Annotated in this window: 58 protein-coding genes (2 of these 58 only partly in view); 24 read left to right on the top strand and 34 right to left on the bottom strand. The window is 64.9% G+C overall.

Translation table 11 applies throughout. The annotated features are described in order from the left end of the window. A protein-coding gene (locus GOQ09_RS12520) for a response regulator (protein ID WP_157613699.1) crosses the window boundary here: on the bottom strand, positions 1–599 show its 5' portion. It extends 61 nt beyond the left edge of the window; the window shows 599 of its 660 coding nt (coding positions 1–599); the start codon lies at positions 597–599; its stop codon lies beyond the left edge, outside the window. A gap of 53 nt (positions 600–652) precedes the next feature. After that, positions 653–1,423, bottom strand: a complete 771-nt coding sequence (locus GOQ09_RS12515; protein ID WP_157613698.1) for an IclR family transcriptional regulator domain-containing protein — start codon at positions 1,421–1,423, stop codon at positions 653–655. 130 nt (positions 1,424–1,553) lie between these two features. Here GOQ09_RS12515 and pobA point away from each other — a divergent pair, with 130 nt between their 5' ends. After that, positions 1,554–2,735, top strand: a complete 1,182-nt coding sequence (gene pobA / locus GOQ09_RS12510; protein ID WP_157613697.1) for a 4-hydroxybenzoate 3-monooxygenase — start codon at positions 1,554–1,556, stop codon at positions 2,733–2,735. A gap of 14 nt (positions 2,736–2,749) precedes the next feature. On the opposite strand, the gene GOQ09_RS12505 is transcribed toward pobA, so the two are convergent. Both GOQ09_RS12505 and GOQ09_RS12500 read right to left on the bottom strand, forming a co-directional pair. Next, the gene (locus GOQ09_RS12505) at positions 2,750–3,145 is read right to left on the bottom strand and encodes an SRPBCC family protein (RefSeq protein ID WP_157613696.1); all 396 of its coding nucleotides are present in this window, start codon (positions 3,143–3,145) and stop codon (positions 2,750–2,752) included. 6 nt (positions 3,146–3,151) lie between these two features. Beyond that, complete coding sequence (locus GOQ09_RS12500; RefSeq protein ID WP_157613695.1) at positions 3,152–5,482, bottom strand: xanthine dehydrogenase family protein molybdopterin-binding subunit; 2,331 nt, start codon at positions 5,480–5,482, stop codon at positions 3,152–3,154. 244 nt (positions 5,483–5,726) lie between these two features. Between GOQ09_RS12500 and aat the strand changes: the two genes are divergently transcribed. From aat to GOQ09_RS12485, 3 genes are read left to right on the top strand one after another with little or no spacing between them, the layout of a single operon-like run. Continuing rightward, the gene (gene aat / locus GOQ09_RS12495; RefSeq protein ID WP_157613694.1) at positions 5,727–6,482 is read left to right on the top strand and encodes a leucyl/phenylalanyl-tRNA--protein transferase; all 756 of its coding nucleotides are present in this window, start codon (positions 5,727–5,729) and stop codon (positions 6,480–6,482) included. Continuing rightward, positions 6,479–7,228 (top strand): arginyltransferase, encoded by a 750-nt coding sequence (locus GOQ09_RS12490; RefSeq protein WP_157613693.1) that lies wholly within the window; start codon positions 6,479–6,481, stop codon positions 7,226–7,228. Before aat ends, GOQ09_RS12490 begins: the two co-directional genes overlap by 4 nt. 30 nt (positions 7,229–7,258) lie before the next feature. Beyond that, positions 7,259–8,095: an IclR family transcriptional regulator gene (locus tag GOQ09_RS12485; protein WP_157613692.1), complete on the top strand. Its 837-nt coding sequence runs from the start codon at positions 7,259–7,261 to the stop codon at positions 8,093–8,095. Between the two features lie 5 nt (positions 8,096–8,100). On the opposite strand, the gene GOQ09_RS12480 is transcribed toward GOQ09_RS12485, so the two are convergent. After that, positions 8,101–9,126 (bottom strand): serine hydrolase, encoded by a 1,026-nt coding sequence (locus GOQ09_RS12480; protein WP_242631097.1) that lies wholly within the window; start codon positions 9,124–9,126, stop codon positions 8,101–8,103. Positions 9,127–9,148: 22 nt separating this feature from the next. Here GOQ09_RS12480 and GOQ09_RS26350 point away from each other — a divergent pair, with 22 nt between their 5' ends. After that, on the top strand, positions 9,149–9,328 hold the full coding sequence (locus GOQ09_RS26350; RefSeq protein WP_242631096.1) for a hypothetical protein: 180 nt from the start codon (positions 9,149–9,151) through the stop codon (positions 9,326–9,328). 89 nt (positions 9,329–9,417) lie between these two features. Here the strand turns inward: GOQ09_RS26350 and GOQ09_RS12475 are convergent, their stop codons facing one another. The 7 genes from GOQ09_RS12475 to GOQ09_RS12445 form a co-directional block, all read right to left on the bottom strand. Beyond that, a complete protein-coding gene (locus GOQ09_RS12475) occupies positions 9,418–10,956 on the bottom strand; it encodes a 2-isopropylmalate synthase (RefSeq protein ID WP_157613690.1) in 1,539 nt (512 codons plus the stop codon). A 60-nt stretch (positions 10,957–11,016) separates the two neighbouring features. Continuing rightward, positions 11,017–12,720 (bottom strand): 2-isopropylmalate synthase, encoded by a 1,704-nt coding sequence (gene leuA, locus GOQ09_RS12470; RefSeq protein ID WP_157613689.1) that lies wholly within the window; start codon positions 12,718–12,720, stop codon positions 11,017–11,019. Positions 12,721–12,904: 184 nt separating this feature from the next. Then, a complete protein-coding gene (gene pssA, locus GOQ09_RS12465) occupies positions 12,905–13,729 on the bottom strand; it encodes a CDP-diacylglycerol--serine O-phosphatidyltransferase (protein WP_055800083.1) in 825 nt (274 codons plus the stop codon). Between the two features lie 183 nt (positions 13,730–13,912). Further along, complete coding sequence (gene ilvC / locus GOQ09_RS12460; RefSeq protein WP_007834233.1) at positions 13,913–14,929, bottom strand: ketol-acid reductoisomerase; 1,017 nt, start codon at positions 14,927–14,929, stop codon at positions 13,913–13,915. A gap of 53 nt (positions 14,930–14,982) precedes the next feature. Continuing rightward, complete coding sequence (locus tag GOQ09_RS12455; RefSeq protein ID WP_157613688.1) at positions 14,983–15,246, bottom strand: DUF4282 domain-containing protein; 264 nt, start codon at positions 15,244–15,246, stop codon at positions 14,983–14,985. A gap of 55 nt (positions 15,247–15,301) precedes the next feature. Beyond that, on the bottom strand, positions 15,302–15,793 hold the full coding sequence (ilvN, locus tag GOQ09_RS12450; RefSeq protein ID WP_012747479.1) for an acetolactate synthase small subunit: 492 nt from the start codon (positions 15,791–15,793) through the stop codon (positions 15,302–15,304). Positions 15,794–15,900: 107 nt separating this feature from the next. Further along, complete coding sequence (locus GOQ09_RS12445; RefSeq protein ID WP_157613687.1) at positions 15,901–17,685, bottom strand: acetolactate synthase 3 catalytic subunit; 1,785 nt, start codon at positions 17,683–17,685, stop codon at positions 15,901–15,903. A 282-nt stretch (positions 17,686–17,967) separates the two neighbouring features. Between GOQ09_RS12445 and GOQ09_RS12440 the strand changes: the two genes are divergently transcribed. The 6 genes from GOQ09_RS12440 (at position 17,968) to GOQ09_RS12415 (ending at position 21,478) form a co-directional block, all read left to right on the top strand. Beyond that, positions 17,968–18,534, top strand: a complete 567-nt coding sequence (locus GOQ09_RS12440; RefSeq protein WP_093019119.1) for an RNA polymerase sigma factor — start codon at positions 17,968–17,970, stop codon at positions 18,532–18,534. Beyond that, on the top strand, positions 18,531–18,953 hold the full coding sequence (locus GOQ09_RS12435; protein WP_157613686.1) for a DUF3619 family protein: 423 nt from the start codon (positions 18,531–18,533) through the stop codon (positions 18,951–18,953). The genes GOQ09_RS12440 and GOQ09_RS12435 overlap by 4 nt, the downstream gene beginning before the upstream one ends. A gap of 60 nt (positions 18,954–19,013) precedes the next feature. Then, positions 19,014–19,871, top strand: a complete 858-nt coding sequence (locus tag GOQ09_RS12430) for a DUF3106 domain-containing protein (RefSeq protein ID WP_242631095.1) — start codon at positions 19,014–19,016, stop codon at positions 19,869–19,871. 116 nt (positions 19,872–19,987) lie between these two features. Next, positions 19,988–20,452, top strand: a complete 465-nt coding sequence (locus tag GOQ09_RS12425; protein ID WP_242631094.1) for an RDD family protein — start codon at positions 19,988–19,990, stop codon at positions 20,450–20,452. Continuing rightward, positions 20,449–20,856, top strand: a complete 408-nt coding sequence (locus tag GOQ09_RS12420; protein WP_157613683.1) for a diacylglycerol kinase — start codon at positions 20,449–20,451, stop codon at positions 20,854–20,856. Before GOQ09_RS12425 ends, GOQ09_RS12420 begins: the two co-directional genes overlap by 4 nt. Positions 20,857–20,887: 31 nt before the next feature. Beyond that, positions 20,888–21,478, top strand: coding sequence for a TIGR00730 family Rossman fold protein (locus tag GOQ09_RS12415; protein ID WP_157613682.1), 591 nt, complete (start codon positions 20,888–20,890; stop codon positions 21,476–21,478). Between the two features lie 27 nt (positions 21,479–21,505). On the opposite strand, the gene GOQ09_RS12410 is transcribed toward GOQ09_RS12415, so the two are convergent. Together GOQ09_RS12410 and GOQ09_RS12405 are read right to left on the bottom strand one after the other, a co-directional pair. After that, positions 21,506–21,844: a P-II family nitrogen regulator gene (locus GOQ09_RS12410; protein ID WP_126746480.1), complete on the bottom strand. Its 339-nt coding sequence runs from the start codon at positions 21,842–21,844 to the stop codon at positions 21,506–21,508. After that, complete coding sequence (locus GOQ09_RS12405) at positions 21,841–23,544, bottom strand: NAD+ synthase (protein WP_157613681.1); 1,704 nt, start codon at positions 23,542–23,544, stop codon at positions 21,841–21,843. The genes GOQ09_RS12410 and GOQ09_RS12405 overlap by 4 nt, the downstream gene beginning before the upstream one ends. Before the next feature lie 19 nt (positions 23,545–23,563). Between GOQ09_RS12405 and GOQ09_RS12400 the strand changes: the two genes are divergently transcribed. After that, the gene (locus tag GOQ09_RS12400; RefSeq protein ID WP_157613680.1) at positions 23,564–24,745 is read left to right on the top strand and encodes a GNAT family N-acetyltransferase; all 1,182 of its coding nucleotides are present in this window, start codon (positions 23,564–23,566) and stop codon (positions 24,743–24,745) included. A 76-nt stretch (positions 24,746–24,821) separates the two neighbouring features. Next, entirely contained in the window at positions 24,822–25,574 is a 753-nt protein-coding gene (locus tag GOQ09_RS12395) for a hypothetical protein (RefSeq protein ID WP_157613679.1), read from the top strand. Positions 25,575–25,631: 57 nt separating this feature from the next. On the opposite strand, the gene ppa is transcribed toward GOQ09_RS12395, so the two are convergent. Next, on the bottom strand, positions 25,632–26,159 hold the full coding sequence (gene ppa, locus GOQ09_RS12390) for an inorganic diphosphatase (protein WP_021007095.1): 528 nt from the start codon (positions 26,157–26,159) through the stop codon (positions 25,632–25,634). 254 nt (positions 26,160–26,413) lie between these two features. On the opposite strand from ppa, the gene GOQ09_RS12385 reads away from it, so the two are divergent. Further along, a complete protein-coding gene (locus GOQ09_RS12385; RefSeq protein WP_157613678.1) occupies positions 26,414–28,597 on the top strand; it encodes a sodium-translocating pyrophosphatase in 2,184 nt (727 codons plus the stop codon). Between the two features lie 13 nt (positions 28,598–28,610). Then, a complete protein-coding gene (locus GOQ09_RS12380; protein WP_157613677.1) occupies positions 28,611–28,979 on the top strand; it encodes a nuclear transport factor 2 family protein in 369 nt (122 codons plus the stop codon). Positions 28,980–29,009: 30 nt separating this feature from the next. Here GOQ09_RS12380 and GOQ09_RS12375 read toward each other — a convergent pair whose 3' ends face one another. Continuing rightward, positions 29,010–29,645: a TetR/AcrR family transcriptional regulator gene (locus tag GOQ09_RS12375; protein ID WP_157613676.1), complete on the bottom strand. Its 636-nt coding sequence runs from the start codon at positions 29,643–29,645 to the stop codon at positions 29,010–29,012. A gap of 111 nt (positions 29,646–29,756) precedes the next feature. On the opposite strand from GOQ09_RS12375, the gene GOQ09_RS12370 reads away from it, so the two are divergent. Then, positions 29,757–30,605 carry a metal-dependent hydrolase gene (locus GOQ09_RS12370; RefSeq protein ID WP_157613675.1) on the top strand — a complete coding sequence of 283 codons (849 nt, stop codon included), beginning with the start codon at positions 29,757–29,759 and terminating at the stop codon, positions 30,603–30,605. On the opposite strand, the gene GOQ09_RS12365 is transcribed toward GOQ09_RS12370, so the two are convergent. The 8 genes from GOQ09_RS12365 to GOQ09_RS12330 all read right to left on the bottom strand — a co-directional run bounded on the left by GOQ09_RS12365 (position 30,599) and on the right by GOQ09_RS12330 (position 38,167). Continuing rightward, positions 30,599–31,180: a hypothetical protein gene (locus tag GOQ09_RS12365; protein WP_157613674.1), complete on the bottom strand. Its 582-nt coding sequence runs from the start codon at positions 31,178–31,180 to the stop codon at positions 30,599–30,601. The two genes, GOQ09_RS12370 and GOQ09_RS12365, sit on opposite strands and share 7 nt — an antisense overlap. Before the next feature lie 213 nt (positions 31,181–31,393). Continuing rightward, positions 31,394–31,624, bottom strand: coding sequence for a hypothetical protein (locus GOQ09_RS12360; protein WP_012747462.1), 231 nt, complete (start codon positions 31,622–31,624; stop codon positions 31,394–31,396). Further along, positions 31,611–31,979, bottom strand: a complete 369-nt coding sequence (locus GOQ09_RS12355) for a hypothetical protein (protein WP_157613673.1) — start codon at positions 31,977–31,979, stop codon at positions 31,611–31,613. Before GOQ09_RS12355 ends, GOQ09_RS12360 begins: the two co-directional genes overlap by 14 nt. Before the next feature lie 18 nt (positions 31,980–31,997). Next, a complete protein-coding gene (locus GOQ09_RS12350) occupies positions 31,998–32,909 on the bottom strand; it encodes a DUF6999 family protein (RefSeq protein WP_157613672.1) in 912 nt (303 codons plus the stop codon). Beyond that, the gene (locus GOQ09_RS12345) at positions 32,893–34,848 is read right to left on the bottom strand and encodes a beta-ketoacyl-ACP synthase III (RefSeq protein WP_157613671.1); all 1,956 of its coding nucleotides are present in this window, start codon (positions 34,846–34,848) and stop codon (positions 32,893–32,895) included. The genes GOQ09_RS12350 and GOQ09_RS12345 overlap by 17 nt, the downstream gene beginning before the upstream one ends. 3 nt (positions 34,849–34,851) lie before the next feature. Next, positions 34,852–35,811, bottom strand: a complete 960-nt coding sequence (locus GOQ09_RS12340) for a fatty acid desaturase (RefSeq protein WP_157613670.1) — start codon at positions 35,809–35,811, stop codon at positions 34,852–34,854. Further along, positions 35,795–36,583 (bottom strand): sterol desaturase family protein, encoded by a 789-nt coding sequence (locus GOQ09_RS12335; protein WP_157613669.1) that lies wholly within the window; start codon positions 36,581–36,583, stop codon positions 35,795–35,797. The genes GOQ09_RS12340 and GOQ09_RS12335 overlap by 17 nt, the downstream gene beginning before the upstream one ends. A 9-nt stretch (positions 36,584–36,592) precedes the next feature. Further along, a complete protein-coding gene (locus GOQ09_RS12330) occupies positions 36,593–38,167 on the bottom strand; it encodes a phospholipase D family protein (RefSeq protein WP_157613668.1) in 1,575 nt (524 codons plus the stop codon). Positions 38,168–38,306: 139 nt separating this feature from the next. Between GOQ09_RS12330 and GOQ09_RS12325 the strand changes: the two genes are divergently transcribed. Together GOQ09_RS12325 and GOQ09_RS12320 are read left to right on the top strand one after the other, a co-directional pair. After that, a complete protein-coding gene (locus GOQ09_RS12325) occupies positions 38,307–38,861 on the top strand; it encodes a peroxiredoxin (protein WP_157613667.1) in 555 nt (184 codons plus the stop codon). A gap of 47 nt (positions 38,862–38,908) precedes the next feature. Further along, entirely contained in the window at positions 38,909–40,342 is a 1,434-nt protein-coding gene (locus tag GOQ09_RS12320) for an aldehyde dehydrogenase family protein (protein ID WP_157613666.1), read from the top strand. A 22-nt stretch (positions 40,343–40,364) separates the two neighbouring features. Here the strand turns inward: GOQ09_RS12320 and GOQ09_RS12315 are convergent, their stop codons facing one another. Beyond that, positions 40,365–41,249 (bottom strand): ZIP family metal transporter, encoded by an 885-nt coding sequence (locus GOQ09_RS12315; protein ID WP_157616684.1) that lies wholly within the window; start codon positions 41,247–41,249, stop codon positions 40,365–40,367. 204 nt (positions 41,250–41,453) lie between these two features. On the opposite strand from GOQ09_RS12315, the gene GOQ09_RS12310 reads away from it, so the two are divergent. The 4 genes from GOQ09_RS12310 (at position 41,454) to moeA (ending at position 45,391) form a co-directional block, all read left to right on the top strand. Then, complete coding sequence (locus GOQ09_RS12310; protein WP_157613665.1) at positions 41,454–42,215, top strand: SDR family oxidoreductase; 762 nt, start codon at positions 41,454–41,456, stop codon at positions 42,213–42,215. 64 nt (positions 42,216–42,279) lie between these two features. Then, positions 42,280–43,431, top strand: a complete 1,152-nt coding sequence (gene moaA / locus GOQ09_RS12305) for a GTP 3',8-cyclase MoaA (RefSeq protein WP_157613664.1) — start codon at positions 42,280–42,282, stop codon at positions 43,429–43,431. Continuing rightward, positions 43,428–44,078, top strand: a complete 651-nt coding sequence (mobA, locus tag GOQ09_RS12300) for a molybdenum cofactor guanylyltransferase MobA (RefSeq protein ID WP_157613663.1) — start codon at positions 43,428–43,430, stop codon at positions 44,076–44,078. Before moaA ends, mobA begins: the two co-directional genes overlap by 4 nt. Next, positions 44,075–45,391, top strand: coding sequence for a molybdopterin molybdotransferase MoeA (gene moeA, locus GOQ09_RS12295; RefSeq protein ID WP_157613662.1), 1,317 nt, complete (start codon positions 44,075–44,077; stop codon positions 45,389–45,391). Before mobA ends, moeA begins: the two co-directional genes overlap by 4 nt. Positions 45,392–45,401: 10 nt before the next feature. Here the strand turns inward: moeA and rnhA are convergent, their stop codons facing one another. Together rnhA and GOQ09_RS12285 are read right to left on the bottom strand one after the other, a co-directional pair. Next, the gene (gene rnhA, locus GOQ09_RS12290; RefSeq protein ID WP_126746501.1) at positions 45,402–45,851 is read right to left on the bottom strand and encodes a ribonuclease HI; all 450 of its coding nucleotides are present in this window, start codon (positions 45,849–45,851) and stop codon (positions 45,402–45,404) included. 41 nt (positions 45,852–45,892) lie between these two features. Further along, positions 45,893–46,663, bottom strand: a complete 771-nt coding sequence (locus GOQ09_RS12285) for a class I SAM-dependent methyltransferase (RefSeq protein WP_242631093.1) — start codon at positions 46,661–46,663, stop codon at positions 45,893–45,895. Here GOQ09_RS12285 and gloB point away from each other — a divergent pair. Next, positions 46,662–47,441 (top strand): hydroxyacylglutathione hydrolase, encoded by a 780-nt coding sequence (gloB, locus tag GOQ09_RS12280; protein WP_157613661.1) that lies wholly within the window; start codon positions 46,662–46,664, stop codon positions 47,439–47,441. The genes GOQ09_RS12285 and gloB overlap by 2 nt on opposite strands. Beyond that, a complete protein-coding gene (locus GOQ09_RS12275) occupies positions 47,438–49,039 on the top strand; it encodes a transglycosylase SLT domain-containing protein (RefSeq protein ID WP_157613660.1) in 1,602 nt (533 codons plus the stop codon). Before gloB ends, GOQ09_RS12275 begins: the two co-directional genes overlap by 4 nt. A gap of 6 nt (positions 49,040–49,045) precedes the next feature. On the opposite strand, the gene GOQ09_RS12270 is transcribed toward GOQ09_RS12275, so the two are convergent. The 7 genes from GOQ09_RS12270 to dnaX all read right to left on the bottom strand — a co-directional run. Then, positions 49,046–49,879 (bottom strand): ABC transporter permease, encoded by an 834-nt coding sequence (locus GOQ09_RS12270; RefSeq protein WP_126746504.1) that lies wholly within the window; start codon positions 49,877–49,879, stop codon positions 49,046–49,048. Then, entirely contained in the window at positions 49,876–50,691 is an 816-nt protein-coding gene (locus GOQ09_RS12265) for an ABC transporter ATP-binding protein (protein WP_157613659.1), read from the bottom strand. The genes GOQ09_RS12270 and GOQ09_RS12265 overlap by 4 nt, the downstream gene beginning before the upstream one ends. A gap of 54 nt (positions 50,692–50,745) precedes the next feature. Continuing rightward, positions 50,746–51,780: an ABC transporter substrate-binding protein gene (locus GOQ09_RS12260; RefSeq protein WP_157613658.1), complete on the bottom strand. Its 1,035-nt coding sequence runs from the start codon at positions 51,778–51,780 to the stop codon at positions 50,746–50,748. 145 nt (positions 51,781–51,925) lie between these two features. Then, the gene (locus tag GOQ09_RS12255; RefSeq protein WP_157613657.1) at positions 51,926–52,318 is read right to left on the bottom strand and encodes an MAPEG family protein; all 393 of its coding nucleotides are present in this window, start codon (positions 52,316–52,318) and stop codon (positions 51,926–51,928) included. A gap of 15 nt (positions 52,319–52,333) precedes the next feature. After that, complete coding sequence (recR, locus tag GOQ09_RS12250; RefSeq protein WP_126746508.1) at positions 52,334–52,924, bottom strand: recombination mediator RecR; 591 nt, start codon at positions 52,922–52,924, stop codon at positions 52,334–52,336. 7 nt (positions 52,925–52,931) lie between these two features. After that, positions 52,932–53,264: a YbaB/EbfC family nucleoid-associated protein gene (locus GOQ09_RS12245; protein WP_012747441.1), complete on the bottom strand. Its 333-nt coding sequence runs from the start codon at positions 53,262–53,264 to the stop codon at positions 52,932–52,934. Between the two features lie 52 nt (positions 53,265–53,316). Further along, positions 53,317–54,815, bottom strand: partial view of a DNA polymerase III subunit gamma/tau gene (gene dnaX, locus GOQ09_RS12240; protein WP_157613656.1) — the 3' portion only. The gene runs 367 nt beyond the window's last position; 1,499 of the gene's 1,866 nt are visible here — the last part of the coding sequence; its start codon lies beyond the right edge, outside the window — the gene reads right to left on this strand; it ends in the stop codon at positions 53,317–53,319.

Raw genomic sequence — 54,815 nt, 5'->3', positions numbered from 1 at the left:
TTCTTGCGCAGGCCGTGCACGTACACCTCTACGGCGTTGCTGCTGATTTCGTCTTTCCAGCTGTAGAGTTTTTCTTCGAGTTGCGCGCGCGACAGCACCATGCCGGGCCTTGCGATCAGCGGTTCGAGCACCGCCCATTCGCGGGCCGAAAGTATCACCGGCTGCCCTGCCACCGAAACCTCGCGCGTGGCGGAATTGATGCTCACGCCCATGTGCTCGTACACCGGCTCGGCACGCCCTGCCGCGCGGCGCAGCAGTGCCCGGATGCGGGCAAGCAACTCGTCGAGGTCGTAGGGCTTGAGCACGTAGTCGTCGGCGCCCGCGTCGAGCCCTTCGATGCGTTGCTGCACAGAGTCGCGCGCGGTGGCAATCAGCACGGGCATGCGCTGCTTGCGGGCGCGCAGGCTGCGCAGCACCTCGAGCCCGTCGCGGCGGGGCACGCCCAGGTCGAGCAGCACCAGGTCGTATTGCTGGGTGCGCAATGCGGATTCGGCCGCATCGCCGTCTTTCACCCAGTCCACGGCGTATTGCTCGGCCCGAAGCAAGTCGAGCACGGCTTCGCCGATCATCACATCGTCTTCCAGGAGCAGCAGTCGCATGGTCGTTGTGTTCCGTTTCGGGTTCGAGGCAGCGGCGGCGCGGAAAGTTCAGGCTACAGCAACGACCTGACCTCGCGCGCGGCCTCGAAGAGCAGAGGCAGCATCTCGCGCTGGAGGGTCTCTTCCTGATAGCGCGTGCCGGAGAGCACCACATTGAGTGCGGCCACGGTGCGGCCCTGCATGTCGCGCAGCGGCACGGCGAGCGCCTGCACGCCGAGCTCGTGCTCTTCGCTGGCAAAGCAGTAGTCGTCCTTGCGCACGCGGGAGATCAGCTGGCGCAAGCCGCGTGCCTGGGTGGTGGTGTGCGGCGTGAGCCGCGCAAGGTGGCGCCCCTTGAGCCATTGCGTGAACTGCACCGGCGCCATGGCCGCGAGCAGTACCCGTCCGGTCGATGTTGCATGAGCGGGAAGCCGGGCGCCAAGATGCAGGCCATAGGCGAGCACTCGGGTCGGCGTGCCGTAGGCGCCGCTGCGCGCGATGATGACCGCCTCTTCGCCGTCGAGCACCACGGCCGAGAACGACTCCCCCGTTTGTGCCGCAAGGCGGTTCAGGGTGGGCTGCAGCGCGCGCGGCAGCCGCGACGAAGCAAGATAGCTGCCCGAGAAGCGCAGCACCTTGGGCGCCATCCAGAAATAGCTGCCATCCGTCTCCAGATAGCCCAGGTGAGCCAGCGTCAGCAGGTGGCGGCGGGCGGCGGCACGCGTGAGGCCCGCACGCTCGGCAGCCAGGGTGGCGTTGAGGCGCTGGCGCTCGGTATCGAAGCTTTCGAGCACGGCCATTCCCTTGGCGATGCCCTCGATGAAGTCGGCTTTGGCAATGGTCATCTGGTCGGTGTGAGAAGTGTTGCGCGATGATCGCGCAGCCGCTCGCATGATCGCACAGAGCCTCGCAAAACGCTGCGCCAGCATGCCGTGCACGCCCTACGCTCCGGAAAACCCCATCGGAGACACGAACATGCGCACACAGGTCGCCATCATCGGCGCGGGCCCAGCCGGCCTGCTGCTCGGCCAACTGCTTTTCAAGGCCGGCATCGACAACATCATCGTCGAGCGCCAGAGCGGCGATTACGTGCTCGGGCGCATCCGCGCGGGCGTGCTCGAGCAGGTCACCATGGATCTCCTGGCGCGCGCCGGTGTCGACGCACGCGCCAAGGCCGAGGGGTTGCCGCACGAAGGCATCGAGCTGCTGTTCAAGGGGGCGCGGCACCGTATCGACATGCACGGCCTCACGGGCGGAAAGCAGGTTACGGTGTACGGCCAGACGGAGGTGACGCGCGACCTGATGGAAGCACGCTCGGCCGAAGGCCTGGCCACCATCTACAGCGCGGCCAACGTGAGCCTTCATGACTTCGATTCGCAGCGTCCCCGTGTGCGCTACGAGCAAGACGGTCAAACGCACGAGATCGAATGCGACTTCATCGCCGGTTGCGACGGTTATCACGGCGTGAGCCGGGCCAGCGCGCCCGCGGACGCAATTCAGACCTACGAAAAGATCTATCCCTTCGGCTGGCTCGGCGTGCTGGCCGATGTGCCGCCGGTGTCGCATGAACTCATCTACGCCAACACCGAGCGCGGCTTTGCCTTGTGCAGCATGCGCAGCGCCACGCGCAGCCGCTACTACGTGCAGGTGCCGACCGAAGAGCGCGTTGAAAACTGGAGCGACGAGGCCTTCTGGAACGAGCTGCGCGCACGGCTCGACCCTGAGGCGCGCGAGCGGCTGGTGACCGGGCCTTCGCTGGAAAAGAGCATTGCGCCACTGCGCAGCTTCGTGGCCGAACCGATGCGCTTCGGCTCGCTGTTTCTGGCCGGCGATGCCGCGCACATCGTGCCGCCCACCGGAGCCAAGGGTCTCAACCTTGCGACGGCCGACGTGGGGTATCTCTCGCGTGCGCTCGAGATCTTTTACGGCGAGAAAACGCCCTCCGCGCTCGACCGCTATTCAGACCTTTGCCTGCGCCGTGTGTGGAAGGCGGAGCGTTTCTCGTGGTGGTTCACCTCGCTGATGCACCGTTTTCCGGAAACCGGCGCCTTCGGCCAGAAGATCCAGGAGGCCGAGCTCGATTACCTGGTGCACTCGCACGCCGCCTCCACCTCGCTGGCCGAGAACTACGTGGGCCTGCCGCTCGAAGACTTCTAAGCGGACGGCAGGCTTTACTTTTCGAGCGTCTTCTTCATCGCAGCGCCGCCCTGGTCCATCATCGGCGCAATGTAGGCGGCAAATTCGTCGGGCAGCACATCGGTGATCCACACGAAGCGCGAGCGCCCTTCGCCATGCGCGAACACCTGTGCCGATGCATAGTGGTGGCTCGCCTTGCCGCCGGTGATGGTGTAGGCCAGGCGGCGGTTCGGCTCGTCGATGCCCACGAGCAGCTCGCGTGCCACCAGGCCGTTGGCAAAGCTCACGATGCGGGCCCCCTGCCCGTCGAGCTTGGCGTCGGTCAGAAAGCCGGGCGCGAGGCGCGTGTGCACGGCGCCGAAGTCGCGCAGTGCATCCCAGACCTGCGCCGCATCGGCCTCGACGATGAATTCTTTGTAGATCGTTGCCATGGTTCTTCAATCCACCGTGTGCATGGCCTGCCACACGCGCGCCGGACTCAGCGGCATGTGCAGGCGCGGTGCGCTGGCCGCAAAGCCGTTGCGCGCAAAGGCGTCGGCCACGGCGTTGACGATGGCCGGCGTGGCACCGATGGTGCCGAGTTCGCCCACGCCTTTCACGCCCAGCGGATTGTTGATGCAGGGCGTCGACTCGTCCATTTCCATGTGGAACATGGTCTGCACGATATCGGCGCGCGGCGCGGCGTAGTCCATGAGGCTGCCGGTCACGGGCTGGCCTGTATCGTGGTCGTACACCACCTGCTCGTAGAGCGCCTGGCCAATGCCCTGCACCGCGCCGCCTTCAAGCTGGCCGCGCACGATCATCGGGTTGATCACACGGCCTACGTCGTTGACTGAACTGTAGGCCACCACGCTGATCTCGCCCGTCGGCGGATCGATTTCGATCTCGCAGATATGGCAGCCGTTGGGCCAGGTCGGGCCGGCCACTGTGCTGGTTGAGTCGACGAAGATTTCACCCTCGGGCTGCTTGCCCGCCAGGGCGAACAGGTCGAGCTCGAGATCGGTGCCGGCCACATTGAACACACCGCGGCTGTAGACGATGTCGTCGACGGAGGCTTCGAACTCCTGCGCCGCGAGCTCGCGCGCCTTGTCGATGGTGCGCTCGGCGCCAATGCGAACGGCCGAGCCGCCGGTGAACAGCGAGCGCGAGCCGGCGCTGCCGAAACCGTCGCCGCGGTCGGTGTCGCCAAGCACGACGCGCACCTTCTCGATCGGCACGCCGAAGGCATCGACCGCCAGCTGCGCCAGCGACGTGGCAATGCCCTGCCCCATCGCGTTGACGGCCGAGAACACTTCGATTACGCCATCGGCCTGCACCGAAACCGTGACGCGCTCCTCGAACACGTTGCCCCCCGTCCATTCGAGAAAGGTGGCAATGCCCAGGCCGCGGTGCTTGCCTTGCCGGGCCGACTCGGCCGCGCGGGTCTCGAAGCCTTGCCAGTCGGCCAGCGCCAGGGCCTGGTCCATCACCGACTCGAACTTGCCGGTGTCGTAGGTCTGCGCCATCGGGTTCTTGTAGGGCATCTGCTCAGGGCGGATGAAGTTGCGGCGGCGCAGCTCGACGCGGTCGATTCCGGTCTGGCGCGCGGCCTCGTCCATCAGGCGCTCGATGGTGAAGATGGCTTCTGGGCGGCCCGCGCCGCGGTAGGCGCCGGTGGGCGCGGTGTTGGTGAGCACCGCCTTGAAGTGAAAGTCGATGGTCTGGATGTCGTAGACGCTGGTTTGCACCCAGGGGCCGATCAGCAGCTGGATGGCAACGCCGGTGCCGGTGGCATAGGCGCCCACGTTGGCCAGCGTCTTGATGCGCAGCGCGAGGATCTTCCCGTCGGCATCGAGCGCGAGTTCGGCCCGGGCCTCGATGTCGCGGCCGTGCGCACTGGAAAGAAATTCTTCGCTGCGCTCGGCCACCCACTTCAAGGGGCGCTTGACCTGCAGCGCGGCAAAAGCAACGGCAATGTCTTCAGGGTAGGCGCCGGTCTTCATGCCGAAACCGCCGCCGACATCGCCCACCACCACGCGCACCTTCTCTTTCGCGAGCCCGATGGCGCCGCACACGGAGTCGCGCACACCCGAGGGCATTTGCGTGCTCATGCGGATGGTGAGTCGGTCGGATTCGCCGTCGTAGGCCGCAAGCACCGAGCGCGGCTCGATAGTCAGGGCGACGACGCGCTGGTTGACCACGTCCAGCGCAACCACATGGCTGGCCTTGGCAAAGGCCGCTGTCGCGGCTTCGCTGCTGCCGTGCTTCATTTCGGCGGCGATGTTGCCTGTGGCTTCGGCGCACAACTGCGGCGCGCCGTCGGCGGTGGCGCTCGCGAGATCGACCACCATCGGGAGCTCGTCGTAGTCGACCATCACCACCTCGGCGGCATCGCGTGCCTGCTGCACGGTTTCGGCCACCACCGCCGCCACCGCCTCGCCGACAAAGCGCACGCGCTCGTGCGCCATGGCAAGGCGCGGCGGGCTGGCGCAGTCGCCCCCATCGGCGCGCTTGAAGCCGGCAGCGCCGGGCATGGGCTTCACGCCTGCTTCGGCCATTTCGGTGCCCGTGATCACGCGCAGCACGCCGGGCATTGCGGCGGCCGCGACCGTGTCGATCGACACGATGCGTGCATGCGGATAGGGAGAGCGGAGAAAGACGAGATGCGCCTGTCCGGGGAGCGTGACGTCGTCGGTGTAGCGGCCTGCGCCGGCCAGCAGGCTCTCGTCCTCCAGACGGCGAACCGCCTGGCCGCTACCGAAACGCGTGGGGTTGGATTCAGTGGTCAACGTTGTCCTCTTGTGCTGGCCTCCGCGAGGCAATGCCGGCCTGGAGGGTCCGCTGTGGGTCTGTGGGGTTGCGTCCGTGGGGCGCGAATGGAAGCAGCAAGCACTATATGGGCTCCGGATATTCCTGTGCGCTTTGCACGCAGAGCCTGTGGCTTGCAGACCGCAATCGTTTGCAATCCACTGGAGAGCGGCCATTTTCTCCCATCCGGATGAAGCCCGCCACGAAGCCGTGTATACCTACGGCATGCAACAACTGCCCTGGCTCGAACCCGGCGACGCGCTGCCCGACCCCGCATCCGCGTGGGGCGAAACCGACCCCGTGCCCGGCCTGCTTGCAGCCGGTGGAGCGCTCGACGTCGATACCCTGACGCAGGCCTACGGCCGCTGCGTATTTCCGTGGTTCAGCGAAGACCAGCCGATTCTCTGGTGGAGCCCGGACCCGCGCATGGTGCTGCAGGTGGCCGACTTCAAGCTCCACCGGTCGCTGCGCAAGACCCTGGCGCGGTTTGCAGAGGCGCCGGGCTGCGAAGTGCGCATCGACCACGATTTCGCATCGGTCATCAAGGCCTGTTCGCATTCGCCGCGTGTCGGTCAGTCGGGCACATGGATCGTGCCGGACATGGTGAAAGCCTACCTGGCGCTGCACCGGGCCGGCCACGCGCACAGCGTGGAAACCTGGATCGACGGCGAGCTTGCGGGCGGGCTCTACTGCGTGGCGCTTGGGCGCGCGGTGTTCGGCGAATCGATGTTCACCCGCCGCCCGGACGCCTCGAAGATCGCGCTGGCGGCGCTGGTGTGCCTGTGCCGCCGGTTCCAGGTGAAGATGATCGACTGCCAGCAGAACACCGCTCACCTGGCGAGCCTGGGAGCACGCGAAATGTCACGCGGCGCTTTCGTGGCGCATGTGGCCAATGCCCGCCGGCAAGAGGGCCCACAGTGGCATTTCGAGCCCGTATACTGGACAGAACTCCTTTCCACGCGACCTTCTCAATCGACGTGACGCACCTCAAGGATCTTCCGCTTCACACGCTGCAGTTCTACGCGACGGCGCCCTACCCCTGCAGCTATCTGCCCGACCGCCAGGCCCGGTCGCAGGTGGCCACGCCCAGCCACCTGATCCACAACGACGCCTACTCCGACCTGGTGCTCAGCGGCTTCCGGCGCAGCGGAATGTTCACCTACAGGCCTTATTGCGATGGCTGCCGCGCCTGCATCCCGCTGCGCGTGCTGGTCAACAGCTTTCATCCCACCCGCAGCCAGCGCCGCGCCGTGAAGCAGCACAAGAACCTGCAGTCGCGCGTGCTCAAGCTGTGCTTCGTGCCCGAGCACTACCAGCTCTATCTTCGCTACCAGAACGGCCGCCACGCCGGTGGCGGCATGGACCACGACAGCATCGACCAGTACACCCAGTTCCTGCTGCAGAGCCGGGTCAATTCGCGGCTGGTCGAGTTCCGCGAGACGCTGCCCGACGGCAGCGCGGGCGCGCTGAAGATGGTGTCGATACTCGACGTGCTGAACGACGGCATTTCGGCCGTCTATACCTTCTACGAGCCGGACGACAGCGCGGGCTACGGCACCTACAGCGTGCTGTGGCAGATCGAACAGGCCCGAAAACTCGGGCTGCCGCATGTCTACCTCGGCTACTGGATCGAGGGCAGCGCCAAGATGAACTACAAGGCGCGTTTCAGCCCCCATGAACTGCTGATCGACGGACACTGGCAGGCGCCAGACGATTTCACAAGGTAAAATGGCGCCCGGTCCACACCGCATCGCGCCATGAGAAAAAATCAATCCGACGTTCCTGCCGTTCCAGTCATCCAGGTGATCGAGCGCATGTTCGCGCTCATCGACGTGCTCGCCTCCCGCGAGGAGGCGATTTCGTTGAAGGAAATCAGCGAGAAGACCGGGCTGCATCCCTCCACCACGCACCGAATCCTCAACGACCTGGCGGTCGGCCGATTTGTCGACCGGCCCGAGGCCGGCAGCTACCGGCTCGGCATGCGGCTGCTGGAGCTTGGCAACCTCGTCAAGGGCCGGCTGAACGTGCGTGATGCCGCCTTGGGGCCGATGCGCGAGCTGCACAAGCTCACGCAGCAGCCGGTGAACCTCAGCATGCGGCAAGGCGACGAAATCGTCTACATCGAGCGCTCGTACAGCGAGCGTTCGGGCATGCAGGTGGTGCGTGCCATCGGCGGCCGGGCCGCCCTGCACCTGACCTCGACCGGCAAGCTGTTCCTGGCGGCGGACGATCCGCAGCGCGTGCGCAGCTATGCCACGCGAACCGGCTTGGCCGGCCACACACGCAACAGCATTACGCAATTGCCCGTCCTGGAGCGCGAGCTCTCGAAAGCACGCCAGTACGGCATTGCACGCGACAACGAAGAGCTGGAGCTGGGGGTGCGATGCATGGCCGCCGGCATTTACGACGACCAGGGCAAACTGGTGGCGGGCCTGTCTATTTCCGCGCCGGCAGACCGGCTGGACGAGGGCTGGCTGCCCAAGCTGCAGGCCACGGCCAATGAAATTTCGGGGGCGTTGGGCTACAAGGACGCCGCCTCGGCGTCTGCTGCTGCCCCAGGCGCAAGCGGCAACGGCTCTTCAGCCGCTGCCTGAGTCGTTCAGCCGGCGACCTGGTAGGTCGCGTTGCTGCGCGAGGCTGCCGGCGAGCCGGTGGAGGCATGTGCTGCCTCGACCCAGCGGCGAACCCGCTCCGCATCGGCGATACGGCTGTACTTGCCGGCCGAGTCCAGGAACACCATGATGAGCTTGCGCCCGGCCACCTTGGCCTGCATCACGAGGCACTGGCCCGCTTCGGAGATGTAGCCCGTCTTCTGCAGGCCGATTTCCCAGTCTGGGCTCTTCACGAGACGGTTGGTGGTGTTGAACTGCAGCACGCGGTTGCCAACTTCGACCTGGTATTCAGGCGAGGTCGACAGCGAACGCACGGTGGCGTCGGAATAAGCGGCATTGACGAGCAGCGCCAGATCTTGTGCGCTCGACTGGTTGCGGCTCGAGAGGCCGGTGGGCTCCACGTAGCGCGTGTCCTTCATGCCGAGCATCTTTGCCTTGGCGTTCATGATGCTCACGAAGGTTGCAAGGCCACCCGGATAGGTGCGACCCAGCGCATGCGCTGCGCGGTTTTCGCTCGACATCAGGGCCAGGTGCAGAAGCTCGCCGCGCGACAGCGTGGTGCCCACGGTAAGGCGCGAACGGCTGCCCTTTTCGGTGTCGACGTCGTCCTGGGTGATGGTAATCAGTTCGTCGTTCGGGAGATGGGCTTCGCTGATCAGCAAGCCGGTCATCAGCTTGGTGAGCGATGCAATCGGGAGCACCGCATGATCGTTCTTGCTGAACAGCACTTCATGCGTGTCCTGGTCGATCACCAGTGCAACGCTCGACTTCAGGTCGAGCACGTCTTCGGTTCCGTGCAAGCCGGCCAGTTGGCCGAACGACTGGCGTGCCGGCGTTTCGACGCGAACGACCGAACGGCGTTGCACGGCAACCACGGTCTTGCCGTTCTTTTGGCGAATGGAGGCCACCACGTTGCGGCCACCACGGACGACCTTTTCGCTTCGGTCGGCCTTGCCGCTGCGCTTGGCGACCACGGCAGCGCGCGGCGTCTTGGCCGAACGCTTGACTTCCACTGGCACGGGTCCTGCGGCTTTCTTGGCCGTGGACGTCTTCGCGACAGTTGTTTTTTCCTTCTTGGCGGCCTGTGCACCGGACAGCAAAAACGCCGTGGCGCAAAGCGCGACGGCGACGAATTTGACTGCGGGCAAGAACCGCTGGCTGGAAACTCGGCGGGGGCGGGTTTCGGGCATTAATAAATCTCCAGCGGCAAAATGAGAACCGCAGTGTATCGAAATCAAAAAAGGCACGCAATATCAGTTACTTGCGTCCTTTTCTTCACTCGAATCCAAGGATCACTCGTAAAACTAACCTTGTGCCGCCACTCTCTCAGCTTGGCTCTGTAACTTATTGAGCGCACTCAAATAAGCCTTGGCCGATGCGACCACGATGTCGGGGTCCGCGCCTACTCCATTCACTACCCGCCCTGCATTTTGTAACCGAACTGTAACTTCCCCTTGGCTTTCTGTCGAGCCACTAATCGCATTAACCGAGTAAAGCACCATCTCGGCGCCGCTCTTGACAAGCGATTCAATGGCCTTCAGAGAAGCATCAACCGGGCCATTGCCGTCGGATTCGCCGGTGACTTCCTTGCCCCGAACGGTAAAGACGACCTTGGCCTGGGGGCGCTCGCCCGTTTCGCTGTGCTGGGAAAGCGACACAAAAGCGAACTGTTCATCAACGTGCGCCAATTCTTCTGCGCTGACGAGCGCGAGGATGTCCTCGTCAAAAATCTCCGACTTGCGGTCGGCCAGCTCCTTGAAGCGCAGGAACGCGGCATTGATGTCGGCTTCGCTGCCCATGGTCACGCCCAGGTCTTGCAGGCGCTGCTTGAATGCGTTGCGCCCGCTGAGCTTGCCCAGCACGATCTTGTTGGCCGTCCAGCCCACGTCTTCGGCCCGCATGATCTCGTAGGTGTCGCGCGCCTTGAGCACGCCGTCCTGGTGAATGCCCGAAGCATGCGCAAAGGCATTGGCGCCCACCACGGCCTTGTTGGGCTGCACCACGAAGCCCGTGGTCTGGCTCACCATGCGGCTCGCGGCCACGATGTGCCGGGCGTCGACATTCAGTTCGAGCCCGAAGTAGTCCTTGCGGGTCTTCACGGCCATGACGATTTCTTCGAGCGAGCAGTTGCCCGCCCGCTCGCCCAGGCCGTTGATGGTGCACTCGACCTGGCGTGCGCCGCCGATCTTCACGCCGGCCAGCGAGTTGGCCACGGCCATTCCGAGGTCGTTGTGGCAATGCACCGACCAGATGGCCTTGTCGCTGTTGGGCACGCGCTCGCGCAGCATCTTGATGAAGTTGCCGTACAGCTCGGGAATGGCGTAGCCCACGGTGTCGGGCACGTTGATGGTGGTGGCGCCCTCGTTGATCACGGTTTCGAGCACGCGGCAGAGAAAGTCGGGGTCGCTGCGGTAGCCGTCTTCGGGGCTGAACTCCACGTCTCCCACGAGGTTGCGCGCAAAGCGCACAGCAAGCCTGGCTTGCTCATGCACCTCGTCCGGCGACATGCGCAGCTTCTTTTCCATGTGAAGCGGCGACGTTGCGATGAAGGTGTGGATGCGCCCGCGCGCAGCGCCCTTGAGCGCTTCGGCCGCACGCGAAATGTCGCGATCGTTGGCGCGCGAGAGGCCGCAAATCGTCGAATCCTTGATGGCGTTGGCAATGGCCTTGACCGCTTCGAAGTCGCCGTTCGAGCTGGCCGGAAAACCGGCCTCGATGACATCCACCTTCAGTCGCTCGAGTTGCTTGGCGATGCGCAGCTTCTCGTCGCGCGTCATCGAGGCGCCGGGCGACTGCTCGCCGTCGCGCAGGGTGGTGTCGAAAATAATCAGTTGGTCGGTCATCGTGGACTCCTTTGTTCCTTTTGGTCGTTTCGCACCCTGCGCGCACGGCGGCGGACAGCGTCAGGCGAGCTCAACCACCGATTGTGCGCTGTGCGCGCCCCGGCTCCGTGCGCGCTGCACGCCCGAGACAATGGCCTTGAGCGAGGCGGAGATCACGTCCGCGTCGATGCCCACGCCGAAGAGTGTCTGGGCTTCGTCCACGCGCAGTTCGAGGTACGCCACCGACCTGGCATCGGCACCCGCACCGATCGCATGCTGGTGATAGTCCATCACACGCACGGTATGGCCAGTGGCCTTGCTCAGCGCCTGGGTGAAAGCATCGATCGGCCCGTTGCCGCGGCCTTCGATGGCGCGGACTTCACCCTCCCACGGCAGGTTGCCGCGCAGCACCACCGAAGCACTGGCGCCCTCGCCTTCTTCCTCGAGCACGCGGTGCTGCAGCGAATGCGCGGCCTCGATGCCGTATTCGCGAACGAACAGCTGCCAGAGGTCTGCCGCAGTGAGTTCCTTGCCGGCCACGTCCATCACGCGCTGGACGGCCTGCATGAACTCCATCTGCAGGCGGCGCGGCATCTCGATGCCGTATTCGCTCTCGAGCAGATAGGCCATGCCGCCCTTGCCCGACTGGCTGTTGACGCGAATCACGGCCTCGTAGCTGCGTCCCACGTCCTTCGGATCGATGGGGAGGTACGGCATGTCCCAGATGTCGCCCTCCTTGCGCGCTGCAAAGGCCTTCTTGATCGCGTCCTGGTGCGAACCCGAGAACGAGGTGTAGACGAGGTCGCCCACATACGGGTGGCGCGGATGCACCGGGATCTGGTTGCAGTGCTCGACCGTCGCGCGGATCTCGTCGATGTTCGAGAAATCGAGTTCAGGCGAAACGCCTTGTGTGTAGAGATTGAGCGCAACGTTCACGAGGTCGAGGTTGCCGGTGCGCTCGCCGTTGCCGAAAAGGCAGCCTTCGATGCGCTCGGCACCGGCCATCAGCGCCAGCTCACCGGCTGCGGTGCCGGTGCCGCGGTCGTTGTGCGGGTGCACGCACAGCACGATGGAATCGCGGCGTGCAAGGTTGCGGTGCATCCACTCGATCATGTCCGCAAAGATGTTCGGCGTGGAATGCTCCACTGTGGTGGGCAGGTTGACGATGCACTTGTGCTCGGGCGTCGGCGCCCAGACTTCGGTGACCGCATCGACCACGCGCTTGGAAAACACGACATCGGTGCCCGAGAACATTTCGGGCGAGTACTGAAAGGTCCACTTGGTTGCGGGCTGCTTCGCGGCAAATTCGTTGAACATGCGCGCGTGGCTGCTGGCCAGCTCGACGATCTGGTCTTCGTCCATGCCGAGCACCACGCGGCGCATCACCGGGGCCACTGCGTTGTAGAGGTGAACGATGGCGCGCGGCGCGCCTTGCAGCGATTCGAAGGTGCGCGCAACGAGGTGGTCGCGCGCCTGCGTCAGCACCTGGATCGTCACGTCGTCGGGAATGCGGTCTTCCTCGATGAGCTTGCGTACGAAGTCGAATTCGACTTGCGAAGCAGACGGAAAGCCGACTTCGATTTCCTTGAAACCGATGGCCACGAGCGTCTCGAACATGCGCATCTTGCGCGCAATGTCCATCGGCTCCACCAAGGCCTGGTTGCCATCGCGCAGGTCCGTCGACAGCCAGATGGGCGCCTTGGTCAGCACGGCATCGGGCCAGGTGCGGTCCTTGAGGCCGATCGGGGCGAATGCGCGGTATTTGGCTTGAGGTTGCTTGAGCATGTCGATTTCTCTGGATGGTTGGGAATCAACCAGCAACCCCAAAAACAAACGGCCCGTTGCTGGTGCGAACGGGCCGTGGTGAGGGATTTGCGCGTGCGCTACCGTCTCCGCCCGTGAGGGAGGGCTAGTAGGGCCAGCAGCGAAATCTTGGTCATGAGGATTGCGAATGTAGCACAAGCCGCGGTCAGTTATGCAAGCCCCGCTCGTCCGGCTCTTCGGTCGAGGTGCTGATCACGCTGGCCTGCTGTCCCTTGGCCTTGCGCCACGCATAAACCACGTAGCCGCTCAGGCCGTAGGCAACGAACAATCCGAACAGCACCGTGGGCGGGTGGATGTTGATGACCGCAATGCCCAGGGCGATCAGCACGATCACCACGAACGGCACGCTCTTTTTCATCTGCACGTCCTTGAAGCTGTAGAACGGCGCGTTGGTGACCATCGAAAGACCGGCGTAGAGCGTGAACGCGAAGGTGATCCATGTGATCTGCGTCCAAGAGAGGTACAGCACCTCGCCGCCTCGCTTGCCCCATTCGGTCATGAGCCAGATGAACCCGGCCACCAGCGCGGCCGCGGCCGGCGACGGAAGCCCCTGGAACCAGCGCTTGTCCACCACACCGGTGTTGACGTTGAAGCGTGCGAGCCGCAGCGCCGCGCAGGCGCAATACACAAAAGCCGCAATCCAGCCCCAGCGTCCCAGGCCCTTGAGCGACCACTCGTAGGCGATGAGCGCGGGCGCCGCACCGAACGACACCATGTCGGACAGCGAATCCATCTGCTCGCCGAACGCGCTTTGCGTGTTGGTCATGCGGGCCACGCGGCCGTCCAGGCTGTCGAGAATCATGGCGGCAAACACGCCGAGCGCCGCAAGATCGAAGCGCCCGTTCATTGCCATCACGACCGAATAGAAGCCGCCGAACAGCGCGGCGAGCGTGAACAGGTTCGGCAGAATGTAGATGCCCTTGCGGCGCTTGCGCGGCGGCACTTCGTCGGGAACCGTGTCGTCATGCATTGAGTTTGCCTCCGTCCCTCATGGGCACTGCGCGAACGGCTACCCATTCGATAGCATCTTGATCTGTGAATCGCATGGGTTCGCAGTGTAGTTCAGGGGCATGGTGCGCCCCACATGAAAAAGGCCACCCCAGCGGGTGGCCCTCGGAAAACAGGCGCCGCGGCGCCCGCTTCATTTTGTGGATCAGTTGCGGGTCTGGTCGACCAGCTTGTTCTTCTTGATCCAGGGCATCATCGCGCGCAGCTTTTCGCCCACGACTTCGATCTGGTGCTCTGCGTTCAGGCGACGGCGGCTGATCAGCGCGGGCTGGCCGGCAGCGGCTTCGAGCACGAAGCTCTTGGCGTATTCGCCCGTCTGGATGTCCCGCAGCACTTGCTTCATGACCTTCTTGGTCTCGTCGGTCACGATGCGAGGGCCCGTGACATATTCGCCGTATTCGGCATTGTTCGAGATCGAGTAGTTCATGTTGGCGATGCCGCCTTCATAGATCAGGTCGACGATGAGCTTGAGCTCGTGCAGGCATTCGAAGTACGCCATTTCGGGCGCGTAGCCGGCTTCCACCAGCGTTTCGAAACCAGCCTTGATCAGCTCGACCGTGCCGCCGCACAGAACCGCTTGTTCGCCGAAAAGATCGGTCTCGGTTTCTTCGCGGAAGTTGGTCTCGATGATGCCGGCCTTGCCGCCGCCGTTGGCGGTGGCGTAGCTCAGCGCGAGGTCACGCGCCTTGCCGGTCTTGTCCTGGTGCACGGCCACGAGGTGGGGCACGCCGCCGCCCTGCGTGTAGGTGCTGCGAACGGTGTGGCCGGGGGCCTTGGGAGCCACCATCCACACGTCGAGGTCGGCGCGCGGCTGCACGAAACCGTAGTGCACGTTGAAGCCGTGCGCGAAGACGAGCGAAGCGCCTTCCTTGATGTGCGGGGCCACGTCGTTCTTGTAGACGTTGGCAATCTGCTCGTCGGGCAGCAGGATCATGACGACGTCGGCGGCTTTCACCGCGTCGGCCACTTCGGCGACCTGCAGGCCGGCCTTGCCGACCTTGTCCCACGAAGCGCCACCCTTGCGCAGGCCGACCACGACCTTGACGCCGCTGTCGTTCAGGTTCTGCGCGTGCGCGTGACCTTGCGACCCGTAACCGATGATTGCGACCGTCTTGCCCTTGATGAGGCTGAGGTCGGCGTCCTTGTCGTAGTAAACCTTCATGATGCGTCTTTCCTATTTAATCTCGAGCACCCCCAGGGCGGGGGTGCTTTCACTCACAGTTGGCCGGAGGGATTCCGGTCCTTCATTTGATGGTTGATCGACACGAGGTTGTCGTGAATGCGGAACAGCAGGATCAGCAGTTCGCTGTAGACGCGAACCATGATCGCGCCGAAAACGAGGATGCCGATGGCAGCGAGGAAGCGCCCCTGGAACAACGAAACGACCGTTGCAGCGAGCACGCCCAGCAACCCGAGGAAGTACAGAATCCGAATGATGATCGGTGTCACCATCTTCTCGAAACCCAGCAAATCTTGCATTACCTTCTCCTCATGTGTTGGTTTAGAACATTGGAACTGAGGGGATCTTCACCCCCTACACGCGCAGGATGCGCTCGCCGCGCCCGATGCCGCTGGCGCCGGTGCGGACAGTCTCGAGGATAGCGCTACGGTCGATTGCTTCCAAGAAAGCATCGTTCTTGCCGTGGTCGCCGGTGAGTTCGATGGTGTAGCTCTTGTCGGTGACGTCGATGATGCGGCCACGAAAGATCTCGGCCATGCGCATCATTTCTTCGCGTTCCTTGCCCACGGCGCGCACCTTGACCATCATGAGCTCGCGCTCGGTATAGGCACCTTCGGTCAGGTCGACGACCTTGACCACTTCGATCAGGCGGTTCAGGTGCTTGGTGATCTGCTCGATCACGTCGTCGGAGCCGGCGGTGACGATGGTCATGCGCGAAAGGCTGGCGTCCTCGGTCGGCGCGACGGTGAGCGATTCGATGTTGTAGCCGCGGGCCGAAAAAAGGCCCACCACGCGGGAAAGAGCACCGGGCTCGTTTTCCAGCAGCACTGCAATGATGTGTTTCATGTTTGCGCGACTCCTCTTTTCGCCGCCCTCCCCCGTGCACGGTAATGCGCGGGCTTGGCGGGCAATAGATTCGTCGTCAGTAAAGTTAAGAGCGAACGCGCCGGCGATCAGAGATCTTCGGAGCCCAACAGCATTTCGGTAATGCCCATGCCGGCCTTGACCATCGGGAACACGTTCTCGGTGGGGTCGGTACGGAAATCCATGAACACGGTGCGGTCCTTGAGCTTGCGCGCTTCGCGCAGCGCCGGCTCCACGTCTTGTGGACGCTCGATCAGCATGCCGACGTGGCCATAGGCCTCGGCCAGCTTCACGAAGTTGGGCAGCGCATCCATGTAGCTGTGGCTGTAGCGGCCGGAGTATTCGATCTCCTGCCACTGGCGCACCATGCCCAGGTAGCGGTTGTTGAGCGAGCAGATCTTGATCGGCGTGTTGTATTGCAGGCAGGTGGAGAGTTCCTGGATGCACATCTGCACCGAGCCTTCGCCGGTGATGGTGAACACTTCCGAGTCGGGCTTGGCGAGCTTGATGCCCATGGCGTACGGAATACCGACGCCCATGGTGCCCAAGCCACCCGAGTTGATCCAGCGGCGCGGCTCGTCGAAGCGGTAGTACTGCGCGGCCCACATCTGGTGCTGGCCGACGTCCGACGTGATGTACGTGTCGGCGTCCTTGGTCATGTTCCAGAGGGTTTCGACCACGTACTGCGGCTTGATGACGTCCTTGTTGTCGCGGTCGTACTTGAGGCAGTCGCGCGAGCGCCAGGCCTCGATGGTCTTCCACCAGTCGGACAGCGCGCCGGCGTCGGGCTTGGTGGTGCTCTCGCGGATCATCGAGATCAGTTCGGTGAGCACGTCCTTCACGTCGCCCACGATCGGAATGTCGACCTTCACGCGCTTGGAGATGCTCGAGGGGTCGATGTCGACGTGGATGATCTTGCGATCGTTCATCGCAAAGTGCTTCGGGTTGCCGATCACGCGGTCGTCGAAGCGCGCTCCCACGGCCAGCAGCACGTCGCAGTTCTGCATGGCGTTGTTGGCTTCGATGGTGCCGTGCATGCCCAGCATGCCCAGAAACTTGCGGTCGCTCGCCGGGTAGGCGCCAAGGCCCATCAGCGTGTTGGTGACCGGATAGCCGAGCATGTCGACCAGCGTGCGCAGTTCGTTGGTGGCGTTGCCCAGCAGCACGCCGCCGCCCGTGTAGATGTACGGGCGCTTGGCGTTCAGCAGCAGGTTCAGCGCCTTGCGGATCTGGCCGCCGTGACCCTTGCGCACGGGGTTGTACGAGCGCATCTCGACCTTGTCGGGATAGCCTGAATAAGGAGTCTTCTTGAACGAGACGTCCTTGGGCACGTCCACCACCACCGGGCCCGGACGGCCGCTGCGTGCGATGTGGAAGGCCTTTTTCATCGTCAGGGCCAGGTCTTTCGGGTCCTTGACGAGGAAGTTGTGCTTCACGATGGGGCGCGTGATGCCGACGGTGTCGCACTCCTGGAAGGCGTCCAGACCGATGGCGGCGGTGGGTACCTGGCCCGAGATGATCACCATCGGGATGGAGTCCATGTACGCGGTGGCAATGCCGGTGACCGCATTGGTCAGCCCGGGGCCGGAGGTAACCAGCGCCACGCCCACCTCGCCCGTGGCGCGCGCATAGCCGTCGGCCGCGTGGACGGCTGCCTGCTCGTGGCGCACCAGCACATGCTGGATGGTGTCCTGCTTGTAGAACGCGTCGTAGATGTACAGAACCGCGCCGCCCGGATAGCCCCAGATGTACTGGACGCCTTCGGCCTGCAGTGCCTTGACCAGCACTTCAGCGCCCATGAGCTCTTGCGTTTGATTGCCGGCGCCAGAGGACGCGGCTGCTGCGGAAGCGAGTTCCGCCTTCGAGATTTCCATGATCAACCTTTGGAGTTTTTTCGGGAACGAAAAACCTTGGGTGCCCCTTGCCAACCCTTGTGGGGTCGCGCCAGGACTTGAGGCCAAAGCCATGAGCGGACTGATGTTCCGCCGGACCGTGACCCGTTTGCCTTTTGACTTGCAACGCGAATTATGACATCGATGCGCCGGCCTTCGCGCGAAAACCGCGACGAAAGGCAGGAAGGCATAATCCGCGGCGGAAAACATAAGCGCTTCCAGACACCCCATTCCCACGCGGCGCCCCACGGCGCCCCCTCTCGCTTGGCCACTGAACAAGAACTTTCCGACTTTCTGAAGAGCGTCGAACGGCGCGCTTTCAAGCGCTCGGTCTATCACGTGAGGGACGAGGAAGCGGCTCTCGACATCGTGCAGGACAGCATGATGAAGCTGGCGCAGCATTACGGAGACAAGCCGCCGGAAGAGCTGCCGATGCTGTTCCAGCGCATTCTGTCGAACTGCACGCTCGACTGGTTCCGCCGGCAAAAAACCCGGCGCGCCCTGTTCTCGAACCTCGGCGATTTCGAAGCGGCCGGCGACGACGGAGATTTCGATCTTCTGGAGAACTTCGTCTCCCCGACCGACTCTAGGGAAACGGAGAGCGCCGAGGACACGACCCGCCGCGCCCAGGTCTTTCACGAGATCGAAGAACAGATCGCAGCTTTGCCGGGTCGTCAACGAGAGGCTTTCCTGATGCGTTACTGGGAAGAAATGGATGTGGCGGAGACGGCCGCTGCAATGGGCTGCTCCGAAGGCAGCGTCAAAACCCATTGTTCACGGGCCGTGCACGCCTTGAGCAAGGCGCTCAAAGCCAAGGGAATTTCGCTATGAACACTAAGGTTCCTACCTCTTCTTTTGCCGCCGAAGATCAATTCGGCCAGCGCGTGGCTGCGCGGCTGTCGGCTGGCAGCCAGGAGCTGCCGCACGACATCGGCGAGCGGCTGCGCGTGGCGCGGGCGCAGGCCGTTGCAATGCGCAAGCAGGCGCCCCAGTTGCGTGCAGCGTCCACGGTCATCCAGTCCGGCAATGTGGCCACGATGGGCGGTAGCTGGTGGACGCGCATCGGCTCGGTGATCCCGTTGATCGCGCTCGTAGCCGGGCTGATCACCATCAGCGTCATGCAGGACGAAGACCGCGCCAGCGAACTGGCGGACGTCGATTCCGCCCTGCTCACGGACGACCTGCCCCCGGCCGCCTACACCGACCCCGGGTTCGCCCAGTTTCTCAAGTCGGACGGCGCTTCCGACTGAGTCCTGCCGAACGAACCAATGCGACCTCTCCCCGTTTCCTGGGCTTCCACACCTCGCCTGATGCGCCCGCAAACGTCGGGCGCAGTCATTTGGGCGGGTGCGCTCGCCATGGCGTTTTTCGGTCTCGGTGCCTTGGGCGGCCTGAGCCTCGCGAGCGCTCAAACTCGCTCCGAATCGCTCAAGCAGGCTGCCGAATCCACGCAGGGTGGGCCAGCATCGGCATTGCACCACTCCTCCTCGAAAGTTGCCGCGGCAACCAAGCCGGCCTGGAGCGAGCTCACGGCCGAGCAGCAGCAGGCGCTGCAGCCTCTCGCATCGCATTGGCACACTTTGAGCATGGGGCAAAAGCGCAAATGGCTGGCACTGTCACGCAACTACGCGAACATGTCGGCCGATGACCGAACAACCCTGCACAGCCGCATGATCGAATGGGCCGCCCTGAGCAACCAGCAGCGGGCGCAGGCACGCCTCAACTTCGCCGAAGTCAAGAGCGTGCCCGCCGACGAGCGCAAGGCCAAATGGGAGCAATACCAGGCACTGAGCGAAGAAGAGAAGCGCCGGCTTGCGGAACGCGCTCCCGCCAGGCCACGCGGCGCCGCCGTTCCGGTGCGCCCCGTTCCCGCCCAGAAGCTGGTTATGGTTCCCGCAGTGACGCCCTCTGGACAGCACACGCCGCGTATCTTGCTGGCGCCGCCCGCGTCGGCGACCGCAGTGGCAACGCCGGCCACCGCACCCGCGGCCGTCATGGTGGCATCGCCGCCGGAGCGGGTGCCGGGCGTCGTGACCGTCGCTCCCGCTTCTGCTCCCGGTTCGCCGCCGTCCGCTCCCATCCCTGCCGAAGCGCAAGTGCCGGCCCCCTCTTCTGCCGCGCCCTCCGCCGCCGCAGGACGGCCGGCCGAGCAGCCGTCGCCCCCCTGAACAAGATTTCGATGGTTTCACCTTCCCCTGAAGTTTCGGAATCGAATTCCTCATCCTCTCCCGCAGACTCGTCGACCAGCGCTCCTCTTTCGATAGTGCCAGGCCTGTGGAGGCGAATGGCATGCTGGCTCTACGAAGGCATGCTGCTGTTCGCCGTGGCCATGATGTCGGCCTGGCTGTTCAGCGCTCTGAGCCAGATGCGCAACGCCATGGACGACACGCGCCGCCCGCTGCTGCTGGCCTATCTCTTCGTGGTGTTCGGCGTGTACTTCGTCTGGTTCTGGTCCAAGGGCCAGACACTGGGCATGAAAACCTGGAACATTCGGATCGTGGACAAGCAAGGCCGCCCCGTCACCCAGCCGCGGGCCTTCTTGCGCTACGTGCTGAGTTGGGTCTGGCTGCTGCCGCCGCTGGCATTGCATCCGTTGCTGGGCGTGCCGGTTGTCGAAACGCTGGTCCTGCTGTTCGGCTGGATTGCCGTGTGGGCCGTGCTGGCTCGCTTTCACCCCGAGCGCCAGTTCTGGCATGACGCCTGGGCCGGCACACGGCTCATAACCTCCAAGCCGATGAGCCGCCGATGAGTGCCCTGCCCAAGCTTCCCGACCCCGCCGTCAATCCGCAAAAGGCGCGCAAGGGTTTCGAGCGCGTGTGGCACGCCACGCTGATTTCGCTGCACGGCCTTCGCGCGGGCTGGAGAGAGCCGGCCTTCCGCCAGGAAGCCATCATGGCGATCGTGATGATCCCGGCCGCCTTCTGGCTCGGCCGCAGCTGGCTCGAAGTCGCCCTGCTCGCCGGGAGTGCCATTCTGGTCATGATCGTCGAGCTGCTCAACACGGCGGTCGAAGCCGCGATCGACCGCATCGGCCCCGAATGGCACGACCTTTCCAAGCGCGCCAAGGACATGGGAAGCGCCGCCGTTCTGCTGTCTCTCATGTTGTGCGGAGGCATCTGGCTGGCGGCGTTGTGGCAGCGCTTCGCGTCATGAAAGCACCCCCCGCACGAGGCATGATGGCGGGATGAATCCTGAATTTTCGATCTGTGTGTATTGCGGCTCGCGCCCTGGCGAGCGCCCTGAGTTCTCCAAGGCGGCCGAAGCGGTCGGCCAGTGGATTGGCCAGCACCGCGGCCAACTCATCTACGGCGGCGGGCGCACCGGCCTGATGGGCACCGTGGCCGAGGCCACTCGCAATGCCGGCGGCCGCGTGGTCGGCATCATTCCAAAGGCGCTGGTCGACCGGGAGCTGGCCAACACGCTTTGCGACGAGCTCCACGTGGTCGACACCATGCATGAACGCAAGGCCATGATGGGCGAGCGCGCCGACGCCTTCATCGCTCTTCCGGGCGGCATCGGCACCTTTGAGGAACTGTTCGAGATCTGGACCTGGCGCCAGCTCGGCTATCACGACAAGCCGACCGGCATCCTGAACACGGCCGGCTACTACGACGGCCTGCTGGGCTTCCTGGCCCACAGCGTGCGCGAGGGCTTCATGGGCGAGTGGCAGATGGAGCTCATCCGTACGGGCACCAACCCCACCGAACTGCTCACCGCACTGCGCGCCCAGGTGCCGCTGCATCCCCGCGGCGATCGCCTGGCTGAAAACCTCTAGCCTCGGGCCAAGCCGGCGGTGCGCCGTTCAAACGGCATTTTCGTTCTCTTCGCCGGTGCGGATACGCACGATACGCTCTACTTCGGTGACGAAGATCTTCCCGTCGCCGATCTTGCCCGTGCGGGCCGAGTTGACGATGGCCTCGATGCAGCGTTCCACGTCGCCCTCGTTGACGACCACTTCGACTTTCATCTTCGGCAGGAAGTCGACTACGTATTCCGCACCACGATAGAGCTCCGTGTGCCCCTTCTGGCGGCCGAAGCCCTTGACTTCGGTCACCGTGAGGCCGGTTACCCCCACTTCGGCCAGCGCTTCGCGCACGTCCTCGAGCTTGAAGGGTTTGACGATGGCGGTGATCTGCTTCATGGTTTTTGCGCTCCGGCGGTTTCGTTGAATTTGCTGGTGATAGGGTAACGCCAATCTTTGCCGAAGCTGCGATGGGTGACCCGGATGCCCACTGGCGCCTGGCGCCGTTTGTATTCATTGATCTTGATGAGCCGCGCAACTCGCTCGACCACCGCGCGTTCGTAGCCCGCCGCAATGATCTCGTCGATGCCCTCATCGTCCTGCATGTAGCGTGCCAGGATGCCGTCGAGGATGTCGTACGGCGGCAGGCTGTCCTGATCGGTCTGGTCGGGCCGCAGTTCGGCGCTGGGCGGCCGCGTGATGATCCGTTCGGGAATCGGCGAGGCGCCGGTGCCGTACGGGTCATGGGCATTGCGCCAGCGGGCCAGCGCAAACACGGTGGTCTTCAGCAGGTCCTTGATGACCGCGAACCCGCCCGCCATGTCGCCGTACAGCGTGCAGTAGCCCGTGGCCATTTCGCTCTTGTTGCCGGTGGTGAGAACAATCGAGCCGAACTTGTTCGACAGCGCCATCAGGAGCGTGCCGCGGATGCGGGCCTGGATGTTCTCTTCGGCGGTGTCTTCGGGCAGGCCCTCGAACTCCTCGGCCAGCGCGCCCGTGAACGATTCGAAGGTGTGCTTGATTGAAATTTCGTCATAGCGCACGCCCAGGCGGCTGGCCATCTCGCGCGCGTCGATCCAGCTGATGTCTGCCGTGTAGGGCGAAGGCATCATGACCGCGCGTACCTTGTCCTTGCCGAGCGCATCGACTGCAATGGCAAGCACCAGTGCCGAATCGATGCCGCCAGAGAGCCCCAGGACGGCCCCCGGAAAGCCGTTTTTGCCGATGTAGTCCCGCACGCCCAGTACCAGTGCATCCCACAGCTGGGCTTCGGCATCGCGCGGCGGCGCGATTGCTTGCGGCTCGGCCACGAAGCCGATGCCTGCGCCGCCTTGCGCGGGCCGCTCCAGTTGCATGAAAACCAGGCGCTCCTTGAAGCTCTCGGCCTGCGCAGCCAGGGCGCCGTCGGCCTGCAGCGCGAACGAGGCTCCGTCGAAAACCACTTCGTCCTGGCCGCCGACCAGGTGCGCGTAGACGAGCGGCAGCCCAACCGCGCGGGCTCGGTCGGCCATTCGCGCCACGCGCTCGCCTTCCTTGCCGACGTGGTACGGCGACGCATTGATGACCGCCAAAACTTCGGCGCCGGCCGCGCGGGCCAGCTCGGCCGGCTCGTCGAACCAGGCGTCCTCGCAGATGAGCAGGCCCACCGAGACGCCTCCGGCCTCGAACACGCAGGTGCCCTGGCCCGGCGTGAAATAGCGGCGTTCGTCGAACACCTGGTAGTTGGGCAGCTCGCGCTTGGCGTAGGTTTCAAGAATGCGCCCTTCCCTGATCACGCTGGCGGCGTTGTAGCGCATCTGCACCGCCACCGAGCGGCTGCGGAGGCTCCCGCCCGTCGGATGCCCCACCACCACGACCATGTCTTTGAGACCGGCGAGCGCAGCGGCAATGCCTTTCACGGCATCATCGCAAGCTTCGGTAAAAGCGGGCCGCAGGAAAAGATCCTCTGCCGCATAACCAGCGATCGAGAGTTCGGGCGTCAGCAGAAGACGCGCACCCTCTGCGTAGGCTTGCTGCGCGGCATCCACAATTTTTTTCGCGTTGCCGGCGAGGTCGCCCACCACAAAATTGAGTTGCGCGACGGCGAGCTTGAGCGTCATACGGAAGGAAGAAAAAGGCTTGAACGATTATGTCATTCGGGTGATGGCATCGCTGTCGGACCTGAACCCGAAAGCATGGAACGCGCTGCTCGACGCCCAGGCCGAGCCGTCGCCTTTCATGCGCTACGAATACCTTGCGGCGCTTCACGAAAGCGGCAGCGCCTCGCCCGAGAGCGGATGGACGCCGCAGTTCGTCACGCTCTGGTGCAAAGACGAATTGCAGGGCGCCTGTCCCGTCTATATCAAGACGCACTCCTATGGCGAATACGTCTTCGACTGGGCCTGGGCCAACGCCTACGAGCAGCACGGGCTTGCCTACTACCCCAAGGCGGTGGTGGCGGTGCCGTTCACGCCGGTGCCCGGCGCACGTCTGCTGGCCCGCGATGCGCAAACCCGCGCGCTGCTGGTGCAGGCCTTGGTGGCCTGGTGCAAGACGCAAGAACTTTCGTCGTTGCATTTGCTGTTCGGCGCCGACGCCGATATTGCCGCTTGCACCGAAGCGGGCCTGATGCTGCGCAACACGGTGCAGTTTCACTGGACCAATGCGGCCCCGGCCGGGGCTGAAGGTGCCGAGCCTTATTCGGACTTCGAGTCCTTCCTTGCCAGCCTTTCGCACGACAAGCGCAAGAAGATCCGCCAGGAGCGTCGCAAGGTAGCCGACGCGGGCGTGACCTTTCGCTGGTCGCGCGGCGGCGACATCGCGGCATCGGACTGGGACTTTTTCTATCGCTGTTATGCGCGCACCTATCGGGAGCACGGCAATCCGCCCTATCTTTCGCGCGACTTCTTCCAGCGCATGGCCGAGACCATGCCCGAAGCGTGGCTGCTGTTCGTTGCCGAGCGCGAAGGCAAACCAATTGCCACGAGCCTGATCGCGCTGTCCACGCATGACGACGGCGCGCTGGTCGCCTATGGCCGCTACTGGGGCGCCATGGAACGCGTCGACTGCCTTCATTTCGAAGCCTGCTATTACCAGCCGCTGGCCTGGTGCATTGCGCATGGCGTGTGGCGATTCGAAGGCGGCGCACAGGGCGAGCACAAGATGGCGCGCGCGCTCATGCCGGTCAAGACCACCAGTGCCCATTGGCTGGCACACCCCGCGTTTGCCGATGCGGTCGAGCGCTTTCTCGAGCGCGAGGGAGAAGGCATCGGCAACTACATGGACCACCTGGGCGAACGCAGCCCGTTCAAGGCCAGCTGAGGCGCGGCGGCGCGGCCGGCCCGCCGCCATGCGGGGCTGCTATAAACGCGCCCAATCCAATAACAGAAAGAAACAGATGCCGTTCGTCGGACTGGGGCTGCACATCCTCATTGCGCTGTTCTTCGCCGTGCATGCCATGCGCCACGGCAAGCAGATGTACTGGCTCATCATTCTCTTCAGCTTCCCCCTGCTAGGCAGCGTCGTGTACTTTGTGGTCGAGTACCTGCCCGCCTCCCGCATGCAGCGCACCGCGGGCAAAGTGGCGAGCGCAGCCATAGGCTTTATCGACCCCGAGCGCGAGTACCGTGCGGCCACCGAGGCCTACGATCTCGCTCCCACCGCGCAGAACAAGCTGCGTCTTGCCAAGGCCGCGCTCGACAAGGGCCAGGCTGCCGATGCGGTCGGGCACTACCGCGACGCCCTGAAGGGCCCGCTCGCATCCGATCCTGAATTGCAATTCGGCCTGGCCAGCGCGCTGCTGGCCGCAGGCGGCGCGGCTTCGGGCCGCGAAGCGCTGCAGGCGCTCCAGGCCCTGCGCGGCTCTCGTGACGACTACCGAAAGGACGAAGTCGCCGTGCTCACCGCCCGCGCCCTTGCTGCCGACGGGCGCCATGGGGAGGCCAGCGAAGCCTTCCAGGCCGCGCTGAGCCAGTACAACACGGTCGAGGCCCGTGCCCGCTACATCGCCTGGCTGGCAACGCAAGGCGACATGGCCGGCGCACAGCGCCAATGGAATGAACTCCAGCAGGCCGCGCGCCACTGGAACTCGCACGCACGCTCCGTCAATCGCGAGTGGATGCGGCTGGCCAGCGACGCGGCGCAGGGCTGAGGCCCCGCCGCCTGGCACCCTGCCCCCTCGGCAGGACCGACTATTCAATTACTCCGCTTACTTCTTGTAAGCAGCGATGCCGTCGACGACTTCCTTCTTGGCGGCGTCGATGCCTTCCCAGCCCAGCACCTTGACCCACTTGCCGGCTTCCAGATCCTTGTAGTGCTCGAAGAAGTGGCTGATGGCCTTCAGGCGCATCGGGTTCACGTCGTCGACCGACTTCCAGTGGCTGTAGATCGGCAGCACCTTGTCGGTGGGTACCGCCAGCACCTTGCCGTCCACGCCGGCTTCGTCTTCCATCATCAGGATGCCGAGCGGTCGGCACGGCACCACCACGCCGGGCAAGAGCGGGTACGGTGCAATCACCAGCACGTCGACCGGGTCGCCGTCGCCCGAGAGCGTCTGGGGCACGTAGCCGTAGTTGGCGGGGTAATACATCGCGGTCGTCATGAAGCGGTCGACGAAGATCGCGCCCGATTCCTTGTCGACTTCGTACTTGATCGGGTCGGCATTCATCGGGATTTCGATCACGACATTGAAGGCGTCGGGAATATTCTTGCCGGGGGAGACTTTGTCGAAGGACATGACGTTTTCGAGTAGTTGAAAAGTATGAGGAGAGATGGGGACAAACCCGGAGTTTACTTTCCGTGTCACGGACCGGTCGCACACGTTCCTGTTTTTGCCTGTAAATTGCACCCGTTGGCCAATCGGCTCCGCACTTCGGTGCAGCGAGCTTCGAGGAAGCAACGCGACGGAAAACATGGGCCCCGTACGCGTTGCGCGCAGGACCCATGCTGTCCGTCTCCACAAGTCACAACGAACGAATGGAGAAGCAAAGCATGATCGGCAACACCCCCCTGATACTCGCCATCGTCTGCGGCCTCGTGGCCGTCGGCTACGGTTTCTGGGCCCGAAGTTGGATTCTCGCCAAGGACCCGGGCAATGCCCGGATGCAGGAAATCGCGGCGGCCATCCAGGCCGGCGCATCGGCCTACCTCGCCAAGCAGTACACCACCATTGCGGTGGTCGGCGTCGTCCTCGCCATCCTCATCGGCATCTTCCTGGATGCGACCACGGCCGTGGGCTTCGTGGTGGGCGCGGTGCTTTCGGGCGCCTGCGGCTTCATTGGCATGAACGTGTCGGTGCGCGCCAACGTGCGTACCGCGCAGGCGGCCACGCAAGGCATCGGCCCGGCGCTTGACGTCGCGTTTCGCGGCGGGGCCATCACCGGCATGCTGGTGGTCGGGCTGGGCCTCCTGGGCGTCTCGGTCTTCTACTGGTTCCTGGCGGGCAACGGCAATCTCACGCCGGACCGCAGCCTTTCGGCCATTCTCAACCCGCTCATCGGCTTTGCCTTCGGCTCGTCGCTGATCTCGATCTTCGCGCGGCTTGGCGGCGGCATCTTCACCAAGGGCGCCGATGTGGGTGCCGACCTGGTGGGCAAGGTCGAAGCCGGCATTCCGGAAGACGACCCCCGCAACCCGGCCGTGATTGCGGACAACGTGGGCGACAACGTCGGCGACTGCGCCGGCATGGCGGCCGACCTGTTCGAGACCTATGCGGTCACGCTCATCGCCACCATGGTGCTGGGCGCGCTCATGGTGGCGGCGGCGCCGGTCAACGCGGTGCTGTACCCGCTCGCATTGGGCGGCGTGTCGATCATCGCGTCGATCGTCGGCTGCTTCTTCGTGAAGGCCTCGCCGGGCATGGTCAACGTGATGCCGGCCCTCTACAAGGGCCTGGCGGTGGCGGGCATCCTGTCGCTGATCGCGTTCTGGTTTGTCACCAGCTGGATCATTCCGGACAACGCCATCGCCCCGAGCGGCAGCCAGCTCAAGCTGTTCGGCGCCTGCTTCGTGGGCCTTGCGCTCACCGCGGCGCTGGTGTGGGTGACCGAGTACTACACCGGCACGCAGTACAAGCCGGTGCGGCATATCGCGCAGGCCTCGACCACGGGCCATGGCACCAACATCATCGCGGGCCTGGGCGTCTCGATGCGCTCCACGGCCTGGCCCGTGATCTTCGTCTGCATTGCCATCCTGGCGTCGTACGCGCTCGCAGGGCTCTACGGCATTGCCGTGGCCGCCACGTCGATGCTGAGCATGGCGGGCATCGTGGTGGCGCTCGATGCCTACGGCCCCATCACCGACAACGCCGGCGGCATTGCCGAGATGAGCGAACTGCCCGACAGCGTGCGCGCCGTGACCGATCCGCTCGACGCGGTCGGCAACACCACCAAAGCGGTGACCAAGGGCTACGCCATCGGCTCGGCCGGCCTTGCCTCGCTGGTGCTCTTTGCGGACTACACCCACAAGCTGGAGAGCTTCGGACTGGCCATCAGCTTCAACCTGAGCGACCCGATGGTGATCGTCGGCCTGTTCATCGGCGGGCTGATCCCCTACCTGTTCGGCGCCATGGCCATGGAAGCCGTGGGCCGGGCGGCCGGCGCGGTGGTGGAAGAAGTGCGCAGGCAGTTCCGCGACATTCCCGGCATCATGGAAGGCACCGGCAAGCCCGAATACGGCAAGGCCGTCGGCATGCTGACTGGCGCGGCCATCAAGGAAATGATGATCCCATCGCTGCTGCCGGTGGTGGTGCCGATCCTGGTCGGCCTGCTGCTCGGCCCCAAGGCGCTGGGCGGTCTGCTGATGGGCACCATCGTCACCGGCTTGTTCGTGGCCATTTCGATGTGCACGGGCGGCGGCGCATGGGACAACGCGAAGAAGTACATCGAAGACGGCCACCACGGCGGCAAGGGCTCCGAGGCGCACAAGGCCGCCGTTACCGGAGACACCGTGGGTGACCCCTACAAGGACACGGCCGGCCCGGCGGTCAACCCGCTGATCAAGATCATCAACATCGTCGCGCTGCTGATCGTGCCGCTGGTGGTCAAGTTCCATGCCGGCGACGCTGCGGCAGCCGTGCCGCACAAGGTCGAGGCGCCCGTGGCCGTCACCGCGCCCGCTGCTCCGGCCGCCTCCGCAACGCCGCCGGCAGCCGTTGCTTCAGGCGCAGTGAAATGAAAGCCAATACCTGATGCCTTCCGCGGAAAGACTCGAAGCCTTTATTGCCGCCGTCGAAAGCGGCGCGCATGCCAAGGCCATCGAAAACTACTACACCGAAGACGCGACCATGCGTGAGAACCAGGCCGAGCCCCGGTGCGGCCGCGCCACGCTGGTTGCGCACGAGCAGGCGGTGCTGGAGCGAACCGAATCGGTCGTTTCGACCTGCGTGCGCCCCGTGCTCGTGAACGGCGACCACGTGGTGATCCGGTGGGTGTTCGAGTTCCGCTTCAAGGGCGGCAAGGGCATGCGCATGGAAGAGCTCGCCTGGCAGCGCTGGGCGGGCGACCGCATCGCCGAGGAAGAGTTCTTCTACGACCCGGCGCAGGCCAAGCCGGCCTGATCGGCTGGCCGATTCGCCGCAACCTGGCCGCTACCTGAAGCTCTCGGCGGCCACGGCGCGCACCAGGCGCGTAGCCGGCGAAACCAACTGGCTCAGATCTCCAGCCCGGTTCTGCTCGATGGACTGGAGCACCAGTTCGTTGATGCCGCCCACCACCGTCATGGCCATCTCGCTGGTGAGGTGCGCCGCCGGGCCACCGTGCGCGTTGCCGCTGCTGCCATTGATTGCCAGCTGGATGAAGCTGGCAATCTCATCGTTCACTCGGCGCCGGGCCGCGAGGCCGGGCATTCCCAGTCCGAGTATCTCGATGAACAACGTACGCAGCAGCACCGGGTCCTGCGCAAGATAGTCGAAGTAGGCAGTCATGGCCCGCTCCACCTGCGCGTGCCAGGGGTGCGCCGGATCGAAGGCCTCGCTCACCGCGCGCAGCGCCAGCTTGCTGGCTGCCTCGTACAGGGCGATCAGGCATTCCGATTTGGTCGTGAAGTGTTCGTAGAAGGTCCGGCGCGAAACCGCCGCCTCGCGCACGATGTCGGCAATGGTTGTTTCCGCATAGCCCTTTGCTGCCACGGCGCGCGCCATGCCTTCCAGCAGCCGCGAGTAATGCTCGTGAACCGGCTCTCCCGAAGGAGCGGCAAGGGCTGGTTTTTCAGTCGCGATGCTCATGAAGGTACATTTTCCTACGCCCTGGTACTTGACGGTACCAACAGATGTGCGCACCATTCGATCAGCCGGTACTGATGTGTACCAACTTGGTTTTTTAGAGGATTGTTTCTCATGACCGATCTTGTCGTGCGCCGCCTTCTCATCGATCTGCAAACGCCGTTCGGGCGCAACTGGTGCGGCGGCGATGCATTCTCCACCGCCTTCTTCAACGCGTTGTCGATGAGCTTTCCGTTCGGCGAGCAGTTCTTCATCGATGCCGTGCGCGACACCGTGGCCACGCTGCCGGCCGAGGCGCAAGAAAAATACCGTGCCGAGGTGCGCGGCTTCATTGGGCAGGAGGCCACGCACCGCCGCATCCACACCCTCTTCAACGGCCACCTCGAAGCCCAGGGCCTGAAGGACGGCTGGACGCCCCGTGCCTCCAAGCGCATGGAACTGATGGAAGGCGCCGATCCTCGCCACGCGCTGGCAGTGACTGCGGCGACCGAGCACTTCACCGCAATGTTCGCCGAATGGCTGCTGGCCCACCCTGAAGTGCTCGACGGCGCCGAACCCCGGCTGCGGACGATGTGGCTTTGGCACTGCGCCGAAGAGCTGGAGCACAAATCCGTCGCCTTCGACATCTACAAGGCCGCCGATGGCTCCGACCCGTGGCGCACGCGCTGGTTTCGCCGGGTGACCGTCATGTTCCTGGGCGACCTGCTGCGCCAGACGGTCGACAACCTGCGCCATGAAGGGCAGCTGTGGAAATGGGCCACATGGAAAAGCGCCGCGCGCATCCTGCTGAGCAGAGGCGGCTTGCTGCGGGGAAACTGGAGCGCGTGGCGCAGCTACTTCCGCGCCGACTTTCATCCGGCGCAGCAAGACAGCAGCCTTTCGGCGCACTGGCTCGAAAACAACCGCGCGCAATACACCGCGGTGGGCGGGGCACCCGAGGCGGCCGGCGCGGTTCTTCAGTAGAAGCTGGCCCGGTGCGTGGGAGGAGTGACGGCCGCTCGCTGTTCGGGCCGCATCGTCAAGTCGTGCAAGGTGTCGAAGTCAGAGGGAGCATCCGGAACGCGCATCACGGCTTCCAACTCATTCAATGACGCGACCCACTGGCCCGCAGCCGACTCGGCCGGCTCGTCGTTGGCGAAAGTGCCGTCGCGGATGTAAAGGGTCTCGTTGTCGGGGCGTTCGGAGTGCAATTCGATCAGGCGCGCAATCGAGAAGTTGTAGGTCACCAGCTTCTCGCGGGTGTTGCGGTCCTTGCCGCCGCAGTTGAACGAACCTTCGGCTGCAATCACGATGCAAGAGCCCTCGACGCCGCTGTCGACATGGCTGCCGGTGCGCCAGATGGCATTCGGAAGCCGCACCCGTACCTTGTCGATCACCAGGTCACGCTGCTTGTTCAGGCTGCCGAGCGGCGGCACGAGCGAACGCAACTGCCGAAGGCGCTCGGCAAAGATGTTGTCCATGAAGAATTCGACATGGTGAGTGGCGCTGCCGGACGAGCGCCTCACCACCTGCATGACAACATGACGTGACTTATTCATTGCAGGTCCTTCCGCACATTGCCCGACGCCGGGCGCCTATACAAAATCATTTGCCGTCGACTACGAATTAGTACTTTTTATTGACTGCAATTACTTGCATCAATTGTGTCTAACTGTATATCCAATACCGCAAATAGGGAAGGAAATCTGCACCGCCAGTGCTCGGGCATGTCGCCAAAAAGACGCTCCACCTACTGGTGGAGCGCCGTCAGATTATTCGAGCGACTCGTCTAGTGCCTTGCACGAAGGCGCGCACACGGTTTGCGACTTGCCGAGCACCTGGCGGGTGCGCAATTGCGACCGCACGCGGTGCTTGCCGCACATGAAGCAGGACATGGTCGCCCCGCTGAACGACGCGGACGCGCGGAACGGCGAGCCCGGGGCTTTTGATTTGTAACGCAAGCCATCGGCCACGACGGCAGTCTTCACCTCAGCTTTGGCCATCGGCTTTGTCCTTTTTGGGTTCGGTATTACGCATGGCCCGTGCTATGACTTCTCTGGCGCGGACTTCGGCTGCAAGTGCCGCGTCCAGCGCCGAGCGGCACAGGCCGGCGTGTTGATAGTTGAGATTTTCGTACACCTCGGCGGCAGCAGGATATGCGTCGAGCAGGCGGCCCAGATCGGCGCCCGGTTCAACGTCGCTGAATTCGTGCACGAGGTGCTCGACCACCGAGCGGTACTGCTCCGCCCCGACGGGAACGGTGCTGTGCTCGAGCCGCTCCAGCAGTTGAGCCAGCACGTGGGTCACTGCCAGATCGGTCTTGGGAGACGGATTTTGGGTCGTGTTCATGGGTTCCATCTGGGGGCAGCATACGCTTTATGCAAGTGCCTCCTCCCGTGCGGGTGTTGCCTCGGGCGGCGCCTCATGCGCGGCCTGCATGCGCCGCAACAGGCTGTGCAGCATTTCGGTCGAGAGCCCATGGATGACCAGCCGATGCCCCGCCCGCAAGGTGGAAAGCGGCACCAACGGGTGCTTGTTGTTGACCAGAATCAGGTGCTCCGGAGCGCCGAGTACCGTCGCAGCATAGATGCCGATGGTTTCGTCGAGCTGCAGTGAGTTGGCCGCCCGCCAAAAGTCGTTATCAGTGAGCATCAACTGATAAAGAGGCGTAAATAGCTCAATGGCACTCTGCAGGTCGAGAAAATTCAGCTTGCCCTGCGGCATGTCCGAAAGACGCAACCTGGGGTCCCTGATCATCGAAAAGTCGACATCAGGGGCCTTGCCGAGCACCATGCCCCGGTCGCGCAGCGCCTGATTCAGGCGGATCACGAAATTGAACAGATTCAGATCGTGCTTCAGAAACATCTCATCTCTGAGCGCATCGATGTCGGCGGGCTCCAGCGGCGAGGTACCCACCGGTGCGGGCGAATTGCGGCCGATGAAGCTCAGCACCTGCGAACCCAGATGGAAGTGCCGCAGGATCAGCCAGTTCGCCTCTGGTGAAACGAAGCGCTTCAGCCCCCAGGCCAGCAGGTTGTGCAGCATCTTCGAGTGCGACCAGTTGCGCGGCACGAACACCTTCACCACCTGGATCAGGATGATCGTGAGCCGCGCCACCGGCCGCAGGAACGGCAGAAGGTACTGGCGCGAGCCCGAGCTCGAATCGGCCAGCCATGCGGCCTTGACCTCGTCAGGCAATGGCGTGCTCTGGTCGAGATAGAGGGCGAGCCAAGGACTGGGGTCGCGCTCGTCGTGGCCCTGCTCGAGGAAATCAGGCGTTCGGCTCATGTGACATTCGCTCCGTGATTTGCTGAAACTGCATCAAGTAAAGCGCAGCCGTATGGCGCGCCGTGTTGATGATCTGCCGGGCTGCGCGGCCCTGCCCTTTGCCGCCTTGGTCGTCTTTGCCCGCCTCCACGGCCATCACCATCTCGACGGCGGCAAGCCATCGGTTCAGGTGGTTCTCATCGTTGTGGCCGTGGTACTCGAGAAAGCGGAACGCATCCGGCGGCAGCTTCAGGCCGGCCTTGATCAGCGGAAGCAGCGCCGGCACGATGCGCTGGCCCGTGCCTTCGATGATGTAGACCGCCCCCAGCAGCCCGATGGGGTCGCGCGTGGCAGCCAGGCCATGAAGATAGGCGTTGAGCGCCTCCCCGCCCGGGTTGCGGCGCAACTCGCCGATCTCGGCCACGGTGCCGCCGGCCTTGCGGTAGTCGCTGAAGAGAATGTTGAAGTCGTCCTGCTCTTCGCCCGCATGCACGTCGATCAGCGCGGCAAGCGTCTTGTAGGGCCCCGTCAGCGAAGCGGCGCCTTCGCGCATCCAGCGGCTGCCTTCGCGCACCTGCGGAATCCACTGCTCCATCCAGTTCAGGTAGTCGGGCAGCGCGAAGCGGCGCTCGCGAATCTGGCGGATCAGCGGTGTGCGCCACACCTTCGAGCGGTAGTCGTGCCAGATGCCGGCCAGTTCGGTCAGCAGCGCGCCCAGGCCTTCGGGTGCGGCGGCCGGATCGTGCGGCGGCGCAATCGCCATCTCGTCGTCGGCCGGCGCGGTTTCGGCGGCCGCGCGTGGGCTGGACACCGCTTGGGCAGTCGCATCGGCAGCCTCGACCTCCAGCAGCATGTAGGCCGCCATGAAGCGTCCCGACTCCGGCACGTAGCAGAAGATCTGTTCGCCGGGCTTCAGCGTCTTGGTGTGCAAGAACTCCGACAGCATGATAAGAATCGACGCCGCGCCGGTGTTCCCGCGCCAGGCAAGGTTGCTCCACCACCGTTCGCGCGGAATGGCGAGGTCGGCCTTCGTCATCAGGTCTTCGACCACTGGAATGAATTTTTCCGACGAGTAATGGCACAGGAAATGGTCGACCCGCTTCGGGTCGACCCAGCCATCGCGCACCAGCGTCGCGTATTCGTGGATGCCGATGTCGAACAGGTGCGGCAGCAGGCGAATGTCCTGCCGCAGCGACAAGGCCCCGGCCGCTTCCGCCTCGGCCCAGGAGCCGTAGTCCAGATGGCCGCGGGCGCGGTCTTCGGTCAGGCCCAGCTGCATGCACACCGGGTAGTCGCCCGAGAACGCACGCTGGTGCACCCATTTCAGCCGCAAACGCAACCCGGGGTTGCCGGCCAGCCGGGGCGTGCCGTCGGAGAGCAGCAGCGCGCCCGCACCATCCGAAAGCATCCATCGCAGAAAGTGCGAGTCGAAGTCCGTTTCATAGCCACGGGCCGCGAAACGCGAGCGCTTGAAAAGCCGCGACGGCATTTCGCTCGCCACCGCAAGCGCGCTGCGGTGCGCGCCCAACTCAATACCTTGCGCGGCCGACTGGATGGCCGACACGCCCGCGGCGCAGATGCCGTGCACCGACAAGGTCTCCATCGGCGCTGCCGCCAGTTCGCCCTGGATCATGTTGGCAAAGCCCGGCATGAGCGTGTCGCCACCCGAAGATCCGCTGGCCAGCAGCGACACACGCGAAAGCTCGGCCCCGCCGCGCTGCAGGCAATCGCGGATCGCGCCCGCCGCAAGCTGCGCATTGGTTTCACGCGTCATGCCCTCCTCGTCGATTGCGTAGTGCCGCGTGAGGATCCCGTTCTCGGCCAGGATGCGCCGCTTGATGCGCTCCGACATGCGGTTGAGCGGCGCAATGTAGGCGTCCATGCGCTCGTTGGGAATGGGTTCGCCGGGCATGTAGTAGCCGGCGCTCTCGATGTAGACGCGTTGAAATGGAACAGGCATGGTTCAGTGGGTTGAAGACTCGGGCGGCACCAAAGGCACGGGTGGCATCAGCGAGCGGCTGCGAAAGCGCGGCCACAACGCTCCGAGCACGAACACGCGAACCATGTAGGGCACCAGTCCTTGCTCATTGAGTGCGGGATCGACCTGCGCGCGGTAGCGCGTGCGGTGCAATTGCGTGAGCTCGGACCAGTGGACATGCGGGTTCTCGTGATGTGCGGTGTGCAGGCCGATGTTGAACAGCAATGGGTTCACCAGCCCTTCGAAATTGCGTGCGTAGTTCAAGCGGGTACCCGCGGTATCGCGCCGCGCCTCTGCGTTCGGCACTTGCCTGCGTCCGTCCGCATGCGCGTGCTGCAGATAGTTGGTGGCCAGCAACCAGTGCAGCCCATGCAACTGCGGCACGATCACGAACAGCAGGGCCTTGCGCCAGTCGAGCAGCAGCAGCGCGCTCCAGCTGCCGAGCCACAGCGCGTACTGCGCCATGCAATAGCCCCATGCCCCCGGCCGGTGCCTGCGAAGTCGCCCGAGCCAGCCGAAGAACACGGGCATCAGAACCCACACCGCCTGGAACGGATGCAGCAGGTAGCCGCGCAAGTGGTTGGTGTCGCCGCCGAAGCGATAGGTGCGCGCCACGTCCCGCGGCCCATGCCGGTGGCGATGGTGGTTGGCCACATGCGCGGGCCAGAAAACGAAGGTCGGGTGCCCCTGCAGCAGCGTGATCCAGAAGTCGGTAAGCCGGTTCATGCGCCGCCCGCGCCACATGCGCAAATGCACGTGGTTGTGGTGGATCACGCCCACGCCCAGCGTCAGAAACAGCATCAAGCCATAGAGCAGCACGGAAAAGCCATGCATCCACTGCCAAGCCGCCAGCGCCGGAAGCGCCAGCAGATAGGCAAGGCTCTGCCAGTCGCGCCAATGGCGCAGGCGTGCCGGCCGGCGCAATGCGTCAGGCCGGCGTGCCATGCTGCTGTTGGCGTTGCTGCTTGTCTTGAAAAGCCTGGAACTGCGGCTCGGCCGCATCGGCGGCGATGCGCGTGCCGAACAACCGGTCCATGAAAGTGAACTGGAAGCCGTAGTTCCCGCCGTGGCAGGCGTGGTGCAAATGGTGCCGCCGGCTGGCGGCGAACCAGTGGCTGTAAGACACCCCCGGGAAAAAGTCGTAGTTCGAATGACCGATGCTGTTGAAGAACAGGCTGAACAGCGGCACCGCGGCAAGCGACCAGAAGCTGAAGTCGTGCAGCAGCATCGGCAGCAGGATCACGTTGCCGAGCATCACTGCCTCGACCGGATGAAAGCTGTACGTGGCCCAGGGCGTTGTCACCACCGAGCGGTGATGCGGCCCGTGAAAGCGCCGCAGCCACCGCATGTGAAGCACGCGATGGTTGAACCAGAAATGCACGTCGTTCCAGACCGCCAGCACCACGATCTCAAGCGCGATCTGCCGCCAGCCCGCATCGCCGTCGAGCCGCGCCCAGCCCAGCTGAAGCAAGCCCCACGGAAACACCATGCCCAGCCCGAAAACTAGCACCGAAACGCCCGACTGCGTCAGTTCGCGGCGCAATTGCCCCGGCTGCAGCGGACGCGGGTCGAGCACCCGCCCGATTCCGAGCGCCGGCAGCACCCGGCGGGTCAACAGCCAGTTGAGTGCGCCGAACCCCAGATAGATCGAGCCGAAAAACGCCAGCCCCCAGCACATCACCTGGAGGGCGGACAAATTTGTAAAGGTTTGCGCCATCCCCCGAGGCTACAGCAGCATTTCAGGGACAAGAGGCGCAATGATCAGGTTGTGCAGCCGCTGGAAGAAGGTCGACTCCGGCTCCGAGGTCAGGATGACTTCCTTTTCTCCGTCGCTCGTAAGCCACTGCAGCGTGCCGGTGTCCTTGGCAAGGCGCAGGCGGTACGAGTTCTGCAGCTTGCTGATGTTGATGACGCGCAGCATCTCCCGCGCCAGCTGAGGGCTGTCGACCACCAGGCCCATCTCGGTGTTCTGGCTCGCCGAGCGTGGATCGAGGTTCATCGAGCCGATGAAGATGCGCGTCTTGTCGATGGCCGCCGTCTTGGAGTGCAACCGCCCGAGCGATTTGCCGAACATGCCGAAGCGCTCGCCCGCGGTGGTGCGCTGCGGGCTCAGTTCGTACAGGTCGGCCCCGCCCTTGAGCAGCCGCTCGCGATAGCGCGCGTAGCCGGTGTGCACCAGCGGCTCGTCGTTGGCGGCCAGCGAATTGGTGAGCAAGGTGAGCTTCACGTTCCGCTTTGCAAGGTCTTCGAAGGCTGCCATGCCGCGTTCGCCTGGCACCAGGTACGGCGATGTCAGGTCGACCTGGATCTTGGCGTCCATCAACAGCGTCCAGACCTGCATCGTCACGCTGGTGGCAATGGCTTCGTCCGCCGTCATGGTGGTCGGCTTGGTGGGCGGGTCGGCAATGGCCCGGGCCTCGCCCCACAAAAGCCCCATGCGGCCGCCGTCGAGCTCTTCGGCAATAGGCCCGTAGCCCAGGATGTCGGAAGGCGGCAGCACGACCCTCGGTGGCGCCGCCGCCATGCCGATCCAGGCGTCGAAGTCCGCGGTGGTGGGCATGCGTCCGCCCTCGCCCCGGACGATGTCCGCCACGGGCCACACCTGCTTGCTGTTCCAGTAGGCATCGAAAATCGACTCCAGCTGCGGCAGCACCTTGCCCACCACCAGCGCGTCCATGTCGATGAAGTTCTGCGCCTCGCTCAGCACGAAATACTCGTCGGCGATGTTGCGCCCGCCCACCACTGCCATCACCCCGTCGGCAATGAAGAGCTTGTTGTGCATGCGGTGGTTGAGCCGCCCTATTTCGTGCGGCGACGCCGCGAAGCGCGATAGAAAGCCGTTGCGCCCGCAGCAGAACGGGTTGAACAACCGCACCTCCACATTGGGCGTTTCGGAAAGCGCCAGCAGCAGCTGCTGGCTCTTCACCGTGTAGAGATCGTCCACCAGCAGCCGCACCTTCACGCCGCGGGCCGCCGCCTCGCGCAATGCGCGCATCAGGAGGCGCCCGGTAGCGTCGTTCTCGAACTGGTAGTACTGAACCACCAGCGACCGCTGGGCGCGCCGGGCAAGCTGCACGCGCGCGTCCAGCGAATACACGCCGAGAGGCATCAGCCGGAAGCCCGAATGCTCCCCAGGCGGCGTCGAGGCCGCCGCGATCCTTGCGAGCGTGGTGGAGGAATCCGCCGCTGCCGCCGTCACCGCCGCCCGCTCGCGCGCAGGTGGCAAGGAGCCGCAGGCCGCCAGCAACGCGATCACAGCGCCCGCGAGGCAGATTCGAAGAAGCCGAGAACAGGCATTCATGATGTGGACCGTTGTCCTCTCTGGTTTTCCTGGACGATGCCATGGATACGCCTGCCGGCGCGCGCCGGTTCACTCCGGCCTTGTTCCTGAACTGCTCGCCCGTCCTAGAATTCGTTCAACACCCGCTCGGAGTTACACCATGGCAAGACCGATCCTCTCACGCATTGCACTGGTGTCGGTCGCCGCGTTCATGGCGTTTCCCGCCAGCGCCGCCCTCGACATCGGCGACCCGGTCCCCAAGTTCACGGCCAACGCCGCGCTCGGCGGCAAGACATTCCGCTATTCGCTGGCGGACGCTCTGGCCAAGGGGCCCGTGGTGTTGTACTTCTTTCCGGCGGCCGACTCCAGCGACTGCTCCATCGAAGCCCATGCGTTTGCCGAAGCCGTCGACCAATTCGCCGCCCTCGGCGCCACGGTCATCGGTGTTTCCGCGGACGACATCGACACGCTCTCGAAGTTCTCGGTCAAGTCGTGCCAAAGTCGCTTTCCCGTGGCCTCGGACGAATCGAAGACGGTAATCAACGGGTTCGACGCCCTGATGCAGACGCGGCCGGACTTTGCCAACCGCCTCTCCTACGTGATTGCGCCGAACGGCACGGTGGCTTACTACTACCAGAACCTGAACCCGGACAAGCACGTGGAGCGCATGCTCAACGCGCTGCGCGCGCTGCCGCGCACCAGCGCGCCGAGGTAGCCGGGGCCGTCGGCGGGATTGCGCGGCTTCGCGCAAAATCCCGTTCCATGCAACTCAACTTCATCGCCAACGCCGACGTCCCGTCTTCCTCCGGCCGCACCCTGCAGGTGCTCGACCCCTCCGACGGCCAGCCTTTCGACGAAATCCAACGCAGCAATGCGGCCGACATCGACTCCGCCGTGCGCGCGGCGCGAGATTGCTTCGAGGGCGTGTGGCACAAGGTGAGCGCAGCCGACCGCGGCCGCCTGCTCTACAAGCTTTCGCAGAAGATTGCCGAGCACGTCGACGAGCTGGCCCTGCTCGAGCAGCGCGACTGCGGCAAGCCTGTGAAGCAGGCGCGTGCCGACGCGGTGGCGCTGGTGCGCTATTTCGAGTTCTATGCCGGCGCCTGCGACAAGCTGCATGGCGAGACCATTCCCTACCAGGACGGCTACAGCGTTTTCACCTGGCGCGAGCCGCACGGTGTCACGGGCCACATCATTCCCTGGAACTACCCGATGCAGATTTTCGGGCGCAGCGTGGGCGGCGCCCTGGCCGCCGGCAACGTGTGCGTGGTGAAGCCGGCCGAAGACGCCTGCCTTTCGCTGATTCGCGTGGCGCAGCTTGCGGCCGAAGTCGGTTTTCCGGCGGGCGCGCTCAACATCGTCACCGGCTACGGCCACGAGGTGGGCGACGCGCTCGCGCGGCATGAAGGCATCGACCACATCAGCTTTACCGGCAGTCCGAAGATCGGCACGCTCATCCAGCAGGTGGCGGCCGAGCGGCATTGCCCGGTCACGCTCGAACTGGGCGGCAAGAGCCCGCAGATCATCTTTGCCGATGCCGACCTCGACGCGGCCATTCCGGTGATCATCAACGCCATCGTGCAGAACGCCGGCCAGACCTGCTCAGCGGGTTCGCGCGTGCTGATCCAGCGCGGCATCTACGAACCGCTGCTCGAACGCCTCGGCCATGCATTCGAGGCCCTGCGCGTCGGCCCCGCGGCCATGGACCTCGACGTGGGCCCGCTGATCCGCCAGACCCAGCAGCAGCGCGTGTGGGATTTCCTGAGCGACGCCCAAGTGGCCGGCATCCCAATGGTGGCCCACGGGGTCGTGGTCGACGAAGCACCCGAAACCGGCTTCTACCAGGCCCCCACCCTGCTGCGCGACGTGCCGGTGAACCACCGCCTGGCACAGGAAGAAGTGTTCGGCCCGGTGCTTGCCGCGATGCAGTTCGCCGATGAGGACGAAGCGGTGGCGCTGGCCAACGCGACGCAGTTCGGCCTTGTTGCAGGTGTGTGGACGGCCGACGGCGCACGCCAGTTCCGCATGGCCAAGCGCGTGCGCAGCGGCCAGGTGTTCATCAACAACTACGGTGCGGGCGGCGGCGTGGAGCTGCCGTTCGGCGGGGTCAAGTCGTCGGGCTACGGACGCGAAAAGGGCTTTGAGGCGCTTTACGGCTTCACCACCCTCAAGACCGTCGCCATCAAGCACGGTTGAGAGGCCGGGCCGCGGCGCAAGGCTACCCCAGCGCCGTGTCCAGCAGCATCATCAGCACGAAGCCGAGCATCAGCCCGCTGGTCGCGAAGCTTTCGTGCCCCTTGCGGTGCGACTCCGGAATGATCTCGTGGCTGATCACGAACAGCATGGCCCCAGCCGCAAAGCCGAGCCCCCAAGGCAGAAGCAAGACCGAGTGCCCCACCACGGCAGCGCCCAATACCGCGCCCAAAGGTTCGACCACCCCTGAAAACATTCCGATGAAGACCGCGAACCCGCGTCTGTAGCCCGCCGCCAGCAGCGCCACGGCCACCACCAGGCCTTCGGGCACGTCCTGGATGGCGATGCCGGTGGCCAGTGCGTCGGCGCGCAACCCGTTGCCGGCCGCATAGCCGACGCCGATCGCCAGGCCTTCCGGCAGGTTGTGCAGCGCAATGGCAAACACGAAAAGCCAGGTGCGCCGCAGCCTGTGCGCAGTCTGGCCCTCCAGCCCCTTGATGAAGTGCTCGTGCGGCAGCACGCGATCCAGCAGCATCAGCGCGATCCCGCCCAGCAGGATGGCCGAGGCCATCACGCCGCCAGCGGCCCAGCTGCCGCCGCCGAACATTTCCGCCGTTCGCGCCGCCTCCAGGCCGGGGATGATCAGCGAGAAGGCGCAGGCGGCCAGCATTACGCCAGCGCCAAAGCCGAACAGCGTGTCCTGCAACCGTTCAGGGAGCTTCTGCGAAAACAGCACCGGCAGCGTGCCCAGCGCAGTGGCCAGCGCCGCAACCGAACCGCCCACCAAGGCGCGCCAGACGACCGGGTCCGCGCGAACGAATTCGCGAAACCGGAAGGCCAGCGCAAGCGCGCCGGCAGAGACGATTGCCAGACCGATCCATTGGCGTGCCGAGAGATCGGTGCGCTGCATGTAAAGCACGATTGCAAGCTCCTTGTGTTGAAAGAGCCCTTTGCGTCCATTTGAGTGCTGCGTACTCAGGCACCTTAATGATAGTAATTCTCAACAACGACGTCCAGCAGGCGTTGAGCGAACTGCGCAAAAGCGCCACGCACGAGCGCCGGACAGCACGGCCCGATACACTGCCCCGCTGCACTTTTTTCGAGGAGACACAGCGTGCGCGTCAAGGACAAATCCATCATCGTGACCGGTGCCGGCGGCGGTATCGGCGAAGGCATCGCCAAGCGGCTCGCGGCCGAGGGCGCCCAGGTGCTCGTGAACGACATCAACCCGGCAGCCGGCCAGCAGGTGGTCGAAGCCATCTTGCGCGACGGTGGCAGGGCCTCGTTCTTTGCGGCGGACGTCACGCAGTCGGCCCAGGTCAAGGCCTTGGTCGATGCCGCGGTGGAGCGCCACGGCAAGCTCGACGCCATGGTCAACAACGCCGGGTGGACGCACCGCAACCGCCCTGCCCTTGAAGTTGGCGAAGACGAATTCGACAAGTGCTACGCGGTCAACGTGAAGAGCATCTATCTGGCCACGGTGCATGCGGTGCCCGCATTCCGCGCCAATGGCGGTGGCTCTTTCATCAACATCGCCTCCACGGCCGGCGTGCGTCCGCGGCCGGGCCTTACCTGGTACAACGGCTCCAAGGGTGCCGTCATCACGACCAGCAAGTCGCTGGCCGCCGAGCTCGGCCCCGACAACATCCGCGTGAACTGCATCAACCCGGTGTTCAACCCCGACACCGGCCTGGCCGCCGAATTTGCCGGCGGTCCGCTCACCGAGGAGCGCAAGGCCAAGTTCCGCGCCACCATTCCGCTCGGCCGCTTCTCGACGGCGCTCGACGTCGCCAACGCCGCGCTGTACCTCGCGAGCGACGAGGCCGCGTTCATCAGCGGCGTGTGCATCGAAGTGGACGGCGCGCGCTGCGTCTAGCGCCCTGCCGAGTAGCCCTTTCCGGCTCGGCCCATCCCCGATGGAGTAAATTGGCCGCTGCCCCATGAACAGCAAAAGCACCACCGTCATTCCGCTCTCCAAAATCGGCCGCGCGCGCCCGCCGGTTTCGGTGCCGGAAGTTGCCGTGCCCGCCACCGGCCACCTGCTCGACCGCCTCGGCCGGCCCTTGACCGACCTGCGCATCAGCGTGACGGACCGCTGCAACTTTCGCTGCAGCTACTGCATGCCGAAAGACGTGTTCGACAAGGACTACCAATACCTGCCGCACAGTGCACTGCTGAGCTTCGAGGAAATGACGCGGCTCGCGCGGCTTTTCGCGGCGCACGGCGTGCGCAAGATCCGTCTGACCGGCGGCGAGCCGCTGCTGCGCAAGAACATCGAGGGGCTGATCGAGCAGCTTTCCGAGCTTCGCACGCCGGCCGGCGAGCCACTGGCGCTCACGCTTACCACCAACGGTTCGCTGCTGCGGCGCAAGGCGGCGGCGCTGGCGGCTGCCGGCCTGCAGCGCGTGACGGTAAGCCTCGACAGCCTCGACGACGCGGTGTTCCGCCACATGAACGACGTCGATTTTCCGGTGGCCGACGTGCTGGCCGGCATCGAGGCGGCACTGGCCGCCGGACTCGGCCCGATCAAGGTCAACATGGTGGTGAAGCGCGGCACCAACGAGCAGGAAATCCTGCCGATGGCGCGCTACTTTCGCGACAACCACGGCGGCAAGGTCGTGCTGCGCTTCATCGAATACATGGACGTGGGCGCCACCAACGGCTGGCGCATGGACGAGGTGCTGCCTTCGGCGGAGGTCGTCGCGCGCATCGGCGCCGAGTTTCCGCTGGTGCCGATCGAGGCCAGCGCGCCCGGCGAAACCGCGCAGCGCTGGGCCTATGCCGACGGCGTCGGCGAGGTCGGCGTGATCAGCAGCGTGACCCAGGCCTTTTGCCACGACTGCAGCCGCGCGCGCCTGTCCACCGAGGGCAAGCTCTACCTTTGCCTTTTTGCCAGCGCGGGCCACGACTTGCGCCCGCTGCTGCGCGGCACCGCCACCGACGAGGAGATCGCCTCCGCCATCGGCCACATCTGGCAGGGCCGCGCCGACCGCTATTCCGAACTGCGCGCGCTTCGCGGTCCTGAAAGCGCCGAGCACGACACCAACGACAAGGCGCCGCGACGCGTCGAAATGAGCTATATCGGCGGATGACCCCAAAGACACAAGAACCCATTTCCCCCGGCGAGATCACCGGCCTGCTGCTGGCCGGCGGACGCGGCACGCGCATGGGCGGCATCGACAAGGGCCTGCAGAACTTCAACGGCTCGCCGCTTGCAATGCACGCCGTGCTGCGGCTGGGCATGCAGGTCGGCGAGGTCATGATCAACGCCAACCGCAACCTGGCTGCCTACGAATCCTTCGGCGTGCCGGTGTGGCCCGACAGCCTGGCCGACTACGCGGGCCCGCTCGCGGGCTTTCTGACCGGCCTCGAGCGCTGCGAAACGCCTTACCTGTTGACCGTGCCTTGCGACACGCCGCTGTTCCCGCTCGACTTGGCAAGCCGCATGGCCGAGGCGCTGGTTGCCGACAACGCGGAAATCGCCATGGTCAGCGCCCCCGAAGCCGCCGCCGAACCCGGTGCCGCGCCGGTGCTGCGGCCGCAGCCGGTGTTCTGCCTGCTGCACACCGCGCTGCTCGAAAGCCTAGTGAACTTCACCCAGTCCGGAGGCCGCAAGATCGACGCATGGACCGCGCAGCACCGCACCGTGCTCGTGCCTTTCGACCGGCCCGGTGACGCACCCGACGCTTTTTTCAACGCCAACACGCTGGCCGAGCTGCACGCGCTTGAAAACCGATGAGCCGCATCGCCGACATTGCCGCCGCCCTTGCAGGCTATGACCCCCAGGCCCTGAGCGTCGACGGAGTCCAGGCCTTCCTGGCCCAACTCGTCGCCCAGGCCGTGGTTTCCGAACGCGAAGAGGTCGGCGTGCGCGAGGCCCTGGGCCGCGTGCTGGCCGAAGACATCATCTCGCCTGTCAGCGTGCCGCCGCACGACAACTCCGCGATGGACGGCTTTGCCTTCGATGGCGCCATCCTGCGGGACGATGCGCCCATCGACGCATCGATCGAGCTGCGCGTGGTGGGAACCGCGCTGGCCGGCGCTGCGTGGCGCGGCCCCTTGGGTGCGGGCGATGCGGTTCGCATCATGACGGGGGCGGTCATGCCTGAAGGGCTCGACACCGTGATCCCGCAGGAGTTCTGCAAGGTCGACGGCGACCGTGTGAGCTTTCCTGCCAAGGTGCTCCGCCGCGGCGACAACCGCCGCTTCGCGGGGGAAGACCTGATGCAAGGCCAACCTGCCCTGAAACATGGCGAGCGCCTGTCGCCCGCAGCACTGGGCATGATCGCGAGCCTTGGCCTGCCTTCTGTTTCCGTGCTGCGGCGCCTGCGCGTGGCCTACTTTTCGACCGGCGACGAAATCCTGAGCCTTGGCGATCCGCCGCGCGAAGGCGCCGTGTACGACAGCAACCGCTACACGGTGTTCGGCCTGCTCACGCGGCTGGGCTGCGAAGTGATCGACCTGGGCCTGGTGCGCGACAACCCCGCCACGCTTGCCGCCACGCTGCAACGCGCCGCCAGCGAGTCGGACGCCATCATCACCAGCGGCGGCGTGAGCGTCGGGGCCGCCGACCACACGCGCGCGGTGATGCAGCAGCTGGGAGACATGGCGTTCTGGCGGGTTGCCATGCGCCCCGGTCGGCCGATGGCCGTCGGGCTGATCCCGCGCGACCAAACCTCTTCATCGCAGCCGGGCGCCGCCGTGTTGTTCGGGCTGCCCGGCAATCCGGTGGCCGTGATGGTCACTTTTCTTGCGTTCGTGCGGCCTGCGCTGCTGCGCATGATGGGCTGCCACGACATCGCCGCCGCACCGCGGCCGCTGCTGCGTGCACGCAGCGCGGGTGCCATCCGCAAGAAGCCAGGCCGTACCGAATACCAGCGCGGCTTCGTCACGGCTGTGGCCGGCGCGCTGCCCGAGGTTCGCATTGCGGGCAACCAGGGTTCGGGTGTGCTGAGTTCGATGGTCGAGGCCAACGGGCTGGTGGTGCTGCACCACGATCAGGGCAGCGTGGACGCGGGCGATGAAGTCGACGTGATGATGCTCGAGGACTAGCCCCCGGGGCCTAGATTCGCCCGAGGGCCTTGTCCACGCCCTTGTTCGCAAGCATGTCGGCGCGCTCGTTGCCCGGGTCGCCCGAGTGGCCCTTGACCCAGCGCCATTCGATGACGTGGCCGCCCTCCGCCACCAGCTTGTCGAGCTTCTGCCAGAGTTCCACGTTCTTCACCGGCTGCTTGGTCGAGGTGCGCCAGCCCTTGGCTTTCCAGCCGCGGATCCACTCGGTGATGCCCATGCGCACGTATTGACTGTCGAGGTAGAGAATGACCTTGCAGGGCCGCTTGAGAGCGGCGAGGCCCTCGATCACGGCCGTGAGCTCCATGCGGTTGTTGGTGGTGTTGAGTTCGCCGCCGAACAGCTCTTTTTCGGTGGCGCCAGATTTGAGCCACGCGCCCCAGCCACCGGGGCCCGGGTTGCCTTTGCACGCACCATCGGTGTAGATCACGACTTCGTTCAAAACTTTCTTTTCCTTCGTCTTTCAATCGATCATTGATTCAATCAGTCGGCGTGGTCGGCCTTGTGCACCTTGCCCGCCAGGGGCACCGGCGCTGTCGCACGCGCTGCGGCGCGGCGCCACTCGGCTCCCAACAGGCGCATGCCGCGCACCCGCTTGACGGCCACCAGGAAATACACCGCACCAAAAATCGGCCACCAGCGCTCGCCGGCGGTATCCATCCAGCGGCAGCGCTCGAGCCATGCCTCGCTGCGCACTGCGGGCCGGTAAACGCCAAAACGCCCCGACTCCACCTCGAAGCTCAAGAGCCGCAGCCAATCGCGAATGCGCCAGTAGCCGATGAACTCGCCGCCCTCGGGCAAAAAGAGTTCGCCCAAGCCGAGCTTGCGGTACAGGTGCGCACGGCGCTGCCGCATGCCCCACAGGCTGGCCGGGTTCAGGCCGCAGATCACCACGCGGCCTTCGGGCACCAGCACCCGTTCCACCTCGCGCAAGGTGGCGTGGGGGTCGGGGCTCAGCTCCAGTGCGTGCGGCAGCACCACAAGGTCGAGACTATTGGCCGCGAACGGCAGCGCCGCAAAGTCGGTGAACAGCGCGGCCCTGCCGGGTTGCTGCAGAGGGTCGCTCAAGGCGAGCCAGCGGTGCGGCATGCGGTTGGCGCGCAGCCCCTCGATCTCGGCGGCGCCCAGCTGCAGCGCGTGATAGCCGAAGACATCCGCCACGGCTTCGTCGAACTGGGCCTGCTCCCACGCCAGGAGATAGCGGCCGGGGGGGGTCGCGAACCAATCCTGCAAACCTATAATTTGACCGCTCATGACCCTTGTTCCGCTGCCCGCCTTCGCTGACAACTACATCTGGATGCTGCAGGACGGTTCCAACGCGATCGTGGTGGACCCGGGCGACGCTCAACCGGTATTCAACGCATTGACGCGCGACAAGCTGCAGCTCGCCGCGATTCTAGTCACGCACCACCACCCCGATCACACGGGCGGCGTGGCCGCGCTCCATGCGGCAACCGGCGCGCCGGTGTTCGGCCCCGCGCGCGAGCGCATCCCCGAACCCTTCACGCCGCTTTCGCATGGCGACACCGCCGAAGTGCTCGGGCTGCGCTTCCAGGTCATCGACGTGCCGGGCCACACGGCCGGCCACATTGCGTACTTCTTGCCGGCACACCAAGGCCAGGCGCCGCTGCTGTTTTGCGGCGACACGCTGTTCTCCGGCGGTTGCGGCCGCCTGTTCGAAGGCACGCCGGCGCAAATGCTGGCTTCGCTCGATGCGCTTGCAGCACTGCCCGGCGACTCCCGCGTATGTTGTGCGCATGAATACACACTTGCTAACCTGCGTTTCGCTCAGGCGGTGGAACCCGGCAATACCGATCTGACTCAGTACACCGCGCATTGCGAAAGCCTGCGCGCGCAGGGGCAGCCCACGCTGCCTTCGCAACTGGCCACCGAACGCCGAATCAACCCTTTTCTTCGCAGCCGCGAAGCCACTGTCCTTAGAGCGGTGCGCGAGCACGCCGAGCTTTCCGCGAATGCGGGCGAAGCCGATGTGTTTGCCGCACTGCGCCAATGGAAAAACGACTTCCGATGAAATTTATCGCTGCTGCCTGCCTTGCAGGTTCACTGTTGCTCGCGGGCTGCGCGGGCACCACCACGACCCCGTCTTCGTCCGGCACTTCCGCACAATCCGCCACCACGGGCGGTACCGCGTCCAAGGTGGCCGGCAGCGCGGCGCCTGTCTATCCGGGCGGCCCGCTCACCCCCATCACCAGCAGCGAAGCGCATTCGCAAAGCGTGGTCACGCTCGCACCGCCCGCCGACATGTGGGATCGCATCCGCCGCGGTTTCAAGATGCCCAACCTCGAGAGCGACCTCGTGCGCGACCGAGAGCAGTGGTATGCCAGCCGGCCCGACTACATCCAGCGCATGACCGAGCGCTCGAACAAGTACATGTTCCACATCGTCGAGGAACTCGAGCGGCGCAACATGCCCACCGAACTCGCGCTGCTGCCGTACATCGAAAGCGCGTTCAACCCGCAGGCCATTTCCAGCGCGCGCGCCGCGGGCATGTGGCAGTTCATGCCGGCCACAGGCACCGACTTCGACCTGAAGCAGAACATCTTCCGCGACGACCGCCGCGACGTGGTGGCATCGACCCGCGCCGCGCTGGACTACCTGCAAAAGCTCTACCGCATGTTTGGCGACTGGCAGCTTGCGCTGGCCGCGTACAACTGGGGCGAAGGCAGCGTGAGCCGCGCCATTGCCAAGAACCAGCGCCTTGGCCTGCCCACCACCTACAGCGATCTTTCCATGCCGGCCGAAACGCGGCTCTACGTGCCCAAGCTGCAGGCCGTGAAGAACATCGTTGCGAACCCGCAGGCGTTCAACGCCGAACTGCCGCTGATCGCCAACCACCCGTACTTCCAGACCGTGACGCTCACGCGCGACCTCGACGTCGAGCTGGCGGCAAAGCTGGCCGACGTTCGGCTCGAAGACTTTCGCGCCCTGAACCCCGCCGCGCACAAGCCGGTGCTGCTTGCGGCCGGAACGCAGCAGATCCTGCTGCCCTGGGACAACGCCGCCGTGTTCCAGCGCAATTTCGACGCCTACTCGCAAGGCCAGTACGCCAGCTGGACGGCATGGGTGGTTCCCAACACCATGACGGTGGCCGATGCCGCCCAGCGCTCGGGCATGAGCGAGTCCGATCTGCGTGCGCTCAACAGCATTCCGCCGCGCATGCTCATCAAGGCCGGCTCCACGCTCATCGTGCCGCGCGGTGCCCGCGTGAAAGAAGATGTGACGGCCCTGGTCGCCGACAGCGGGCACCTGAGCTTCCAGCCCGAGATCGTCAACCGCCGCACCACCATCAAGGCGGGCCGCAACGACAGCGTAGCCAGCATCGCCCGCCGCTACAAGCTCGCGCCCGCCAACGTGGCCGAGTGGAACGATGTCAAGCCCAATCATGCGTTCAAGCGCGGCTATAGCGTGGTCGTATACCTTCCGGTTCGAGCCGCACCCGCGGCTCGCGTCGGATCGGGGGGCGGACAGGCTCGCGGCCGCGCAAGCACCAAGCGCGGAAGCAGCGCGGTAAAGGCGACTGCCGCACGCGGCAACGTGACAAAGTCCAGCGGCAAGCAGCAGGTCGTGCGCGAAAAGCGCGGCGGCACGCCGGCAAAGAAGAAGCGCTGAACCCGGCTAGAGCTTTTCGGTCTCGCCGCTGCGTGGCTGCCACTTCATCAGGCGCTTCTCGATGAGCCCGACCAGGCCGTCGAGCAGCAGCGCAAAGGCCGTGAGCACCACGATGCCGGCAAACACCGTGTTGACGTCGAAGGTGCCTTCGGCCTGCAGTATCAGGTAGCCCACGCCGCGCGCCGACCCCAGGTACTCCCCTACCACCGCACCCACGAAGGCCAGGCCCACCGACGTGTGCAGGCTCGAGAACACCCAGCTGGTAGCGCTGGGCAGATACACGGTGCGCAGCAGCTGCCGCTGATTGGCGCCCAGCATCTTCGCGTTGGCCAGCACCACGGGGCTGACCTCGCGCACGCCCTGGTAGACGTTGAAGAACACGATGAAGAACACCAGCGTGACGGCCAGCGCCACCTTGCTCCAGATGCCCAGGCCGAACCACAGCGCGAAGATCGGCGCCAGGATCACGCGCGGCATCGAGTTGGCGGCCTTGATGTAGGGATCGAGAATCAGGCTCGCCGTGGGCGCCAGCGCCAGCCAGAGCCCGCACGCCAGGCCGAGCACCGTGCCAATGCCGAAGGCCAGCACCGTCTCGAGCAGCGTGGTGCCCAGGTGGCGGTAGATGTCCGCGTTGCCTTTCAGCCCCTCAGGGAACAACAGGTTCGGCGGCACTTCGAACGGCAGAAACCAGCTCCAGATGCGGCCAGCCACCTGAATGGGCTCACCCAGAAAGAACGCGATCTGCTGATTGCGCGACGCCACGTGCCAGGCCACCAGCAAGACCACGAGCAGCACCAGCTGCCAGAAACGCGCATTGCGTTCGTTCAGGCGCGGCATCATGCGGCCTTCCTCAATTGCTGCGCGTAGCCCTTGAGCACTTCGTCGCGCAGCACTTCCCAGATCTGCGTGTGCAGTTCGACAAAGCGCGGCTGCGTCCGCACCTCGGCCACGTCGCGCGGGCGGGCAAGGTCGATGGTGAATTCGCCGATGGGGTGCGTGGCCGGCCCGGCCGACAGCACCACAACGCGATCGCTCATCGCAATCGCCTCATCAAGATCGTGCGTGATGAAGAGCACTGCCTTCTTCTTGGCGCTCCAGAGTTCAAGCACTTCGTTTTCCATCAGCTGCCGGGTCTGGATGTCGAGCGCGCTGAACGGCTCATCCATGAGGATGATGTCGGGGTCGAGCACCAGTGTTTGCGCCAATGCCACCCGCTTGCGCATGCCGCCCGAAAGCTGATGCGGATAGCGGTCGCCGAAACCCGAAAGGCCCACGCGCGAAAGCCACGCCTCGGCCTGTTCGCGTGCATCGGCCTCGGGCACGCCGCGGTACTGCAGCCCCACCATCACGTTGGCGACGGCGCTGCGCCACGGCATCAGCGCCTCTGTCTGGAACATGTAGCCCGCCCGCGCGTTCACGCCCGCAAGCGTCTCGCCAAAAACCTTCACCGTGCCCGAAGAAGGCTCGAGCAGACCCGCCCCCACGTTCAGCAACGTCGACTTGCCGCACCCTGTTGGCCCCACCACAGAAACGAACTCCCCTGCCCTGACGCGCAGCGTGGTGTCTGCCACCGCGGTGTAGCGCTGGCCCGGATCGTCCTTCGAGTGAAAGGTGCAACTGATGGAGAGAAGTTCGAGTGCGTAGTCGGACATGTCTGGCTGCAAGAAAAAACCCGGCCGAAGCCGGGTCGCGGGGACGTTCGGAGGTCAGGCTTTGAACCTGTCCTTCGCGCGCCGGGCAAAATCGTTGGTGTAGGTCTTGGCGAGGTCGATCTTGTCGGCCTTCACTGCCGTGTCGAAGCTGGAGATGGCCGCGAGCGCCGTCTTCGGCCCTTCGGTCGGCACGAGGCCATCGGTGGCAATCGACTCGCGCACCTTGTCGAAAGACGCAAGGTACAGCGCGCGGTCGCCGAGCAGATAGGTTTCGGGCACCGTCTTGATGATGTCGCCGGGCCCCGCAGTCTGCAGCCACTTGAGGCCGTGCACGATGGCGTTGGCCAGCGCCTGGCAGGTGTTGGGGTTCTTCTGGATGAAGTCCATCGGCGCGTAGAGGCAGGCCGCGGGCATCGGACCGCCGAACACCTGCTGCGTGCCCTTGAGCGTGCGCGTGTCGCTGATGATCTTCACGTCGCCCTTCTGCTCGAGCATGGTCATCACCGGGTCGGTGTTGCTGATGGCGTCGATCTGGCCCGAGCGCAGCGCCGTGAGCGCGCCGGCCGCGACACCCACGCCGATGTAGCTCACGTCGCTGGCCTTCAAGCCGCCGCGCGAGAGCACGAGGTTGGCCACCATGTTGGTGGACGAGCCCGGCGCCGAGACGCCGATCTTCTTGCCCTTCAGGTCGGCAATGCCGGCGTAGCCCGCCATGTTCTTGGTCGACACGCCCACCGCGATTTGCGGTGCGCGGCCCTGCAGCACGAAGGCCTGGAAGAACTGGTTCTTGGCCTGCAGATTGATGGTGTGCTCGTAGGCGCCGGAGCACACGTCGGCCGAGCCGCCCACCACGGCCTGCAGCGCGCGTGCACCGCCGGCAAAGTCGGAAATCTCGACCTCGAGGCCTTCGGCCTTGAAGTAGCCGAGCTGCTCGGAGATGGTGAGAGGCAGGTAGTAGAAGGCCGCCTTGCCGCCGACTGCGATGGAAATCTTCGTCTTCTCGAGTTTGGCTTGCGCAAAGACCCGCGGCAGCGCAACTGCTGCGGCAGCGACTGCGGAGGCGGTGATGAGGGTTCTGCGATGGAGCATGGAGCGGTCCTGCGGGCTCTTTGATTCTGGTGAACTGAATCGAGCTTAGGGGTGCGCCCACGTTGCCTGCATCGGGGTCATCCCGTGCGGGTTTTTACGTAAACATGAAGACCTCTACGAGGCCTCTTCCGATGGCTTGGTGCGCCTATCGCGCGACGAAAAGAATCGCGATGTTGACCAGGAATCCGAGTGCCCACACTGCGCTGCGCACGCTGCCGATGCCCTTGATGTACACCGCGATGTAGATCACGCGCAAGACGACATATGCAGCCGCAAGCATGTCGAGCCTTGCCTGCGCCGCACCGAGCTGATGCGCAATGATCACCGCGCCGATGAAGAACGGCAGCCCTTCGAAGCTGTTGGCCTGCGCGCTGTTCGCGCGTGCGCGCCAGCCGCTCTGCTTTGCGGCCCAATCGCGCGGCTGGATGTTGTCGCGCGGCCCGAAGCTGCCGACCTTGGCGATCCATGCCGCCAGGTACGGCAGGCCGCAGGCAATGAACACGCACCAGTAGGCAATCGTCAGCAGTGAAAGAGTCATGTCGGTTGTCTGTGCCTACCTGCGGTCTACCAGCGCATGCGCGATGGTGCCGAGATCGACGTATTCGAGTTCGCTGCCCGCCGGCACGCCGCGCGCAAGCCGTGTCACGTTGAGGCCGCGCTGCTTGAGGGCTTCGCCGATCACGTGCGCGGTGGCTTCGCCCTCTGCCGTGAAGTTGGTGGCAAGGATCACCTCGCTGACCGTGCCGTCGAGCGCGCGGTCGAAGAGCTTCTGCAGGCCGATGTCCTTGGGCCCGATGCCGTCGAGCGGACTGAGCTTGCCCATCAGCACGAAGTAGTAGCCGCGGAATGCACCCGTGCGCTCGAGCGCGGCCTGGTCGGCGGGCGTTTCGACCACGCAGAGCTTGCTCGCGTCGCGGCGCGGGTCCAGGCACACGTTGCAGACCGGCGCCTCGGTGAAGGTGTTGCAGCGCTCGCAATGCCGCACGTTGCCGGCCGCCTGCTGCAGGGCACGCGCGAGCAGCTGTGCGCCTTCGCGGTCGTGCTGCAGCAAATGAAAAGCCATGCGCGAGGCCGACTTCACGCCGACACCGGGCAGGCGGCGCAACGCATCGACCAATGCGTCGAGCGAACTGGCGTCGGCCATCAACGGCTCAGAACGGCAGCTTCATGCCGGGCGGCAGGCCCGGCATGCCGGCCGTGAGCTTGCCCATCTTCTGTTCGCTGGTTTCCTCGGCCTTGCGCACCGCGGCGTTGAAGGCGGCGGCCACCAGGTCTTCGAGCATGTCCTTGTCGTCGGCCAGAAGGCTCGGGTCGATGGTGATGCGCTTGACGTCGTGCTTGCAGGTCATCACGACCTTGACCAGGCCGGCACCCGATTCGCCTTCGACCTCGATGGTGGCCAGCTCTTCCTGGGCCTTCTTGAGGTTGTCCTGCATTGCCTGCGCCTGCTTCATGAGGCCGGCCAGTTGTCCTTTGTTGAACATCGTTGGTCCTGATTGTTGGTTGGAAAAAATGGGGAAGGATAAGAGACGGCGCTCAGGCGGGCTTGAGCGTTCCAGGCACGATCTTCGCATCGAATTCGCGCATCAGCATCTGCACCTCGGGGTCGTTGCGAATCGCCTCTTCGGCCACACGCTGGCGTTCGTCGGCCGCGTGCTTGTTGCGGCGCGCGGGGCTGTCGACCACGCCGCCGATTTCAATCGCCAGCTTCACGCTGTGGCCCAAGGCCGCGAGCGCGTCGGCGAGCTTCTCGCGCGCCGAAGGCTGGTTGAGCAGTTCACGCTCCACGCGCAGTATCCACTGGTCGACGTCGCGCGCCACAAGTTGCGACTGCAGCGCAAGCTCGCGCGCCAGGGCATTGATGCTCTCGGCCGCAATCATCTGCGTGACGGTGGCATGCCAGAAATCGCCGTCTTCGCTGGGGGGAATGGGCGCTGCGGGGGCGCGCTGCCCGTCGGGCCGAGGCACGTCCCGCTGGCCCGGCGGCGGCTGTACGCGAATCGGCACCGCGAGCACCCTGGGGCTGTCTTCGCCAATCGGCGCCTCCGCCGAAGGGGGCGGCCTCGGCGGCCCGCCCTGCCGCACCGGTTCGCTCACCACCGCAAGGCGCTGGCCCGCCGGTGCCGCATCGGCTTGCGGGGGCACCGGTGCGGCAGCCCGAGCGGGTGCCTCGGCTACCGGTGCAACCCGAGCCGCAGGTGCCGCCGTGGGCGCCAAAACCGCCCGTGGGGCGTCATTCAGAGTTTTTTTTTCCGCTGAAGCCGAAGGGGCCGATGAGGAAGTGGCCGCGCCCGAAGGCTTGAAGGCCAGCAGCCGCAGCAGCACCATCGTCAGCGCCGCATACTCGTCGGGCGCCAGGCCCAGCTCGCCGCGGCCGTGCAGGCACAGGCTATAGAGCAGTTGGGTTTCGTCTGCCGGCATCAGCGATGCCAGGCGGGCTGTATCGGCCGCATCGGGGTCGGTGGCCGAATCGGCCGACTCCGCGCGCGAAGGCACCGCCTGCAGCACGGCCATGGCCTGAAGCACGGCCGTCATTTCTTCCAGCGTAGAGGCAGCCGACATGCCGTCGCGCCGCAGCGCCTCGGAGGTATCGACCACCGTTTTGCCGTCACCCAGCGCCAGCGCCTCGATCAGCTTGAACACATGGCCTCGGTCCACGCTGCCGAGCATCTGCCGCACGCCGGCTTCGAGCAGTTCGCCGTTGCCGAAGGCAATCGCCTGGTCGGTGAGCGACAGCGCGTCGCGCATCGAGCCACGCGCCGCGCGAGCCAAAAGGCGCAGCGCCTGCGGTTCGGCCGGTACCTGTTCGGTCTGCAGCACGCTCGTCAGGTGTTCGAGCACCGTTTCAGGCGCCATGGGCCGCAGATTGAACTGCAGGCAGCGCGACAGCACCGTGACCGGCACTTTCTGCGGATCGGTCGTTGCCAGCACGAACTTGAGGTATTCGGGCGGCTCTTCGAGCGTCTTCAGCATCGCGTTGAACGCGGTGTTGGTGAGCATGTGCACTTCGTCGATCATGAAGACCTTGAAGCGCC

The sequence above is a fragment of the Variovorax paradoxus genome (assembly GCF_009755665.1).
Lineage (GTDB): Bacteria > Pseudomonadota > Gammaproteobacteria > Burkholderiales > Burkholderiaceae_C > Variovorax > Variovorax paradoxus_G.
This window is presented reverse-complemented; position numbering and strand designations above follow the sequence as displayed.

Coding starts and splice junctions, on each gene's coding strand:
- GOQ09_RS12330 (WP_157613668.1), bottom strand. CDS start 38,167: ATGAATGCCTGTTCTCGGCTTCTTCGAATCTGCCTCGCGGGCGCTGTG.
- GOQ09_RS12270 (WP_126746504.1), bottom strand. CDS start 49,879: ATGATGCCGCGCCTGAACGAACGCAATGCGCGTTTCTGGCAGCTGGTG.
- GOQ09_RS12315 (WP_157616684.1), bottom strand. CDS start 41,249: ATGCAGCGCACCGATCTCTCGGCACGCCAATGGATCGGTCTGGCAATC.
- GOQ09_RS12260 (WP_157613658.1), bottom strand. CDS start 51,780: ATGCTCCATCGCAGAACCCTCATCACCGCCTCCGCAGTCGCTGCCGCA.
- GOQ09_RS12445 (WP_157613687.1), bottom strand. CDS start 17,685: ATGGAAATCTCGAAGGCGGAACTCGCTTCCGCAGCAGCCGCGTCCTCT.
- GOQ09_RS12420 (WP_157613683.1), top strand. CDS start 20,449: ATGAGTGCCCTGCCCAAGCTTCCCGACCCCGCCGTCAATCCGCAAAAG.
- GOQ09_RS12485 (WP_157613692.1), top strand. CDS start 7,259: ATGAGAAAAAATCAATCCGACGTTCCTGCCGTTCCAGTCATCCAGGTG.
- leuA (WP_157613689.1), bottom strand. CDS start 12,720: ATGCTCAAGCAACCTCAAGCCAAATACCGCGCATTCGCCCCGATCGGC.
- GOQ09_RS12385 (WP_157613678.1), top strand. CDS start 26,414: ATGATCGGCAACACCCCCCTGATACTCGCCATCGTCTGCGGCCTCGTG.
- GOQ09_RS12380 (WP_157613677.1), top strand. CDS start 28,611: ATGCCTTCCGCGGAAAGACTCGAAGCCTTTATTGCCGCCGTCGAAAGC.
- pobA (WP_157613697.1), top strand. CDS start 1,554: ATGCGCACACAGGTCGCCATCATCGGCGCGGGCCCAGCCGGCCTGCTG.
- GOQ09_RS12425 (WP_242631094.1), top strand. CDS start 19,988: ATGGCATGCTGGCTCTACGAAGGCATGCTGCTGTTCGCCGTGGCCATG.
- GOQ09_RS12320 (WP_157613666.1), top strand. CDS start 38,909: ATGCAACTCAACTTCATCGCCAACGCCGACGTCCCGTCTTCCTCCGGC.
- GOQ09_RS12265 (WP_157613659.1), bottom strand. CDS start 50,691: ATGTCCGACTACGCACTCGAACTTCTCTCCATCAGTTGCACCTTTCAC.
- GOQ09_RS12405 (WP_157613681.1), bottom strand. CDS start 23,544: ATGACGCTCAAGCTCGCCGTCGCGCAACTCAATTTTGTGGTGGGCGAC.
- GOQ09_RS12335 (WP_157613669.1), bottom strand. CDS start 36,583: ATGGCGCAAACCTTTACAAATTTGTCCGCCCTCCAGGTGATGTGCTGG.
- GOQ09_RS12515 (WP_157613698.1), bottom strand. CDS start 1,423: ATGACCATTGCCAAAGCCGACTTCATCGAGGGCATCGCCAAGGGAATG.
- GOQ09_RS12365 (WP_157613674.1), bottom strand. CDS start 31,180: ATGAATAAGTCACGTCATGTTGTCATGCAGGTGGTGAGGCGCTCGTCC.
- mobA (WP_157613663.1), top strand. CDS start 43,428: ATGACCCCAAAGACACAAGAACCCATTTCCCCCGGCGAGATCACCGGC.
- GOQ09_RS12355 (WP_157613673.1), bottom strand. CDS start 31,979: ATGGAACCCATGAACACGACCCAAAATCCGTCTCCCAAGACCGATCTG.
- GOQ09_RS12375 (WP_157613676.1), bottom strand. CDS start 29,645: ATGAGCATCGCGACTGAAAAACCAGCCCTTGCCGCTCCTTCGGGAGAG.
- GOQ09_RS12435 (WP_157613686.1), top strand. CDS start 18,531: ATGAACACTAAGGTTCCTACCTCTTCTTTTGCCGCCGAAGATCAATTC.
- GOQ09_RS12340 (WP_157613670.1), bottom strand. CDS start 35,811: ATGGCACGCCGGCCTGACGCATTGCGCCGGCCGGCACGCCTGCGCCAT.
- pssA (WP_055800083.1), bottom strand. CDS start 13,729: ATGCATGACGACACGGTTCCCGACGAAGTGCCGCCGCGCAAGCGCCGC.
- ilvC (WP_007834233.1), bottom strand. CDS start 14,929: ATGAAGGTTTACTACGACAAGGACGCCGACCTCAGCCTCATCAAGGGC.
- GOQ09_RS12430 (WP_242631095.1), top strand. CDS start 19,014: ATGCGCCCGCAAACGTCGGGCGCAGTCATTTGGGCGGGTGCGCTCGCC.
- GOQ09_RS12325 (WP_157613667.1), top strand. CDS start 38,307: ATGGCAAGACCGATCCTCTCACGCATTGCACTGGTGTCGGTCGCCGCG.
- ilvN (WP_012747479.1), bottom strand. CDS start 15,793: ATGAAACACATCATTGCAGTGCTGCTGGAAAACGAGCCCGGTGCTCTT.
- GOQ09_RS12345 (WP_157613671.1), bottom strand. CDS start 34,848: ATGCCTGTTCCATTTCAACGCGTCTACATCGAGAGCGCCGGCTACTAC.
- moeA (WP_157613662.1), top strand. CDS start 44,075: ATGAGCCGCATCGCCGACATTGCCGCCGCCCTTGCAGGCTATGACCCC.
- GOQ09_RS12415 (WP_157613682.1), top strand. CDS start 20,888: ATGAATCCTGAATTTTCGATCTGTGTGTATTGCGGCTCGCGCCCTGGC.
- GOQ09_RS12245 (WP_012747441.1), bottom strand. CDS start 53,264: ATGTTCAACAAAGGACAACTGGCCGGCCTCATGAAGCAGGCGCAGGCA.
- GOQ09_RS12410 (WP_126746480.1), bottom strand. CDS start 21,844: ATGAAGCAGATCACCGCCATCGTCAAACCCTTCAAGCTCGAGGACGTG.
- gloB (WP_157613661.1), top strand. CDS start 46,662: ATGACCCTTGTTCCGCTGCCCGCCTTCGCTGACAACTACATCTGGATG.
- GOQ09_RS12395 (WP_157613679.1), top strand. CDS start 24,822: ATGCCGTTCGTCGGACTGGGGCTGCACATCCTCATTGCGCTGTTCTTC.
- GOQ09_RS12455 (WP_157613688.1), bottom strand. CDS start 15,246: ATGCAAGATTTGCTGGGTTTCGAGAAGATGGTGACACCGATCATCATT.
- GOQ09_RS12370 (WP_157613675.1), top strand. CDS start 29,757: ATGACCGATCTTGTCGTGCGCCGCCTTCTCATCGATCTGCAAACGCCG.
- GOQ09_RS12285 (WP_242631093.1), bottom strand. CDS start 46,663: ATGAGCGGTCAAATTATAGGTTTGCAGGATTGGTTCGCGACCCCCCCC.
- GOQ09_RS12475 (WP_157613690.1), bottom strand. CDS start 10,956: ATGACCGACCAACTGATTATTTTCGACACCACCCTGCGCGACGGCGAG.
- GOQ09_RS12505 (WP_157613696.1), bottom strand. CDS start 3,145: ATGGCAACGATCTACAAAGAATTCATCGTCGAGGCCGATGCGGCGCAG.
- recR (WP_126746508.1), bottom strand. CDS start 52,924: ATGGCCGACGCCAGTTCGCTCGACGCATTGGTCGATGCGTTGCGCCGC.
- GOQ09_RS12360 (WP_012747462.1), bottom strand. CDS start 31,624: ATGGCCAAAGCTGAGGTGAAGACTGCCGTCGTGGCCGATGGCTTGCGT.
- moaA (WP_157613664.1), top strand. CDS start 42,280: ATGAACAGCAAAAGCACCACCGTCATTCCGCTCTCCAAAATCGGCCGC.
- GOQ09_RS12350 (WP_157613672.1), bottom strand. CDS start 32,909: ATGAGCCGAACGCCTGATTTCCTCGAGCAGGGCCACGACGAGCGCGAC.
- aat (WP_157613694.1), top strand. CDS start 5,727: ATGCAACAACTGCCCTGGCTCGAACCCGGCGACGCGCTGCCCGACCCC.
- ppa (WP_021007095.1), bottom strand. CDS start 26,159: ATGTCCTTCGACAAAGTCTCCCCCGGCAAGAATATTCCCGACGCCTTC.
- GOQ09_RS12255 (WP_157613657.1), bottom strand. CDS start 52,318: ATGACTCTTTCACTGCTGACGATTGCCTACTGGTGCGTGTTCATTGCC.
- GOQ09_RS12275 (WP_157613660.1), top strand. CDS start 47,438: ATGAAATTTATCGCTGCTGCCTGCCTTGCAGGTTCACTGTTGCTCGCG.